The sequence below is a fragment of the Sulfitobacter sp. D7 genome (genome assembly GCF_003611275.1).
GTDB lineage: Bacteria > Pseudomonadota > Alphaproteobacteria > Rhodobacterales > Rhodobacteraceae > Sulfitobacter > Sulfitobacter profundi.
In genome coordinates this window covers 2651008-2707875 of record NZ_CP020694.1, presented here as the reverse complement: position 1 = coordinate 2707875, position 56868 = coordinate 2651008, and the positions used below count along the sequence as shown (strand labels likewise).

The 56868-nt window shown below is 61.8% G+C and carries 53 protein-coding genes (2 of these 53 cut by a window edge); 25 read left to right on the top strand and 28 right to left on the bottom strand.

The features are described 5' to 3' along the window. The 8 genes from B5M07_RS13085 to B5M07_RS13055 form a co-directional block, all read right to left on the bottom strand. Window positions 1–714 carry the 5' portion of a type II secretion system F family protein gene (locus tag B5M07_RS13085; protein ID WP_067621969.1) on the bottom strand. The gene continues 249 nt to the left of window position 1, outside the view, so only the first 714 of its 963 coding nucleotides appear in the window; the start codon lies at window positions 712–714; its stop codon lies off the left edge, out of view. A gap of 11 nt (window positions 715–725) precedes the next feature. Next, window positions 726–2195, bottom strand: coding sequence for a CpaF family protein (locus tag B5M07_RS13080; RefSeq protein WP_120351641.1), 1470 nt, complete (start codon window positions 2193–2195; stop codon window positions 726–728). 23 nt (window positions 2196–2218) lie between these two features. Beyond that, window positions 2219–3463 (bottom strand): AAA family ATPase, encoded by a 1245-nt coding sequence (locus B5M07_RS13075; RefSeq protein ID WP_120351640.1) that lies wholly within the window; start codon window positions 3461–3463, stop codon window positions 2219–2221. A gap of 289 nt (window positions 3464–3752) precedes the next feature. Further along, the gene (locus B5M07_RS13070) at window positions 3753–4427 is read right to left on the bottom strand and encodes an OmpA family protein (RefSeq protein ID WP_254693929.1); all 675 of its coding nucleotides are present in this window, start codon (window positions 4425–4427) and stop codon (window positions 3753–3755) included. Window positions 4428–4431: 4 nt separating this feature from the next. Continuing rightward, window positions 4432–5859: a type II and III secretion system protein family protein gene (locus B5M07_RS13065; RefSeq protein ID WP_120351638.1), complete on the bottom strand. Its 1428-nt coding sequence runs from the start codon at window positions 5857–5859 to the stop codon at window positions 4432–4434. Window positions 5860–6064: 205 nt separating this feature from the next. Then, window positions 6065–6925, bottom strand: coding sequence for a Flp pilus assembly protein CpaB (cpaB, locus tag B5M07_RS13060; RefSeq protein WP_067621983.1), 861 nt, complete (start codon window positions 6923–6925; stop codon window positions 6065–6067). A 142-nt stretch (window positions 6926–7067) separates the two neighbouring features. Further along, the gene (locus B5M07_RS19480; protein ID WP_162931870.1) at window positions 7068–7235 is read right to left on the bottom strand and encodes a hypothetical protein; all 168 of its coding nucleotides are present in this window, start codon (window positions 7233–7235) and stop codon (window positions 7068–7070) included. Window positions 7236–7334: 99 nt separating this feature from the next. Then, window positions 7335–7538, bottom strand: a complete 204-nt coding sequence (locus tag B5M07_RS13055) for a Flp family type IVb pilin (protein ID WP_120351637.1) — start codon at window positions 7536–7538, stop codon at window positions 7335–7337. A gap of 358 nt (window positions 7539–7896) precedes the next feature. Here B5M07_RS13055 and B5M07_RS13050 point away from each other — a divergent pair, with 358 nt between their 5' ends. Beyond that, complete coding sequence (locus B5M07_RS13050; protein ID WP_205570866.1) at window positions 7897–8712, top strand: lytic transglycosylase domain-containing protein; 816 nt, start codon at window positions 7897–7899, stop codon at window positions 8710–8712. A 55-nt stretch (window positions 8713–8767) separates the two neighbouring features. Here the strand turns inward: B5M07_RS13050 and B5M07_RS13045 are convergent, their stop codons facing one another. From B5M07_RS13045 to tldD, 6 genes are all read right to left on the bottom strand, one after another. Next, window positions 8768–9391, bottom strand: a complete 624-nt coding sequence (locus B5M07_RS13045) for a CoA transferase subunit B (protein ID WP_067621991.1) — start codon at window positions 9389–9391, stop codon at window positions 8768–8770. Beyond that, window positions 9391–10095: a CoA transferase subunit A gene (locus B5M07_RS13040; protein ID WP_067935997.1), complete on the bottom strand. Its 705-nt coding sequence runs from the start codon at window positions 10093–10095 to the stop codon at window positions 9391–9393. Before B5M07_RS13040 ends, B5M07_RS13045 begins: the two co-directional genes overlap by 1 nt. Before the next feature lie 95 nt (window positions 10096–10190). Then, window positions 10191–10778, bottom strand: a complete 588-nt coding sequence (locus B5M07_RS13035; protein WP_067935999.1) for a L,D-transpeptidase — start codon at window positions 10776–10778, stop codon at window positions 10191–10193. A 151-nt stretch (window positions 10779–10929) separates the two neighbouring features. Beyond that, window positions 10930–13602, bottom strand: coding sequence for a type I DNA topoisomerase (gene topA, locus B5M07_RS13030; RefSeq protein ID WP_120351636.1), 2673 nt, complete (start codon window positions 13600–13602; stop codon window positions 10930–10932). A gap of 242 nt (window positions 13603–13844) precedes the next feature. Continuing rightward, a complete protein-coding gene (gene dprA / locus B5M07_RS13025) occupies window positions 13845–15005 on the bottom strand; it encodes a DNA-processing protein DprA (RefSeq protein ID WP_120351635.1) in 1161 nt (386 codons plus the stop codon). Window positions 15006–15101: 96 nt separating this feature from the next. Further along, window positions 15102–16523, bottom strand: a complete 1422-nt coding sequence (tldD, locus tag B5M07_RS13020) for a metalloprotease TldD (RefSeq protein WP_120351634.1) — start codon at window positions 16521–16523, stop codon at window positions 15102–15104. Between the two features lie 180 nt (window positions 16524–16703). Between tldD and coxB the strand changes: the two genes are divergently transcribed. The 10 genes from coxB to B5M07_RS12970 all read left to right on the top strand — a co-directional run bounded on the left by coxB (window position 16704) and on the right by B5M07_RS12970 (window position 25779). Beyond that, window positions 16704–17621 carry a cytochrome c oxidase subunit II gene (gene coxB / locus B5M07_RS13015; RefSeq protein WP_120351633.1) on the top strand — a complete coding sequence of 306 codons (918 nt, stop codon included), beginning with the start codon at window positions 16704–16706 and terminating at the stop codon, window positions 17619–17621. Between the two features lie 60 nt (window positions 17622–17681). Next, complete coding sequence (cyoE, locus tag B5M07_RS13010; protein ID WP_120351632.1) at window positions 17682–18617, top strand: heme o synthase; 936 nt, start codon at window positions 17682–17684, stop codon at window positions 18615–18617. Further along, complete coding sequence (locus B5M07_RS13005; protein WP_120351631.1) at window positions 18617–18784, top strand: cytochrome C oxidase assembly protein; 168 nt, start codon at window positions 18617–18619, stop codon at window positions 18782–18784. Before cyoE ends, B5M07_RS13005 begins: the two co-directional genes overlap by 1 nt. Further along, window positions 18784–19359: a cytochrome c oxidase assembly protein gene (locus B5M07_RS13000; RefSeq protein WP_120351630.1), complete on the top strand. Its 576-nt coding sequence runs from the start codon at window positions 18784–18786 to the stop codon at window positions 19357–19359. Before B5M07_RS13005 ends, B5M07_RS13000 begins: the two co-directional genes overlap by 1 nt. Before the next feature lie 35 nt (window positions 19360–19394). Next, on the top strand, window positions 19395–20201 hold the full coding sequence (locus tag B5M07_RS12995; protein WP_120351629.1) for a cytochrome c oxidase subunit 3: 807 nt from the start codon (window positions 19395–19397) through the stop codon (window positions 20199–20201). A 95-nt stretch (window positions 20202–20296) separates the two neighbouring features. Beyond that, on the top strand, window positions 20297–20983 hold the full coding sequence (locus B5M07_RS12990) for an SURF1 family protein (protein ID WP_120351628.1): 687 nt from the start codon (window positions 20297–20299) through the stop codon (window positions 20981–20983). Window positions 20984–20987: 4 nt separating this feature from the next. After that, window positions 20988–22376, top strand: coding sequence for a threonine synthase (thrC, locus tag B5M07_RS12985; protein ID WP_120351627.1), 1389 nt, complete (start codon window positions 20988–20990; stop codon window positions 22374–22376). Then, window positions 22373–23635: a M16 family metallopeptidase gene (locus B5M07_RS12980; protein ID WP_120351626.1), complete on the top strand. Its 1263-nt coding sequence runs from the start codon at window positions 22373–22375 to the stop codon at window positions 23633–23635. The genes thrC and B5M07_RS12980 overlap by 4 nt, the downstream gene beginning before the upstream one ends. Beyond that, entirely contained in the window at window positions 23635–24219 is a 585-nt protein-coding gene (locus B5M07_RS12975; protein WP_067621886.1) for a GNAT family N-acetyltransferase, read from the top strand. Before B5M07_RS12980 ends, B5M07_RS12975 begins: the two co-directional genes overlap by 1 nt. Before the next feature lie 144 nt (window positions 24220–24363). Then, the gene (locus tag B5M07_RS12970) at window positions 24364–25779 is read left to right on the top strand and encodes an FAD-binding oxidoreductase (protein ID WP_120351625.1); all 1416 of its coding nucleotides are present in this window, start codon (window positions 24364–24366) and stop codon (window positions 25777–25779) included. On the opposite strand, the gene B5M07_RS12965 is transcribed toward B5M07_RS12970, so the two are convergent. Together B5M07_RS12965 and B5M07_RS12960 are read right to left on the bottom strand one after the other, a co-directional pair. Further along, window positions 25776–26306: an adenine phosphoribosyltransferase gene (locus tag B5M07_RS12965; RefSeq protein ID WP_067939895.1), complete on the bottom strand. Its 531-nt coding sequence runs from the start codon at window positions 26304–26306 to the stop codon at window positions 25776–25778. The two genes, B5M07_RS12970 and B5M07_RS12965, sit on opposite strands and share 4 nt — an antisense overlap. Before the next feature lie 168 nt (window positions 26307–26474). Beyond that, a complete protein-coding gene (locus B5M07_RS12960) occupies window positions 26475–27347 on the bottom strand; it encodes an S-methyl-5'-thioadenosine phosphorylase (protein WP_120351624.1) in 873 nt (290 codons plus the stop codon). Between the two features lie 288 nt (window positions 27348–27635). Here B5M07_RS12960 and B5M07_RS12955 point away from each other — a divergent pair, with 288 nt between their 5' ends. Then, entirely contained in the window at window positions 27636–29267 is a 1632-nt protein-coding gene (locus B5M07_RS12955; protein ID WP_120351623.1) for a SulP family inorganic anion transporter, read from the top strand. A 291-nt stretch (window positions 29268–29558) separates the two neighbouring features. Here the strand turns inward: B5M07_RS12955 and B5M07_RS12950 are convergent, their stop codons facing one another. After that, window positions 29559–30164 (bottom strand): flavin reductase family protein, encoded by a 606-nt coding sequence (locus B5M07_RS12950; RefSeq protein WP_120351622.1) that lies wholly within the window; start codon window positions 30162–30164, stop codon window positions 29559–29561. Between the two features lie 105 nt (window positions 30165–30269). Here B5M07_RS12950 and B5M07_RS12945 point away from each other — a divergent pair, with 105 nt between their 5' ends. Together B5M07_RS12945 and B5M07_RS12940 are read left to right on the top strand one after the other, a co-directional pair. Further along, on the top strand, window positions 30270–30749 hold the full coding sequence (locus tag B5M07_RS12945) for a GNAT family N-acetyltransferase (RefSeq protein WP_120352264.1): 480 nt from the start codon (window positions 30270–30272) through the stop codon (window positions 30747–30749). Window positions 30750–30800: 51 nt separating this feature from the next. Further along, window positions 30801–31568: an EcsC family protein gene (locus B5M07_RS12940; RefSeq protein ID WP_120351621.1), complete on the top strand. Its 768-nt coding sequence runs from the start codon at window positions 30801–30803 to the stop codon at window positions 31566–31568. Here the strand turns inward: B5M07_RS12940 and modC are convergent, their stop codons facing one another. The 3 genes from modC to modA are packed head-to-tail and all read right to left on the bottom strand — an operon-like array spanning window position 31569 to window position 34073. Then, window positions 31569–32654 (bottom strand): molybdenum ABC transporter ATP-binding protein, encoded by a 1086-nt coding sequence (gene modC / locus B5M07_RS12935; RefSeq protein ID WP_441351392.1) that lies wholly within the window; start codon window positions 32652–32654, stop codon window positions 31569–31571. It abuts the gene before it with no gap. Continuing rightward, entirely contained in the window at window positions 32654–33346 is a 693-nt protein-coding gene (gene modB, locus B5M07_RS12930; protein WP_120352263.1) for a molybdate ABC transporter permease subunit, read from the bottom strand. The genes modC and modB overlap by 1 nt, the downstream gene beginning before the upstream one ends. After that, the gene (gene modA, locus B5M07_RS12925) at window positions 33336–34073 is read right to left on the bottom strand and encodes a molybdate ABC transporter substrate-binding protein (RefSeq protein WP_120351619.1); all 738 of its coding nucleotides are present in this window, start codon (window positions 34071–34073) and stop codon (window positions 33336–33338) included. Before modA ends, modB begins: the two co-directional genes overlap by 11 nt. A gap of 111 nt (window positions 34074–34184) precedes the next feature. Between modA and B5M07_RS12920 the strand changes: the two genes are divergently transcribed. The 5 genes from B5M07_RS12920 to ptsP all read left to right on the top strand — a co-directional run bounded on the left by B5M07_RS12920 (window position 34185) and on the right by ptsP (window position 39639). After that, on the top strand, window positions 34185–34652 hold the full coding sequence (locus B5M07_RS12920) for an NUDIX hydrolase (protein WP_120351618.1): 468 nt from the start codon (window positions 34185–34187) through the stop codon (window positions 34650–34652). 94 nt (window positions 34653–34746) lie between these two features. Further along, window positions 34747–35205: a DUF1178 family protein gene (locus tag B5M07_RS12915; protein ID WP_120351617.1), complete on the top strand. Its 459-nt coding sequence runs from the start codon at window positions 34747–34749 to the stop codon at window positions 35203–35205. A gap of 58 nt (window positions 35206–35263) precedes the next feature. Beyond that, window positions 35264–35908, top strand: a complete 645-nt coding sequence (locus B5M07_RS12910) for an SDR family NAD(P)-dependent oxidoreductase (RefSeq protein ID WP_120351616.1) — start codon at window positions 35264–35266, stop codon at window positions 35906–35908. Between the two features lie 87 nt (window positions 35909–35995). Beyond that, window positions 35996–37234 (top strand): aspartate kinase, encoded by a 1239-nt coding sequence (locus B5M07_RS12905; RefSeq protein WP_120351615.1) that lies wholly within the window; start codon window positions 35996–35998, stop codon window positions 37232–37234. Window positions 37235–37395: 161 nt separating this feature from the next. Beyond that, window positions 37396–39639 (top strand): phosphoenolpyruvate--protein phosphotransferase, encoded by a 2244-nt coding sequence (gene ptsP / locus B5M07_RS12900; protein ID WP_120351614.1) that lies wholly within the window; start codon window positions 37396–37398, stop codon window positions 39637–39639. A 9-nt stretch (window positions 39640–39648) separates the two neighbouring features. Here the strand turns inward: ptsP and B5M07_RS12895 are convergent, their stop codons facing one another. From B5M07_RS12895 to B5M07_RS12870, 6 genes are all read right to left on the bottom strand, one after another. Further along, window positions 39649–40671: an NAD-dependent epimerase/dehydratase family protein gene (locus tag B5M07_RS12895; protein ID WP_120352262.1), complete on the bottom strand. Its 1023-nt coding sequence runs from the start codon at window positions 40669–40671 to the stop codon at window positions 39649–39651. A 224-nt stretch (window positions 40672–40895) separates the two neighbouring features. Then, window positions 40896–42578, bottom strand: a complete 1683-nt coding sequence (locus B5M07_RS12890; RefSeq protein ID WP_120351613.1) for an amidohydrolase — start codon at window positions 42576–42578, stop codon at window positions 40896–40898. Window positions 42579–42654: 76 nt separating this feature from the next. Further along, complete coding sequence (locus B5M07_RS12885) at window positions 42655–43674, bottom strand: ABC transporter substrate-binding protein (RefSeq protein WP_120351612.1); 1020 nt, start codon at window positions 43672–43674, stop codon at window positions 42655–42657. A gap of 20 nt (window positions 43675–43694) precedes the next feature. Then, window positions 43695–44498: an ABC transporter permease gene (locus B5M07_RS12880; protein WP_067626923.1), complete on the bottom strand. Its 804-nt coding sequence runs from the start codon at window positions 44496–44498 to the stop codon at window positions 43695–43697. After that, window positions 44491–45402, bottom strand: coding sequence for an ABC transporter permease (locus tag B5M07_RS12875; protein ID WP_120351611.1), 912 nt, complete (start codon window positions 45400–45402; stop codon window positions 44491–44493). The genes B5M07_RS12880 and B5M07_RS12875 overlap by 8 nt, the downstream gene beginning before the upstream one ends. A 3-nt stretch (window positions 45403–45405) precedes the next feature. Next, window positions 45406–46479 (bottom strand): ABC transporter ATP-binding protein, encoded by a 1074-nt coding sequence (locus B5M07_RS12870; RefSeq protein ID WP_120351610.1) that lies wholly within the window; start codon window positions 46477–46479, stop codon window positions 45406–45408. A 135-nt stretch (window positions 46480–46614) separates the two neighbouring features. Here B5M07_RS12870 and B5M07_RS12865 point away from each other — a divergent pair, with 135 nt between their 5' ends. Continuing rightward, window positions 46615–47412 carry a helix-turn-helix transcriptional regulator gene (locus B5M07_RS12865; protein WP_120351609.1) on the top strand — a complete coding sequence of 266 codons (798 nt, stop codon included), beginning with the start codon at window positions 46615–46617 and terminating at the stop codon, window positions 47410–47412. A 237-nt stretch (window positions 47413–47649) separates the two neighbouring features. Here B5M07_RS12865 and B5M07_RS12860 read toward each other — a convergent pair whose 3' ends face one another. Next, window positions 47650–48786: a YHYH protein gene (locus B5M07_RS12860; protein WP_162931869.1), complete on the bottom strand. Its 1137-nt coding sequence runs from the start codon at window positions 48784–48786 to the stop codon at window positions 47650–47652. Between the two features lie 19 nt (window positions 48787–48805). Further along, entirely contained in the window at window positions 48806–49264 is a 459-nt protein-coding gene (locus B5M07_RS12855) for a MarR family winged helix-turn-helix transcriptional regulator (RefSeq protein WP_162931868.1), read from the bottom strand. A gap of 353 nt (window positions 49265–49617) precedes the next feature. Between B5M07_RS12855 and B5M07_RS12850 the strand changes: the two genes are divergently transcribed. The 5 genes from B5M07_RS12850 to B5M07_RS12830 form a co-directional block, all read left to right on the top strand. After that, entirely contained in the window at window positions 49618–50745 is a 1128-nt protein-coding gene (locus B5M07_RS12850) for an efflux RND transporter periplasmic adaptor subunit (RefSeq protein ID WP_120351606.1), read from the top strand. Then, on the top strand, window positions 50742–53831 hold the full coding sequence (locus B5M07_RS12845; protein ID WP_120351605.1) for an efflux RND transporter permease subunit: 3090 nt from the start codon (window positions 50742–50744) through the stop codon (window positions 53829–53831). The genes B5M07_RS12850 and B5M07_RS12845 overlap by 4 nt, the downstream gene beginning before the upstream one ends. A 163-nt stretch (window positions 53832–53994) precedes the next feature. After that, complete coding sequence (locus tag B5M07_RS12840) at window positions 53995–54318, top strand: RcnB family protein (protein ID WP_120351604.1); 324 nt, start codon at window positions 53995–53997, stop codon at window positions 54316–54318. A 241-nt stretch (window positions 54319–54559) separates the two neighbouring features. Continuing rightward, the gene (locus tag B5M07_RS12835; protein WP_120351603.1) at window positions 54560–55504 is read left to right on the top strand and encodes a helix-turn-helix domain-containing protein; all 945 of its coding nucleotides are present in this window, start codon (window positions 54560–54562) and stop codon (window positions 55502–55504) included. A 100-nt stretch (window positions 55505–55604) separates the two neighbouring features. Then, on the top strand, window positions 55605–56868 hold the 5' portion of the coding sequence (locus B5M07_RS12830) for an aldehyde dehydrogenase family protein (protein WP_254693928.1). The gene runs 155 nt beyond the window's last position; the window shows 1264 of its 1419 coding nt (coding positions 1–1264); the start codon lies at window positions 55605–55607; its stop codon lies beyond the right edge, outside the window.

Sequence of the window (56868 nt, the reverse complement as noted above, 5' to 3'; positions counted from 1 at the left end):
CAGACCGGCGAGGATCTCGGCCAAGTTGCCGCCCGATTGCTGTTGAATGGTCACCGCCACGGCCAGAAAGCGCAAATCCTGCATGTCGAGCCGTTCGGCCATATCCTTGAGCGCCTCGCCCAGATCACGGCCATAGGCGGCTTCATCCGCGATCACCCCGAATTCGGAGGCGAGCGGGTCTTGGATTTCCTTCGACACGATCGAGATCGCGTTGGAGAACGGGTGGCCCACCCGCAGGCTGCGGACCATCAGCTCAACCGCATCGGGAAGCTGCTCTTCGATCATCGCCATGCGTTTGCCCGCTTTATGGGACACCCAAAAGAACACCGCGCCGACGCCCATGCCGACGGACATCATGGCCCGCACCGGCACCGATGTATCGGTGCCGATGGTCAGCCCCAGAAAGGCCAAGACGGCCAAACCGGCCATAATCATCAAAAGTTGCTGCGGCGTGAAGGCAATCGCGGCCTTCTGCGCACGTTCTGACAGCAGAGAATAGAGTGGGATCGACTTGGCGTTCATATGCTGCTGCATTTCCTTGCGCAGCTTGTCGAGCACCTCTTCGCGGCGGGCCCCTTTCTCGAGCATTTCCAACCGTCGGTTCACGCGGCTGTTAAGGCTGATGGATTTGCCGAATGCGACAAGGTACAGCCCTTCGACCAGCACCAAGACGCCAATAAAGATCAGACCATAGATGATTGGTTCGGCACTCATTGCATCAATCCTTACTGGGCCGCCACGGGTTCATAAATGGAGGCGGGCAGGTCATAGCCCCACATGCGGAACCGCTCGGAGAAGTGGCTGCGCACGCCGGTGGCGGTGAAATGGCCGATGATCTTGTTCTCGGGCGTCAGGCCCACGCGCTGGAACCGGAAAATCTCCTGCATCGAGATCACCTCGCCTTCCATGCCCGTGATCTCGGTGATCGAGGTCATCCGGCGCGAGCCGTCTTGCAAGCGGCTGGCCTGCACGATCAGGTTCACAGCCGAGGAAATCTGGCTGCGCATGGCTTTGAGCGGCATTTCGATCCCGGCCATGGCGATCATGTTTTCCAAACGGCTGACGCCATCGCGGGCCGAGTTGGCGTGGATCGTGGTCATGGAACCGTCGTGGCCGGTGTTCATCGCCTGTAGCATGTCGATCACCTCCTCGCCGCGCGTCTCGCCAACGATGATCCGGTCTGGACGCATCCGAAGGGCGTTTTTCAGACAGTCGCGGGGAGAGACTTCGCCCTTGCCTTCGACGTTGGGCGGGCGGCTTTCCATCCGGCCCACATGGGTCTGCTGGAGTTGGAGTTCGGCGGTGTCTTCGATGGTCAGGATGCGTTCGTCGTTGGCAATGAACGACGACAGCGCGTTGAGCGTGGTGGTTTTACCCGAACCCGTACCGCCCGAAACGATGATGTTCAGACGGGTCGCCACGGCGGCCTGCAAATAGGCGGCCATCTCTTCCGAGAAGGCCCCGAAATTCACCAGATCGTCGATGCCCAGCTTGTCTTTCTTGAACTTACGAATGGATACCAAGGAGCCGTCTACCGCGACGGGGGGCACCATGGCGTTGAAACGCGAGCCGTCTTTCAGACGCGCATCGACGTAGGGGTTGCTTTCATCCACGCGCCGACCCACTGCCGAGACGATCTTGTCGATGATCCGCAGCAGGTGCTTTTCATCCTTGAACGTCACGTCGGTCAACTGCAGCTTGCCGTCCCGCTCGACGAAAATCTGCTGCGGGCCGTTCACCAGAATATCGTTGACGCTGTCGTCTTTCAGCAGCGTCTCAAGGGGGCCAAGGCCGGTCACCTCGTCATAAAGCTCGGAGTTCAGCGTCATGCGGTCTTCGCGGTTGAGCACGATGCTCTTTTCCGAGAGAACCTCGACGGCGATATCGTTGATCTCCTGCCGCAAATCGGCCTCGGAGGCATGTTCCAGCGCGGCGAGGTTGAGGTTGTCCAACAGGGCGCGGTGCAGTTCGAGCTTGATCTCACTCATCCGCTGCTTGCGCTTGACCTCGCGATCCTCGGGCGAAGCGGCGGCGGGTTTGACGGCCCGGCGCATCGAAACCGGTCTAACCGCCTCGGCAGGGGCGGGGGTGGGGGCCGCAGGGGCGGGCTCGACCTTTTTGACAGGCTTGGCCTCTCGGACCGGAGCAGCGGCTTTCGGGGTCGCGGAGGCTGGTTTTTTGTATTTGGAGAACATCGGTACGCTCTTTCGCTAGGGGCTTAGGCCGCTTTGGCCTGCTCGCCCTTGAGATCGTGGATGGAGCTCGCCAGCTTGGCGATTTCGCGCCGCAGGGGGCTTTTCGGGGCAGAGTTGGCCAGCGGCAGCCCATGGTCATTGGCCTGCGTCACCGCTTTGCCGCCATCGGGCAGCTGTACGTCAATTGAGATGCTGAGCGATTCGGCCATCCGCTTGACCCGGCTCTTGGCGCTGAGATCGGTGAATTTGGGTGCGCGGTTCATTACGTAGCGCAGCTTTTCAAAGGGCAGTTCCTCGGATTGCAGCGCCCGTTTGAAACGCAGGGCGTTCTGGGCCGAGCGCATGTCGAGTTCCAGCATCGCAAAGTAGACATGCGCGCTGGTCAGCACGGTCTCGGACCACTGCACCAGCGTCGAAGGCATGTCGACGATGACATAGTCGAACTGGTTGCGGGCCATGTTGAGGATGCGATCAATGTCTTCGTTGGTGACGATATCGAGCGGCAGCATCTCAGCCGGGGCGGTCAGCACATGCAGCTTGTCCTCGAAGGTTTGCAACGCTTGGCCAAAGATTTCCTCGTCCATGGTTTCCGTGTCGGACATCATCTCATAGACGGCTTCGCGCCGTTGCAGATCAAGGAAGGTCGCGACAGAGCCGTATTGCAGGTCGAAATCCAGCAGGCAGACCGAGGGCGGATTTTTCTTGTCCGCATTGGCCAGCTCCCACGCAAGGTTCACGGCAAGGGTCGTGGCCCCGGTGCCACCAGCCAGCCCATGCACCACGATTAGGGCACCATCCTTTTGCGCGCCGGCCTTCAGTTGCGGGGCGCTGGCCTCGGCTGCGGGGGCAGGGGCCGCGTTCTCTCCGGCGCGGACGCGGGCGATGGCCTGGGCCAACTCGCCTTCGGGCAGCGGATAGGGAACGAATTCATCCGCACCCTGACGCAGCAGCGAATGCAGCGCGGCGGGAGTCATGTCTTCGGCGATCAGAATCACCCGGATGTCGCGGGCCTTGGCCTGCGTGATGATCTCAGTCATCAGAACAAGGTTGTCTTCGTCGGTCTCATCCATGGCGAGGGCGACAAATTCCATCGCCTCAGCCTCGGGCTGGCCAAAGAACGCCAGCGCTTCGGCGAATCCCAGATCGCCCCAGCTTTCGCCCAGAGTGGCCTCCATGTCTTCGATCAAGAGGTCGAAGTTCTGTACATCGCGGCTGATTGTGCAGGCAACGATCGGCGCTGCTTCGGGGTGGGGCATAGTGCTGCTCATGACCTTTTGTCCTTTACATCAACGGTTTGGCCGGAGGGCGGCGATATTCTGTCGCCGCGATCGCTCTGACCTCTGCCTCATGCGCGGCCCTTGAGCCGGGCACATTTATCCTTCTGTGTCGAATATCACCCCCAACTGGGGCGAGATTGGGGCCAAAAAGCCTCTATTGTTGGGTATCTTGAAACGATCTGCCCATTCACGCCCGATTGACCATGGACGGGCTGGGACGAAAAACCCCCGCGGCCCGAAGGTGCGGGGGGATATTCTTTTGTCGAAAGAAGGGCTTGCCCTACTCTCCGCCACCACCTGCGACGGTGGCACTGGCGCTCAGTTGCGAGGGGGGCACGGCGCTGGCCACATACTCGCGGTAGATGATCTGCGCATATTTTCCATCCAGCAGCATCGGGTGGCCGTGAACAAAGCCGCTGACCTCGGTCACGGTGCGGCGATTGCGGCGCTCACGGCCTTGGGTCACGATCAGGGGCTGCGTTTCGCCAAAGGAAACAACGGCTTCCAATCGGCTGGGGCTGATTCCCAAGGTCGAGAGATAGCGCACCACAGCCTGCGCGCGGCGCAGCCCGAGGGCGCGGTTATAGGTCTGCGAGCCGACCAGATCGGTGTGGCCGTAAACGCGGAAGCGAATCTCGGGGAACTGGCGAATCCATCCAGCCTGTTGGCGCAGGATCGCCTGCGCATTGGCGTCCAACCGGTCGGAGTTAAAGGCGAAAGTCACGGTAGAGCGGACCTCGCTGGCAAAGCGGTTCGCCAGATCAAAGGTTACACGCTTTTCGCCTGTCATGACCTGACGGTTGTGCAGCGTGGCATTGCCGAACTGACCGGTGTCCACGATCGACCCTGCCTCGCGGTAGAACTGCGTATAGACCGGATCATTGCTGGGGGAGCAGGCGGCGAGCCCGGCGAGGGCCGCGGTGCCAGCGATCAACGTGATATGTCTGCGTGTCATCGGATCAATCCAGTACATAACCGTAGGAGCCGCGGAAGTCCTGTTTGGCGACCTCGCCCGCAGCACCCCGGCTGGGGGTGCGGGTGCCGTCCGCCGTGCGCCCGTGCAAGAACAGGTCTTTCTCGGACGGTGGTTTGATGCGGTCCGTGGGCAGCACCAGCGCCTCGCCACGGGTTGGCGTGACCAAATGCGCAGTGACGATGATGACCAGTTCCGTCTGGCTGCGCTGATAATCCGCTGACCGGAACAGCGCGCCCAGCACCGGCACATCGCCGATCCACGGCAGTTGCCGCGTGCTGTCGGTGAAGTCGTCGGTCAGAAGGCCCGCGATGGCAAAGCTCTCACCGTCGCGCATCTCGACCGTGGTCGAGGTTTCGCGGCGGGTGAAGGCGGAAATCTCAATGCCGTTGCCCAATGAGATGCTGTTACTCGCGTCGATGGCCGAAACGGCGGCGTTCATTTCAAGGTTGATGATATCCTTGTCCACGACGCGCGGGATAAAGGCGAGCTCTACGCCGAAGGGTTTGAATTCCACCGAAACGGTATCACTGGTCTGGGCCACGGGGATGGGATATTCGCCCCCGGCGAGGAACTTGGCCTCTTGCCCCGAAAGCGCCACGAGGTTCGGCTCGGCCAGGAACCGCACGACGCCCTTTTCTTCCAGTGCTTCCAACAGGATGCCCACTTGGGTCGAGCCTGCGTTGAAGCCGAAAAGCACCGCGCCCGCGTTCTGGTTCGCCGATGGGATCGACCCGCCGAGCGAGGTCGCGACCCCGCCCGAAGTATTCGTGCCGCCTGTGCCCGCACTGAAGTTGGACCCGCCATTGATGGCCAGCGAAGAGCCGAGCGATTTCGACACGTTGCGCTGCATCTCTGCAAAGCGGACTTTCATCATGACCTGCTGAATGCCGCCGACGCTCATCAGATTGCTGACCCGCTCGGGTGCATAGCGTTCGGCCAGATCGAGCGCGCGTTGCAGCCGCTGCGTCGAAGAAACGATGCCCGAGAGCACGATGCCGTCATTGGCGGTGCGCACTTCGATCTTCTCACCCGGTAGGATTTGGCGCAGACGTTCTTTGAATTCAGACACATCCGCTGCGACGCGGACATCGACATTGGTAATCAACTGCCCCCCGGCGTCGAGCAGCGTCAGCGTGGTCAGACCCGGAGATTTGCCCAGCACATAGATCGTGCGGTCAGACAAAGATGAGATATCCGCGATGCCGGGGTTGGCAATGCTAAGCTCCGCGAAGGGGATGTCGCTTTCCACCACCACAGCGCGGTTCATCGGAACGTCGAGGCTGGAATTGGTGCCGCGTTTCACGACGCGCAGCGTGTCGGCGCCAGCTGAACTGGGCAGGGTCAATGCCATCGGCATCACGCCCAGTGTCAGCCCCAACAGGGCCGCTTTTAGAAATCTATCGATTTTCATGTGACCTGCCTTTTTGATCACGCCTCGGGATGGGTCTTTTCGCCCTCGTTTGGCAGCACTCTGCGGCAATTCAAATTTTATTGCAAGAATCAAGCTCTTCGCGGGCGCTGTGCATGTGGGCTATTCGCAACATAACAGAGAATGGAAAAGACGCCGCAGGGGGACTGCGGCGTCTTTTTTAGCTTAGCAAGAGGTTGTTATCGGATCAGTTTGTGCAGGGGATCGGCAGTTCGACCACTTCGGCCCCGCGGCGGGTGCGGATCGTGCAAACCTTTTCTTTGGCAACCTCTGCGATGGTTTCCTGCGCTTCGATGCCCAGAAGCGAGCGTTGGTCGACTTCGATAGCCTCGGCCACGGTGTCGTCATTCGTACCGACCAGAGCAAGGGACAGACGGCCGGTTGATTGCGCTTGGGCAAGGGCGGCGACCTGTTGGGGGTTCACGGCCACGGTCACGGTCTTGGCGATTGAGGCTTCGCCCATCACCAGCGCATCTGCGCTTTGGTCGATGGCGATCAGCTGCACGGCCGATTCGATCAGTTTGGTTACATCGCCGTTGCTGGATTGGTTGCCCACGTTCACGCGGCCTGTCCAATAGACATCCACCCGGTCGCCGGGACGCAGGAAACCCGACACGCCGCTGGAAACGTCGACTTTGAGGGCAAAGGCGCGCATGCCACGTGCCAGACGCGAGGTCAGACCGGAATCTTCGCCCGGCTCGGTCACCTTCACGGCCATGATCGCTTCATCTTTCTCAATGTTGCGCAGCACGATGCGTTGATCTTTGGTGTTTTCTGGAAACAGCACGGTTTCCTCAAAGAATGTGCCCTCGGGGATGGCATTCTCGGGCCATTTGACGGCGCGCACATCTTCGCGGGTGAGGGGCTGACCGTATTTCAGGGGCTTGTCGGCCACCCAAACGGTTTTGGTTGGCACCACTTGCGCCAGCGCAGCTTGGGCCTGCGCATTCGCGGTTTGATACTGTGAAATCCGGTCTTTCGCCAGATAAACGGCCCCGCCGGCAAGCGCTATGCCTACCAAAAGAACCAATCCGAATACGGCTCGCATGTCATCACCTCTTTGCTATGGAAGCGAGTCTCGGCCCGCTTTGATCACCTCGGCAGATTAGCCGCCGAATATGGCGAGATTTGGTCGCCACGGCGGCGATGCGATGAAGCTTGCCGTGGTGCGTTTTTGCGGCGCCGTTGTCTTAAGCGGTCAGCTGGACCCGGATGTATTCGACAAGCCCGTCAAGGCTGTCGGAGAATATGCCCAGCACCAAGATTGCTAGGCCCACCAGTCCGGCGGTCAGGACAACCCAATCAACGCTGACAGCGCCGTTTTGGTCACAGAAGAATTTCTTGAATTGGCTGCGCATGCGTATCTCCGCTTGCTGAGCGTTAGGTATGCAAAAGGACCGCCTCCCAGGTTGGGAGGCGGTCCCAATTGTTCGTAGAGCCGGCTAGCTCTGATCCGCTTAGTTGGCCGCTGGTGTGCGATCAGAGGTGGTTTCAAAGGCAGTGATATCTGCAGCGATATTGCCCGACATTGTCTCTACGTTGTCACCGATTGTGTTGAAGGCAACCACGGCCAGGCCAACGATCGCTGCGGTCAGAACGACCCAGTCAACTGTCACGGCACCGTCTTCGTCTTTGCGGAAGTTTTTGATAAAGTTCATCATGTCATGTCCCTCCAAGGATCACTGAGTAAAAGGTCTTAACCTCGCCGTCCGGTTTGCCTCGTTCTCTCATTGAGGCTGTCCGACTTGGTATGACCCTATATAGCCGTCTGATTGGGGCGCGAATTTGGCAGCAACTGCGCCTTTTTCAGACCGTTCGCTTTTTTCTTGCAAAAACTTCCTAACTCTCTGTTTAAATGGAGTTTAATTCTTCTACCTGACCTTCTTGCTCCGCTTTCCCGTCGCCTGAAAGGACAATTGCGGCGAAATCGCCATGATCCCCGCCTCAAACGCTGGTCCGATTCCACGATTCGTGAGATATTGCCGAACAAAGGCGCGTCAGACGCAAGGTAGAGCAGGCATGTATCGTATATTGGCATTCTCGCTGGTCACGGCCCTTATGGCCCCTGCCGTTGCGGCAGAGGGCCCGAAATCCTTTCCTGAGTTTTCCGCCAAACGGGTCGGCCCGCCCAAGACGGGGGCCAAACGCATCACCGTGCAAATTGACCCGGCCGCACGCGCAGCCGCTGCGGCAAAGGTCGACACAGGCCCCGCAGTGGCCGCCACGCCAAGCGGCGCGATTGCGCCTTTGAGTGCGGGGCAGTTTGATTGGTTCTGGGATAAGGTCTCTCCCGCGGCGGACCGCGGCGGGGCGGGGCGGTTGGCGCCTGCGATGGCGGCGCTTTCAACGGGCAAGGTGCCCGCGCCGCGCCTGCAGCACCTGCAAGATATCGCACGCAGCAATGGGGTGGACATCCTGCGCGCCACGGTCGGCACGAATGTCTCTCCGGCGCTGGTATTGGCGGTGATCAGCGTGGAATCGGCGGGACGTACCGATGCGGTAAGCCGGGCCGGGGCGGCTGGACTGATGCAATTGATGCCCGATACCGCTGCCCGCTTTGGCGTGGGCGACAGTATGGTCGCGGCCGAGAATATCTCAGGCGGGGTCAAATACCTTAATTGGCTGATGGGGGAGTTCGACCGCGATCCGATTCTCGTACTGGCGGGCTATAACGCGGGGGAGGGGTCGGTGCGCAAACATGCGGGCGTGCCGCCTTTTGCTGAGACGCGCGACTACGTGCCCAAGGTACTGGCCGCTTTTCAAGTCGCGCAGGGGCTTTGCCTGACACCGCCGGAACTGATCAGCGATGGCTGCGTCTTTGCCGCGATGAACTGATCGCGAAAGCCGTGCCCCCGGCGGATGCCGCCGAGGGGTGCCGCCGGGGTGGTTGTTAAACGATGGTCGCTTGGGTCGCGGCGCGCAGCTCGTCCTCGGTCACGCCATCGGCGCATTCGACGATCTTCAGACCGCCTTCGACCACGTCGAGCACGCCAAGGTTGGTGATGATCCGGTCGACCACGCCCTTGCCGGTCAGCGGCAGGGTGCATTCCTTTAGCACCTTTGACTCGCCCGCTTTGTTCTGGTGGTCCATCACCACGATGACCCGTTTGACGCCGGCGACAAGGTCCATCGCGCCGCCCATGCCTTTGACCAGTTTGCCGGGGATCATCCAGTTCGCCAGATCGCCGTTCTCGGCCACTTCCATGGCACCGAGGATCGCCGCCGCGATCTTGCCGCCGCGGATCATGCCAAAGGACATGGCGCTGTCGAAATAGGCGGTGCGGCTGAGCTCGGTGATGGTCTGTTTCCCAGCGTTGATAAGGTCGGGGTCTTCTTCGCCCTCAAAAGGGAAAGGGCCCATGCCCAGCATGCCATTTTCCGACTGCAGGGTGATGTCCTTGTCGCCAACGTAGTTCGCCACCAGCGTCGGAATCCCGATGCCGAGGTTCACATACATGCCGTCTTCGAGTTCCTCTGCGGCCCGCGCCGCCATCTGATCTCTATCCCAAGGCATTATGCTTCCTCCCGCTTGCGTGTCGTGACCTTTTCGATGCGCTTTTCGTGATCGCCTTGGATGATGCGATGCACGTAGATGCCCGGCAGGTGGATTTTATCGGGGTCGAGGCTGCCACGCGGGACGATCTCTTCGACCTCGACGATGCAGACCTTACCGCACATGGCGGCAGGCGGGTTAAAGTTGCGCGCGGTCTTGCGGAACATCAGGTTGCCAGTGTCGTCGGCTTTCCAAGCCTTCACGATCGACAGATCGGCAAAGATGCCCTCTTCGAGGATGTAATCCTCACCCCGGAATTGTTTGACCTCTTTGCCCTCGGCGATCTGGGTGCCGACACCGGTCTTGGTGTAAAAGCCCGGGATGCCCGCGCCACCGGCGCGCATGCGCTCGGCCAAGGTGCCTTGGGGGTTGAACTCCAACTCCAACTCACCGGAGAGGTACTGGCGCATGAACTCGGCGTTCTCGCCCACGTAGGAGGAGATCATCTTTTTCACCTGCCGCGATTGCAGCAAAATGCCGATGCCGAAATCATCGACGCCCGCGTTGTTCGACGCAAAGGTGAGGTCTTTGGCCCCGTTTTCCTTGATCGCCTGCAACAGCAATTCCGGAATGCCACAAAGGCCAAAGCCCCCCGCGGCGATCAGCATGCCGTCCGATAGAACGCCTTCCAGCGCTTCGGCGGCGGATCCATAGATTTTGTTCACGGGCGACCTCCCTCTGGTTTCGTTGCGCCATATGTGACCCTGCGTCGTCGCAGTGTCAATTACGTGGTGCTACGCAGCGAGGCCGCCCGGAAGGGTCAGATGATACGCACTTGCGTGCCGACGGGGCACATGCCGAAAAGCTCTTCGATCTTCTCGTTATAGAGACCAATACAACCGTCCGAGGACCGTCGCCCGATCTTGCGCGTGTCATGGGTGCCGTGGATGATATAGGCGGGCCAGCTGAGATACATCGCATGGGTGCCAAGCGGGTTATCGGGGCCGGGCGGCATGTATTTGTAGTGCGGGAAGCGTTCCATCATCGACGCGGTCGGGGTCCAATCCGGGCCCTCTTTCTTGCGCACGATTTCGGTGTAGCCGCGTTTGGTCAGCTCTTCGGTGGCGGGCACGGAGGTCGGGTAGACCTTGTAGGTCTGGCCGTCGGCGCTCCAATAATGCAGGGCGCGGCTGATGGTGTCGGCCACGATCGCGCCTTTGCCAAGACTGTCAAAGTGGTCCTGCCAACGCTGCGTGGCAAAGCTCGACGCATTGCGCGAAACAGGGGCTTCGTTGGAAAACTCGCGGGCCGCTTGGCCGAATTCCTGCGCGCGCAGGATCTGCGGGGTGAGCAACGCGGCACCGCTTGCGGCGATCACGCCACGTCGGCTGAATTTAATGCCTGACATCTATCTGCCTTTCATATTGGTCTTGCCGGCTCCCTGATCGGAAAATCGAAGGGAGATGGCAAATCACATATTCATGATGTTGGATGTAAACGCCGACCACAGGCGGAACCGCGCCGATCCCCGGCGCGGCCGCTGTGGTCTGGCGGCGTAATTACGCGCTGTCGGCCTTTTTCGCCGCCGGCTTCTTCGCGGCGGGTTTTTTGGCCGGAGCCTTTTTGGCGGGCGCTTTCTTGGCTGCCGCCTTCTTTGCCGCGGGTTTTTTGGCCGCGGCTTTCTTCGCCGGTGCCTTCTTGGTCGCCGCCTTGCGTTTGGCGGGGGACTTGGCGAGCTTCTCTTCGATCAACTCGACCGCGCGTTCCATGGTCAGGTCTGCCGGTTCGATCTCTTTCGGGATCGTCGCGTTGACCTTTTCCCACTTCACGTAAGGCCCGTATTTGCCTTCCATGACATTGACCGCGCCGCCCATATCCGGGTGATCGCCCATCTCGCGGATCGGTTTTGCGGCCTTGCCACGGCCACCACGGCTGGCAACCTTCTCGGCCAGAAGCTGCACCGCGCGGTTCATGCCCACGGTCCAAACCTCATCGATGCCCTCAAGGTTGGCATTGGTGCCGCCCCGGTCCGAGGTGCTTTCGGCGTGTTTGATGTAAGGCCCGTAGCGGCCGATATTGGCCCAGACCATCACGCCGTCCTCGGGGTGGGGGCCGATCTCCCGCGGGAGGGAGAGCAGCATCACGCCCTGTTCCAGCGTCAAATCCTCGGGCACCCAATCCTTGGGGATCGACTGGCGCGGCGGTTTTTTGTTTTCATCGGTCACCGGCCCGCGCTGGACGTAAGGCCCGAAACGGCCCTTGAAAACGCGGATTTCGTCGCCCTGATCCTCACCCAAAAGCTTGCCATCAGGCGGAATGGCCGAGGCTTCGGCCTCCGGATCGGGCGGGCCAAAGGGGCGTGTGTAACGGCATTCGGGGTAGTTCGAGCAGCCGATAAAGGCGCCGCCCGAACGGGCCGTGCGCATCGACAGGCGGCCAATTTCGCAATTGGGGCAAAGCCGGGGGTCGCCACCGTCTTCGGTCGGCGGGAAAAGATGGGGCTCGAGCACCTCATTGATCTTTTCCAAGACCTCGGTGATGCGCAACTCGGATGTTTCTGCAATCGCCGCCGAGAAATCACGCCAGAAGCGACGCAGCACTTCCTTATAGGCGGCATCGCCCGCGCTGACCTTATCAAGCTGGTCTTCGAGATCGGCGGTGAAATCATAGCCGATGTAGCGGCGGAAGTAGTTTTCGAGAAATGCGGTGACCAGCCGGCCCTTATCCTCGGGGATCAGACGGTTGCCGTCCTTGCGAACATATTCGCGGTCCTGAATCGTGGTGACGATGCTGGCATAGGTCGAGGGGCGGCCGATGCCGAGCTCTTCCATGCGTTTAACCAGCGTGGCTTCGGTATAGCGCGGCGGCGGCTGGGTGAAATGCTGCTCCGGGGTGACGGCGCGTTTGTCCATCGCGTCGCCTTGGCTGATCTGCGGCAGACGCTTGTCGTCCTCATCGACCACATCATCACGGCCTTCTTCATAGACCCGCAAGAACCCGTCGAACAGCACGACCTGACCATTGGCGCGCAGGCCAACCTGACCGTCATCGCTGCCGACCTCAACCGTGGTGCGCTCCAGCCGGGCGCTTTCCATCTGGCAGGCCAGCGTGCGTTTCCAAATCAGGTCATAAAGCTTCGCCTGATCGGCATCGAGCTTCAGTGTCTTCGCGTCTTTGGTCATATCCGTGGGGCGGATACATTCGTGCGCTTCCTGAGCGTTTTTCGCTTTGTTTTTATAGATGCGCGGCTCTTTCGGCACGTAATCCGCGCCGAAACGGTCAGCGATCGCATCACGCGCCATGCTCACCGCTTCGGGCGCCATGTCGATGCCGTCGGTCCGCATGTAGGTGATGTGCCCGGCCTCATAGAGGCGCTGCGCGGTCGACATGGTCTGGCGCGCGCCCATGGAGAATTTGCGGCTGGCTTCCTGCTGCAAGGTCGAGGTCATAAATGGTGCCGAGGGGTTGCGGCTGGCCGGTTTCGCCTCGACGTTCATCACTTTCAGCGCGCGGCTGGTGATCGCCTGCACGGCCATCTCGGCCTGCGTGGCATCGGCCAGATCGAAGCGATCCAGCTTTTTGCCCGCAAGAGAAACGAGGCGCGTTTCGAATTCTTGGCCGCGCGGCGTGGCGAGCAGGGCCTTCACCGACCAGTATTCACGGGCGCGGAAGGCTTCGATCTCCATCTCGCGCTCAACGATCAGGCGCAGGGTGACCGATTGCACACGTCCGGCGGACTTCGCACCGGGCAGTTTGCGCCAAAGCACGGGAGAGAGGTTGAACCCCACCAGATAGTCCAGCGCGCGGCGCGCGAGATAGGCCTCGACCAGCGGCATATCGACCTGACGCGGGTTCTGCATCGCCTCGGTCACGGCCTTTTTAGTGATCTGGTTAAAGACGACGCGGCTAACGGGCGTGTCTTTCTTGATCGACTTGCGCTTGGTCAGCGCCTCTTGCAGGTGCCAGCTGATCGCCTCGCCTTCGCGGTCGGGGTCAGTCGCGAGGATCAGTGCGTTGTCTTTGGCCAGCGCGTCGGCGATGGCTTTGACGTGTTTCTTGCTGTCAGAGGCGACTTCCCATTTCATGTCGAAATCGGCGTCGGTGTCGACCGATCCGTCCTTTGGCGGCAAGTCCCGGACGTGGCCGTAAGAGGCGAGAACGGTGTAATCGTCGCCCAGATATTTGTTGATCGTTTTGGCCTTGGCTGGGGATTCGACAACGACGACGGGCATAAATACAGGCACCTTAGATCAAAAATGAGGGCGGCTTTGCGCTGTCTCATGTGGGATGGCGGGGGTGTTTGTCAATGCGGCTGCTGCGGATGAGGGGTTTGGCGCGCAGCGGTTTGGCAGGGCAGATGGGCCGTATTGCCGCTATTAGCGGGCGGCTTTCGGCAGCGCCTTGGTCGGGGGCGTTGCTCGCGGAGGTGCCACGGCGCAACTCTGCTCAGGCCGGGACGAAATGTGCGACGCCGTCAGGCGGAACGGCTTAGCAACCCGCCCGGCTGACGCTGAATTTCCCCCTCCATCTCAAGATCAAGCAGGGCAGGGGCCACGTCACTGCTGGGCACTTGCAGATCGCGGATCAACTGATCCTCTGCGACCGGGGCGGGGCCGAGGCGGGCGAGGATTTGCGCATGGAGCTTTGCGACGGGGCCGCGGTTTGGCGGAGGCGTTTTTGCCCGAAGTGGGGGCGGCGCGGGCTTGCGTCGGGGCGTTTCGGGCCCCGGTGTGGCCAACTCCGGCAAAACCTCCAACACGTCAACGGCGGAGCGGACCAGCACTGCGCCATCGCGGATCAGCATGTTGCAGCCCGCCGCGCGCGCGTCCATCGGGTGGCCGGGCACCGCCAGCACGTCGCGCCCCTGATCCAATGCATCGCGTGCGGTGATCAAACTGCCCGAGCGGGCCGCCGCCTCAACCACCACGGTTGCCCGGCTCAGACCAGAGATGATGCGGTTGCGGCGTGGGAAATGCCGCGCCATCGGTTGCAGCCCCATGGGTTGCTCTGACAGGCGCAGCCCCTGCGCCGCGATCTGTTCCGCCAGTTCTGCATTCTCGCTTGGGTATATAATGTCGACCCCGCCCGCCTGCACGGCGATGGTGCCATGGGCCAGCGCGGCCGAATGGGCAGCGGCGTCGATGCCCCGCGCAAGGCCGGAGACGACGACAAATCCAGCCTCCCCAAGCTCTGCCGCGAGGGTGCGTGCCATGCGAAGCCCAAGCGAGGAGGCATTCCGCGCACCGACCAATGAAATCATAGGCCGGGTGAGGAGGGATGGGTCACCGATCACCCACAAAAAGGGCGGGGCATCGTCGAGATCATTCAATAGGTCGGGGTAGGGCGCCTGTCCATGAACCAGCAGCCGCGCCCCGGCGGTGCGGGCGGCATTGAGTTCGGCCTGAACAACCCCTTCGGGGCAAATGCGATAGTTCGAAATGCCTGCGGCCTGCGCCACTTCGGGCAAGGCGTTCAGCGCATTGATCGCAGAGCCATGTTCATCCAGCAGACGCCGGTAGGTGGAAATGCCCACCCTGCGTGAGCGCAACAGACGAAGCCGGGCAAACTGTTCATCTTCCTGGGTGGGTGGGAGTGGGGGGTGAGTGGAAGAAGGATGTAGGTCCTTGTCAGTCATCCCGAAGCTCCGTCCGTTGCAGAATCAGGTATAGGATTTAGTGCTTAACAACCTATGAATTTTCTCCAACCCATTCGATTCAACTCAGACGTGTCGTCAGGTCGCGGCCCCGCCCACGGTCAGCCCGCCGATCATCAGGGTCGGCTGGCCCACGCCAACCGGCACCCATTGGCCCTGCTTGCCGCAGTTGCCCATTCCGGGGTCCAGCGTCGGGTCATTGCCAATGGCGCGGATCTGCTGCAGCGCCGTGGCCCCGTCGCCGATCAGCGTGGCTCCTTTGACCGGCGCGCCGATCTTGCCGTTTTGCACGCGGTAGGCCTCGGTGCAGGAAAATACGAACTTGCCGTTGGTGATATCGACCTGACCGCCGCCAAATCCGATGGCATAAATCCCATCTTTGAGGTCGGCCACGATGTCCTCCGGTGCCGCATCGCCGCCTAGCATATAGGTGTTGGTCATGCGCGGCATCGGGATATGGGCATAGGATTGCCGCCGTCCGTTCCCGGTTGAGGCTCCGCCCATCAGCCGCCCGTTCTGACGGTCCTGCATATAGCCCACCAGCACGCCATCCTCGATCAACACATTGCGCACCGAGGGGGTGCCCTCGTCATCGACCGAGATCGAGCCGCGCCGGTCGGGGATCGTGCCATCGTCCAGCACGGTCACGCCCTTTGCCGCGATCTGTTGGCCCATCAGCCCGGCAAAGGCGCTGGAGCCCTTGCGGTTAAAATCGCCCTCAAGCCCGTGTCCGATGGCTTCGTGCAGCAGGATGCCGGGCCAGCCGGGGCCAAGCACCACGTCCATCACGCCCGCCGGAGCAGGGACGGCCTCTAGGTTCACGCAGGCGATGCGCAGGGCTTCGCGGACCTTGGCCTGCCAGTCGTCGGGCGCGAGCATGCCATCAAGCCCAATCCGCCCGCCGCCGCCGACACCGCCACTTTCGCGGCGACCGTCTTGCTCCACGATGACCGAGACATTGACCCGTGTCATCGGGCGCACGTCGCGCACTGAATGCCCCTCAGGGCGGAGGATCTCGACCTCCTGAATGCTGGCCGCGATTGTCGCACTCACCTGCACCACGCGGGAATCGAGGCTGCGGGCATAGGCGTCGATCTCGCGCAGGGTATCGACCTTGACCGGAAAGGCATGGCCCGCGATCGGGTCTTCGTCCGTATAAAACCGCTTGTTGCTGGCCTGCGGGGCATCGGCCCACGTGCCGCCGCCATCGCCCACCGCCAGCCGCGCCGTCTCCGCCGCGCGGCGCAGGGACGCCTCGCTGAGTTCGGTGGAATGGGCGTAGCCTGCAACCTCACCGCGCACGGCGCGCAGGCCAAAGCCCTCGGCGGCATCGTAGCTGGCGGTTTTGAGGCGTCCGTCGTCGAACACCAGCGCCTCTGAGCGGCGGCGTTCGAGGAACAATTCCCCGTCATCGGCACCGGCCACGGCCTCGCGCAGCACGCTCAGAGCGGTTTCTCGGTCCAGATCGGCCTCGAAGGGGGTGAAATGCGCGCGGCTCATTGGGGGTATCCTTGCTTGCTGTCACAAAACTGTCTCGCGCGGCTCTATGACGCAAGCATGTGACTTTATCTTGTAGGCAGAATATGATTGTAAGCATCCAGGATTACAACGGCACCGGGTCGCAGCAGCGGTTTGGGGTGCCTTATCGGCTTCTTAATGGTCACAAGATCAGGACGACATATGAAACATCTACTCCCCCTTTCCGGTCTTTTGACCAGCCTTGCCGCCCTGCCTGCATTGGCACAGGACAGCCTGCGCATTGACGGGCTTGATGTCATCGGCAGACCTGTTGACGGCGAGACAGGCTTTCAACCCGCTGTGACGCGGGTGGCGCAGGATATTCACGATCTGGATTACCTGATTCTCGTGATCATCACGCTGATCACCATTTTCGTGACCGGTCTGATCATCTGGGTCATGATCCGTTACAACAAGAAGCGGAACCCGAACCCCTCGTCCTTCACGCACCACACCCCGATTGAGATCGCTTGGACGATCCTGCCGATTCTGGTCCTTGTGCTGATCGGTGCCTATTCGCTGCCGATCCTGTTCCGCCAGCAGGAAATCCCCGAAGCCGACATCACCATCAAGGCCATCGGCAACCAGTGGTACTGGACCTATGAATATGTCGACGAAGAGATTGCCTTTGACAGCTACATGATCGGTGCTCCTGCCACGCTGGGTGACGGCGACGAAGATGTGACCCCCTTCGTGTTGAACGACGCGATGGTCGCCAAGCTCGAAGACGAAGGCTATGCCCGCGAAGACTTCCTGCTGGCCACCGACACATCGGTGGTGATCCCCGTGGGCAAGACCATCGTGGTGCAGGTTACGGCAAGCGACGTGATCCACTCTTGGACCATCCCCGCTTTCGGCGTGAAACAGGACGGCGTGCCGGGCCGTTTGGCGGAACTGTGGTTCACCGCCGAACAGGAAGGCGTCTACTTCGGTCAGTGTTCCGAGCTTTGCGGTCAGGCCCACGCCTATATGCCGATCACCGTCAAAGTCGTCTCGGAAGAGGCCTATGCGGAATGGCTCGGCAACGCCAAGGCGGAATATGCTGGCATCGAACAGCCGCTGACCGTCGCCTCTAAGTAAGCCAGTGCCACGGGGCAGGGCGCAGGCCCGTGCCCCGTGTTTACCCTTGGAAGGTTCGGGATGACTGACATCACCAATACGCCAACACGTGAATACGACGCGCAGCTGGGGGATTACTTCGCCCTGCTGAAACCCCGCGTCATGTCGCTTGTCGTCTTCACGGCCTTCGTGGGGCTGTTGGCCGCACCGGTCTCGGTCAATCCCGTCATCGGCTTTTGCGCGATCTTGTTCATTGCCATCGGCGGCGGCGCCTCGGGCGCGCTCAACATGTGGTGGGATGCCGATATCGACGCGGTGATGCGCCGCACGCGCGGGCGTCCGATCCCCTCGGGCCGGGTCCAACCCGGAGAGGCGCTGACCCTCGGTGTGGCGCTGTCGGGTCTGTCGGTGATGATGCTGGGTCTGGCGACCAACCTTCTGGCGGGGGGGATGCTGCTCTTTACCATCCTGTTCTACGCCGTGTTCTACACCATGTGGCTCAAGCGTTTGACGCCGCAGAACATTGTCATCGGCGGTGCCGCCGGGGCCTTCCCGCCGGTGATCGGCTGGGTCGCCGCCACGGGCAGCTTCTCGGTCGAGGCATGGTTGATGTTCGCACTGATCTTCATGTGGACCCCGCCGCATTTCTGGGCGCTGGCGCTCTTCATGCGCTCTGACTACGACGATGCCAAAGTGCCCATGCTGACCGTGACCCACGGCCGCCTGGCGACGCGACTGCATATCCTCGTCTACACGGTTCTGCTGGCCGCGTTGGCCATTGGCACAGCCTTCACCGCCATCGGTGGCATCTTCTACTTCGCCGTGGCGCTGATCTTGAACGCCGCCTTCCTGCTGGGCGCTTACCGCATCTGGAAGCGGGACGAGGTTATGGCTGAGGGGGACGATTATGCCGAAGAGCGCAAGTTCTTCCGCCTGTCGCTGGCCTATCTCTTTTTGCACTTCGGGGCGATTCTGGGCGAAGCGGCCCTGCGCACCTTTGGATTGGGGGGCTGGTAATGGGCATCCGACCAGAACACGAGCTTCACGAACGCCGCCGGGGCCGCAACATCGGCGTGGGCCTGATGCTGGGTGCCTTCGTGGTGCTGATCATGGCGCTGACCTACGTCAAGATCACGCAAACGGATTTTGAACTGCCGGCCAATCAGCGTGAGGTGACCCAGTAATGGCGCTTTCCGGTCCTCAGAAAACAGTGATGCAAACCGTGAGTGTCGTGGTGCTGATGGGCGGTTTGGCTTGGGCATCTGTCCCTTTCTACGATTGGTTCTGCCGCGTGACAGGCTTCGGCGGGACGCCGGGGCAGGTATCGGAAGGCAGCGCGGATGTGCTCGACCAGACCGTCAAGGTCCGCTTTGACGGCTCGCTCAACGATGGCATGCCGTGGGAGTTCAAACCCGTGGTGCGTGAAATGGAAGTGCGGATCGGCGAGACCGGACTGGCCTTCTACGAAGCCTATAACCCCACCGACCACGCCGTCGCGGGGCAGGCCAGCTACAACGTGACCCCCTATACCGCCGGGCCGTTTTTCGAAAAGATCGACTGCTTTTGCTTTACCGAACAGGTGCTGGCACCGGGCGAGCGCGTGCAGATGCCGGTAAGCTTCTTCGTCGATCCGGAAATGGTCGAAGACCGCGATGGGAAGTTTGTACATACCATCACTCTGTCCTATACATTCTACGAAATTGACCTGCCCGAGGGCTATGCCGCCCTCGATCAGGACAGCGCCACATCAACGAATTAACGACCTGATTAAACAAAGGTGAGGGACCCGCAACCATGGCCCATGCAAAAAACCACGACTACCATATTCTCCCCCCCTCGACCTGGCCGCTTTTGGGGTCGGTAGGCGGATTTGCCATGCTGGCGGGCGCCGTCCTGTGGATGCACGGAATGACGCCCTTCGTCTTCTTGGGCGGGCTGGTCGCCACACTTTACGTCATGTTCGCATGGTGGTCCGAAGTGGTCTCTGAAAGCGAAGTGGGCGATCACACCGGTGTGGTGCGGATCGGCCTGCGCTATGGCTTCATCCTGTTCATCATGTCCGAAGTCATGTTCTTCGTCGCGTGGTTCTGGTCCTTCTTCAAACAGGCCCTTTACCCGATGTATGAGTATGTCGGCTCAGAGTACGTCCAGCCCGAAATCCACGCGGTTGACGCCTTTCACCTGCCGCTGATCAACACGCTGGTGCTGCTGCTGTCGGGCTGTGCCGTGACATGGGCCCACCACGCGCTGGCGCATGAGAACAACCGCAAGGACCTGATCTCGGGCCTGACCATCGCCGTGATCCTCGGCGTGCTCTTCACCGCGTTGCAGGCTTACGAATACTACGAACTGCTGGTCCATGACGATTGGACCTTCGGCGGCGATATGTATTTCTCCAGCTTCTTCATGGCGACCGGCTTCCACGGCTTCCACGTTGTGATCGGCACGATCTTCCTCTTCGTCTGCCTGCTGCGCGCCATGCGCGGCCACTTCACCCCCGAACGCCACGTCGGCTTCGAGGCGGCGGCGTGGTACTGGCACTTCGTTGACGTGGTCTGGCTGTTCCTCTTCTTTGCCGTCTACATGTGGGGCCAGCCCTAAACATAAGGCGGGGTTGCATCCGCGCCCCACACCCGTAAAACCCAAACGCGCGAAGCCCTCTTCGCGCGTTTGTCGTTTCAGCCAGAGAGATTCGAATGCGGCGCAGCCTGTTCTTCATCATCGTCGGCCTTGGCGGGGCAGCCATCCTCGTCGCACTCGGGGCCTGGCAGGTGCAGCGGCTGGCATGGAAAGAGGCGATCATCGCCGATATCAACGCCCGGATCACCGCCGCTCCGGTGGCCTTGCCCCGCGATCCTGACCCACAAGCCGACGCCTATCTGCCCGTCACGGTCAGCGGAGAGATCGGGGCCGAGGCGCTGCATGTGCTGGTCAGCCAGAAGCAGAAAGGCGCAGGCTACCGTGTCATCGCGCCCATGACCTTGGAGGATAGCCGCCGCATCCTCGTCGACCTCGGCTTTACCGCCACAGCGAACAAAGACGCCATCGCCCCCGCGGGCAGCGCCACCCTGACCGGCAACTTGCAATGGCCCCAAGAGGTCGACAGTTTCACGCCCGAAGCCGACACCGAAAGCAACATCTGGTTCGCCCGGGATGTGGAGGTCATGGCTGACACGCTCAACACCGAGCCGCTCCTCGTCGTGGTCCGCGACGGCAGCGGGCCGGACCCCAAGATCACGCCGCTGCCCGTGGATACCGCCCGTATCCCCAACGATCACTTGCAATATGCGATCACCTGGTTTTCCCTCGCCGCCATCTGGCTGGCGATGACCGTTCTTTTCCTGCGCCGCCGCCGCGCCCCTGCAACGCCGAAAGTCGACTGACCCTATGCGCTATATCTCTACCCGTGGCACCGCCCCTGTCCTGTCCTTCGAAGAAGCGATGCTGACCGGCCTTGCCCGTGACGGCGGGCTCTATGTGCCCGAAACCATCCCGACGCTTACGCCTGAGCAAATCAACGCCATGCAGGGCCAAAGCTACGAAGAGGTCGCCTTTACGGTTATGCGCCCCTTCATCGGCGACACGTTTACCGACGACGAATTCCGCGCCATCATCGCCCGCGCCTACGAGGGTTTCGGCCACACCGCCCGCGCACCCCTGGTGCAACTGGCTCCGAACCACTTCCTGCTGGAACTCTTCCACGGCCCGACATTGGCGTTCAAAGACTTCGCCATGCAGTTGATCGGCCAGATGTTTCAGGCCGCTCTGGGTCGCAAGGGCGAGCGGGTGACCATCGTCGGCGCGACCTCGGGCGACACCGGCTCGGCCGCGATCGAAGCCTTCAAGGGGCTTGATAACGTCGATGTTTTCATCCTCTACCCGCATGGTCGGGTGTCTGACGTGCAGCGCCGCCAGATGACCACGCCAGCGGAGTCCAACGTCCACGCGCTGGCCATCGATGGCGATTTCGACGACTGCCAAGCGCGCCTGAAAGACATGTTCAACGATTTTGACTTCCGCGATTCCGTGCGGCTGGCAGGGGTGAACTCGATCAACTGGGGCAGGGTGCTGGCGCAGGTGGTTTACTACTTCACAGCCGCTACCAGCCTCGGCGCACCGGGCCGCGAAATCAGCTTCACCGTGCCCACCGGCAACTTCGGTGACATCTTTGCTGGCTACATCGCCAAACGCATGGGCCTGCCCATTGCCGATCTGGTCGTCGCCACCAACCAAAACGACATCCTGCACCGCTGTCTCTCAGGCCAAGGCTACCACAAAGGCGGCGTAACCCCGTCAATCAGCCCCTCGATGGACATCCAGGTCTCGTCCAATTTCGAACGCGCCCTTTTTGATGCATACGACCGCGACGCCGGTGCCGTGGCGCAACTGATGGACGAATTGGGGCAGGGCGGTTTCGATGTCTCCCAAGGCGCCATGCAGGCGCTGCAAGACACCTACCGCTCGGGCCGCGCCTCGGAAGAAGAAACCAGTGCCACCATCACCGACCGCCGCCGCACCACGGGCGAGCTGCTCTGCCCACATTCCGCCGTTGGCGTGAAAGTCGCAGATGAGCTGCGCGATCCGGCCACCCCGATGGTCACGCTGGCCACCGCGCATCCGGCCAAATTCCCCGACGCGGTGGAAGCCGCCACCGGCATTCGCCCGCCCCTGCCGCCGCGCATGGCGGACCTTTTCGACCGGGAAGAACGTTTCACCCGGCTGCCCAATGACCTCGACGCGCTGAAAGCGCATATCAAAGGAAACCTCCCCGCGTGAGCCTCCAACAGACCACATTGCCCAACGGCTTCCGGATCGTCACCGAACATATGGAGGGGCTCGCCTCCTCCGCCATCGGCGTCTGGGTGAACGCAGGCGCACGACACGAAACGCCTCAACAAAACGGCATCGCGCATTTCCTTGAACACATGGCCTTCAAGGGCACCGCCACCCGTTCGTCGCTGCAAATCGCCGAAGCGATCGAAGACGTGGGCGGCTATATCAACGCCTATACCTCGCGCGAAGTCACCGCCTATTACGCCCGAGTGCTGGAAAACGACGTGGCGCTCGGCCTCGACGTGATCGCCGATATCCTGCGCAACCCGGTGCTGGACCCTTCTGAGGTTGAAGTCGAACGCGGCGTGATCCTGCAAGAGATCGGCCAAGCCCTCGACACGCCCGACGATGTGATCTTCGACTGGCTCCAAGAGCAGGCCTATCCAGATCAACCCATCGGCCGCACCATCCTCGGCCCGTCCGAACGAGTCTCGGCCTTCTCGCGCGACGATCTGCAACGCTTCATCGCGGACCACTACGGCCCCGAGCAGATGATCCTCTCGGCTGCCGGTGCCGTGGACCACGACAAGATCGTAAAACTGGCCGAAAGCCTCTTTGGCGACATGCCCTCGAAAAAGCTCTACCAGATCGACAGCGCCCGTTTCGGCGGGGGCGAGTTCCGGCAGGTCAAGCAGCTTGAGCAGGCCCATTTCGCCCTCGGCTTTGAAAGCCCCGGCTACCGCTCGGATGACATCTACATCGCCCAAATCTACGCCTCTGCCTTGGGCGGCGGCATGTCTTCGCGCCTGTTTCAAGAGATCCGCGAAAACCGCGGCCTCTGCTACACGATCTTTGCCCAAGCAGGCGCCTATGCCGACACCGGGATGACCACGATTTACGCCGGCACCAGCGCCGAGCAATTGCCCGAACTGGCAAACATCACCATTGACGAGATGAAGCGCGCGGCCTCTGACATGTCCCCCGCCGAAGTCGCCCGCGCCCGCGCCCAGATGAAAGCCGGACTGCTCATGGGGCTGGAAAGCCCCTCGAACCGCGCCGAACGTCTGGCCCGCCTCATCCAAATCTGGGACCGCGTTCCGCCCCTCGAAGAGACCGTGGCCCAGATCGACGCCGTCACCACCGGCGATGTGCGCGATTTCGCCGAGCGCATGGCGACCCAAGCTCCGGCGGCGTTGGCCCTCTACGGCCCGGTCGACAGCGCACCAACGCTCGACGAGCTTCACAGCAGACGCGCCGCCTGATGCTGCTGGGGCGACGCAAACTGCGGATCGAAACGGAACGGCTGACCCTGCGTCCGCCGATCCATGCCGATTTCCGCGCCTGGTCCGCCCTGCGCCGCGCCAGCAACGACTACCTGCGCCCGTGGGAGCCGACATGGGCCGAGGATCACCTCACCCGCAAGGCTTTCACCAACCGCGTCTACTGGGCGCAGCGCTCGGTGTCTTCGGGCAACGCCATGCCACTCTTCCTGATCCGCCGCAGCGATCAAAACCTCGTCGGCGCCATCACGCTCGACAACATCCGCCGCGGCCCCGCGCAATCCGGCACGCTCGGCTATTGGACGGGCGAACCCTTCGCCCGCCAAGGCTACATGCGCGAGGCGATAGAGGCGACGGTGCATCAGGCCTTCACCCGGCTAGATCTGTCCCGCATCGAGGCCGCCTGCCTGCCGGAAAACCAAGCCTCCCGCGGCCTGCTCGAAAAGGCGGGCTTTAAATATGAGGGCGTCGCGCAAAGCTATTTGCAAATCGATGGCCGCTGGCGGACCCATGTGCTCTATGCCTCCCTCCGTAAAGATCGGCGCGGCCGCACGGATGTCGGCTAGGTCTCCGGGCGCTGTCCGAAACGTCCCCCGGGTCCCGCAGGGTTCACACAGGGGGAACACTCCCCCATCCCCATCAAGCATCCGCACCGACTGTTCATACGCTTTGCCCTTGCATCCTCCCGCCCTGCGCAGGATCAAAGGACCATGACACTGAACCCCGCCGACACAGCCTTCACCGATACCCTGCGCGCACAACTGCCCGACGACGTGCTGCGCAAGCCCGAACAGCGCTACCTCGAAGAACCCCGAGGCCGCTACGCCGGGCAGGGCGGTGTGCTGGCCCTGCCGCGCAGCACCGAAGAGGTCGCCACCCTGATCCGCGCCGCCCATGCCGCCCGCGTGCCGGTGGTGCCCTATGGTGGCGGTACCGGCCTTGTCGGCGGCCAGATCAGCGGCGATGGCCCAGCACCCCTGATCCTCTCCCTCGAACGCATGAACCGCATACGAGCCGTCCTGCCCGAAGAGAATGTGCTGGTCGCCGAAGCGGGCGTCATCCTCGCCGATGTCCAAACCGCCGCCGAAGAAGCAAACCGCCTCTACCCCTTGTCCCTCGCCGCCGAAGGGACGGCGCGCATCGGCGGCACACTCTCGACCAACGCAGGCGGCACCGGCGTGCTGCGCTACGGCAATGCCCGCGACCTTTGCCTCGGTCTCGAAGCCGTCCTGCCCGACGGCCAGATTTGGCACGGCCTCACGCGCCTACGCAAAAACAACACCGGCTACGACCTGCGCAACCTGCTGATCGGCGCCGAAGGCACGCTCGGCGTGATCACCGCCGCCGCCCTCAAACTCTACGCGCGCCCGGCCCGCAGTGGCACCGCGTTGATGGTCGTCGAAAGCCCAGCGGCGGCGCTGACGCTTCTCTCCCTCGCGCGGGACCACTTGGGCGAAATGATCAGCGCTTTCGAACTGATGCACCGCAGAAGTTTCGATTTCCTTAACGAAACCCTGCCCAACATCCGCCAACCCTTCGCCGAAACCCCGCAATGGAGCGTCTTGATCGACATCGGCACCCCCGGAGAGATCGATACCCACGCCGCGCTAGAGACACTCTTCGCCGCCGCCCTCGACGCAGGGCTCGTCTCGGACGGTGTCATCGCCCAAAACGCCCAGCAGGCCCAAGATTTCTGGACGATCCGCGAAACCATCCCAGAGGCCAACCGCCTGATCGGCTCGGTCTCCAGCCACGACATCTCGGTACCGCTCGGCGCAATCCCCGAATTCATCACCCGCGCCACCAAAGCGCTGAACGCCCTCGGCGATTTCCGCATCAACTGCTTCGGCCATGTCGGAGACGGCAACCTGCATTACAACGTCTTCCCCGCAAAGGGCAAAACCCGCGCCGATTACGAAGATCAACGCGATGATGTGAAAGGTCTGGTCCACGATCTCGTCCATGAACTCGGCGGGTCATTCAGCGCGGAACATGGCGTGGGCCGCGTCAAGGTCGATGACCTCGAACGCTACGGCGACCCCGCCAAGCTCGCCGCCATGCGGGCGATCAAAACGGCCCTCGACCCCAAGGGCATCATGAACCCCGGTGCCGTCCTACGCGGTTAAAGCCCGTCGAAAGCGCAAAGCGCATGGACCTCTTTGCCAAGCGCTTCCAAACGCTTGCGCCCGCCCAATTCGGGCAGATCAATGATAAAGGCGCAAGAGACGATCTCACCCCCCAAACGCTCAATCAGTTTGATCCCGGCCTCCGCCGTACCACCCGTGGCCAGCAGATCGTCCACAACCAAAACCTTCTCGCCCGGCTTGATCGCATCGTCATGCAGCTCAACAATGGCCTCGCCATATTCAAGCTTATATTCTTGACTGATCACCGTGCCGGGCAGCTTGCCCTTCTTGCGGATCGGCACAAAACCCACGCTCAATTGATGCGCAATCGCCCCGCCAAGGATGAAACCGCGCGCTTCCAACCCGACCACCTTGTCGATGTTGATCCCCGCATAGGGATGCAGCATCTGGTCGATCGCCATGCGAAACCCGCGCGGATCGGCAAAAAGCGTTGTCACGTCACGAAACATGATTCCCTCATGGGGGAAATCTACGATCGTGCGAATATAATCCTGAACCTGTTTCATGCCGCCCTTCCGCGTGTTTGACCGGACCCGTCTTAGCGCAACGCGCCGCCCGGGCGAACCCCCCATCTGCGCCCGCCGCACAACATCCAGAAAGGGGCGCCAACCCCCCTCCCTTCATCCTTTCTTAAATACCGTCCGCACTCAGCCAAGCAGGGCCTCCGCCCGCGGTCAAAGCATCCGCCCCGCCACCGCATCCAGCTTGGCCAGCAACTCAGGATCGCGCGCATCCGGCTGGGTCAGGATCGCAAACTCCAGCGCCCGGTCACAGCCATGCGGGCAGGGCGCGCGCTCGGCACCCAAAAGCGCGGGCAGGCGCGAGACCATGGCGCGGCCCTTGTCGGCATTGCCCATCAAGGTGGCGATGATCTGCGTTACATCCACCTCACCGTGATCCGGATGCCAGCTGTCATAGTCGGTGATCATTGCGACAGAGGCATAGCAAAGCTCTGCCTCGCGGGCCAATTTCGCCTCGGGCATATTGGTCATGCCGATCACATCCGCGCCCCAGCTTTCGCGGTACATTTTCGATTCCGCCAATGTCGAGAACTGCGGCCCCTCCATTGCCAGATAGGTGCCGCCACGGTGCACGTTAATGCCCGCGTCCCGCGCGGCGGTCTCGCAGGCGTCGCTTAACCGCGGGCAGGTGGGATGGGCGACAGAGACATGGGCCACGCAGCCGGGGCCGAAAAAGCTTTTCTCGCGGGCCATGGTGCGGTCGATGAACTGATCGACGACCACGAAATCCCCCGGTGCCATCTCCTCGCGGAACGACCCGCAGGCGGAAACGCTGATCACATCCGTACAGCCCAATCGCTTGAGCGCGTCGATATTCGCGCGGTAGGGGACAGAGGTCGGCGTATGCACATGCCCCCGGCCATGGCGCGGCAGAAAGACCATGGCGACCCCGTTCAGCGTTCCGGTCAGCACCTGATCCGACGGCGCGCCCCAAGGAGTCTCAACCGTGACCCAATCGGCATCCTGAAGCCCGTCGATGTCGTAAATGCCGGAGCCGCCGATCACGGCGATTTTCGTATCTGTCATGGAGGGAGCCTGTGCCTTGGATGGTTGCCGGTAAGGCCCAAAGAACCTCATAGAATGCCACGGGGATCAAGTGTTTTTGCCAAGAGACGCGACACGTCTGCGTCAGGAGGTACCGGTCCTGCGCCGCTTACTCGGTCCGCCAAAGTGTTTCTGCATTGCAGCAAACTCTGCCCGAGGGGAGGCAATACGCTTTTCTTTGCGGCGAAATTCCTCTAGATGCAGCCAAAAGCGCCCCGCATCCGCGGTCAGGGCGCTATATCCGTTTTCCGAAAGTCAAAGGACGCCCCCATGCGCGCCACGCTGCACAATTTTGCCAAGAACCTTGATGTGACCGATCTGCGTTGGATGCCGGATGACGGTTTCTCCATCGGGCGGCTGCGCATCGAATTGCTGTCGGGGCTGACCGTGGCGCTGGCCTTGGTGCCCGAAGCGGTGGCTTTTGCTTTTGTCGCCGGGGTACACCCTCTGGTCGGGCTTTATGCCGCCTTCCTCGTTGGTCTCATCACCGCGCTGATCGGTGGTCGGCCGGGTATGATCTCGGGCGCCACAGGCGCGCTGGCGGTGGTCATGGTGGCCTTGGTGGCGCAGCATGGGGTTGAATACCTCTTTGCCACCGTGGTGCTGATGGGGCTTTTGCAGATCTTCGCAGGGGTCATGCAGTGGGGCAAGTTCATCCGGCTGGTGCCGCATCCGGTGATGTTGGGCTTCGTCAACGGCCTTGCCATCGTGATTTTCCTTGCCCAGATGAGCCAGTTCAAAGTGCCCGGCACCATGGTCGATACCGGCCACGGCATGGGCGGTGGCGAATGGCTTTCGGGCCAGCCGCTCTACCTGATGCTGGCGCTGGTGGCGGCAACCATGGCGATCATCTGGATCACCCCGCGCATCACCAAACTGATCCCCGCGCCGCTTGCGGGCATCGGGGTGATTGCCGCTCTGGTGATCGGTTTCGGCCTCGACGTGCCGCGGGTGGGCGATCTGGCTTCGATCCAAGGCGGACTGCCGAGCCTGCATATCCCCATGGTGCCGCTCACTTGGGAAACCTTTGAGATCATCTTGCCCTATGCCGTGATCCTCGCCGCCATTGGCCTGATCGAAAGCTTGCTGACACTGAACCTTGTGGGTGATCTTACCGGCAAGCGCGGCGGCGCCAGCCAAGAGTGTATTGCCCAAGGTGTGGCCAACACGGTCACCGGTTTCTTCGGTGGCATGGGCGGCTGCGCGATGATCGGTCAGTCGATGATCAACGTGAAATCCGGTGGTCGCACCCGTGTTGCCGGGATCGCGGCGGCAGTGTTCTTGCTGCTTTTCATCCTCGTTGGTTCCTCGGTGATTGAACTTATCCCGCTTGCCGCCCTCGTTGGCGTGATGTTCATGGTGGTGATCGGCACCTTCGCTTGGAACTCGCTCACCATCCTGCGGAAAGTGCCGCTGATCGATGCCTTCGTCATCATTCTGGTGACGGTGGTGACCGTGATGGAAGACCTCGCCGTGGCGGTGGTCGTCGGTGTGATCGTCTCGGCGCTGGCCTATGCCTGGAACAACGCACGGCGCATCCATGCAAGCACCCGTCAGTCGGTGCGCGAGGAAGGGGCCAAGGTCTATGAGATCCACGGGCCACTGTTCTTCGGCTCCTCCGATGGTTTTGCCGAGCTTTTCGATGTGGAAAACGACCCCGAGGTCGTGATCGTCGATTTCGCCGACAGCCGGGTGGTGGATCAATCCGCGCTACAGGCGATTGAGGCGATGGCTGCGAAATACGAGGCGGCGGGCAAGCGTCTGCAGTTGCGTCACCTGAGCCGCGATTGTCACCGGTTGCTGACCAAGGCGGGGCATCTGATGGTCGATAGCGATGACGACCCTGATTATGAACTGGCGGTTGATTACGACGTGCGCACCGGGGTTCTGGGCGGGCACTGAATGGAAAACCCGGCGCCAAGAGGTGCCGGGTTTTGTTTTTTGTTCGAGGTTACCACCGGCCCGGAAACAAGCCGAAGGCGCCGGGCCATCGCCTGCCCGCCCGTCACGCCAAAGGCGTGCCGTATCATTCTGAGCGCACCTCCGGTGCGACCGGGTAGGCGATCCGGCGAGGCTAGGCGCGACATAGAGAACGCACATCACGACTGAACCATAAAGTGGCAGTTGGCCTTGTCTCATCGCCGACCCGCGGGCAGGCGATGACCCTTGCATCTCGACGGCAGCCCTCAGCCTTCAATCATCCGGCCGCTTCAACTCGAACACATCCCGCACCACCGTGTAATCGCGATAGCCCAGACGCGACAGCGGCTGGAACTGCGTCACGTCAAACCGTCCGTCCACCACACAATCATCGCGCATATGCACGCCCACGACCTCACCGAAAACCGCGAAGTTCGCCTCTCCCGGCAGTTGCACGATCTGCGTCAGCTTGCATTCGAGGCTGGCAGGCGCATTGGCCACCCGCGCGCAGGCGATCTGTTCGCATTCGGCTTTGTCGATCCCGGCGCGCGCGAATTCGTCTTCGCCATGGGGCAGGGTGGCCGAGGTCACGTTCATCACGTCGCGCGCCGCATATTCCACCACGTTTACGCAAAACACCCCGGTCTCGCGGATGTTGGCCACGGAATCCTTGGTGCCGTCCACGTCTTCCTTGGCGCTGGTCGAGGCGAACATCACCTGCGGCGGCACATAGGCCACAGCGTTAAAGAAAGAATAGGGCGCGAGGTTGTCGCGGCCCTGACCGTCACGGCTGGAGATCCAGCCGATGGGGCGGGGGCTGACGATGGCGTTGAACGGATTATGCGGCAGACCATGGCCGTCTTCGGGACGATAGAACATGAACACTCCTTGATGGTTTGCACCCATGGCTAGCCTCATGCTACGTCCAGCGCCACCCGCAATTGCTCCTGAAAGCCTCCGGCCTTGCATCAGACGCCCTACAAGATGACCCCGGAGGGGCCCGCCGACCATTGGGAGGTCGAAGCGCTTTACGACACCTGTTTCGCGCCGGGGCGCGAGGCGCTGTCGTCTTACCGGCTACGCGACGGCGTGCCGCCTGTGGCGGGGCTGAGCCATGTGGCGCGCGACAGTGCGGGCATTCTGGCGGGCGCGATCCGCTATTGGCCCGTGCGCATCGGCGCGGCGAACGCACTGTTGCTTGGCCCGGTGGCTGTGCACCCGACAAGGCAAGGCGAAGGGCTGGGCGCGGGGCTGATCGAAACCTCACTAGAGCAAGCGGCCCCGCTGGGGTGGGAACGTGTGATGCTGGTGGGCGACGCGCCTTATTACAACCGCTTCGGCTTTACCCTGCTGCAAGACGTAGAGATGCCCCCGCCCACGAACCCCGCGCGCATCTTGGGCCGCGCCTTGGCCGAGGGGGCTTGGGCCGGGGTCACCGGCAAGGTTCGCCGCTGGCACGATTGATTTTACCCCAGACCCGACCCACATTGAGCCTAAGCTCAAAGAGGGACGCCCATGCAGATCGAAAGCAACCTGCTCAGCACTATTGATGTCGACGCCCGGCTGGATGAAATCGCCCGCCGCTATAAACAGGCGGGCGGCGTGGGCATTCATGTGCTGAACCTCATCGGCGGCAGCGCGGATGGGTTGATCGACCGATTGCCGGGTGCAGTGCGCCGCAATCTCGAAGGGGCGACGATGAAGGCGCTCGGCCATGCCATGCAGGCCGCCCATTCCAGCCGCAGCTATGTGAAGGACCAGCAGGGCTGGCTGAACCAAGCGGTCTCAACCGCCATGGGGGCCGCTGGCGGGGCCGGGGGGCTGCCCACTGCATTGGCCGAACTGCCCGTGACCACAACGCTGCTTTTGCGTGTCATCCAAGGCGTGGCGGCAGAACATGGGTTTGATCCGGCGGCTGAGAATGTGCAGTTCGACTGCGTCCATGTCTTCACCGCTGCAGGGCCGTTGGCCGATGACGATAGTGCCGATCTGGGGTTTCTGACGGTCCGCATGGCGCTGACGGGCCGCGCGATGAACGCGGTGATCGCCCGCGTGGCCCCACGGCTGGCATTGGTGATGGGGCAAAAGCTAGCCGCGCAGGCGGTGCCGGTGCTGGGCGCTGTGGCCGGGGCGGCGACAAACTATGCCTATACCAGCTATTACCAAGACATGGCCCATGTGCATTTCGGCCTGCGCAGACTGGCGATAGAGGCGGATATCCCGCAAGAGGATCTGGTTGCCCGACTGCGACAGAAAATGGGTCGGATGCCGCCCAAGATCTGATCAGCGCCCGATACTGCCCGGCGCTACGGTGGTGGCCTTGATGATGGCGTAGCACCCCATCCCCTCGCGCAGATCAAGATCGCGCACTGCCCGCGCCGTGACGCGGGCAAGCAGGCGGTCACCGCCCGCGTCCAGCGCAATGGCAGCGCCCGGCCCGTCACCGGGGTGCACGGCATCCACCCGCACGGGCAGAATGTTAACCGAAGACAGCCCCTCGGGCCGCTGGCGCGACAAGATCACATCCTGCGCCAAGACCCGCAGCCGCACCCGCGTGCCTATCGGCGCTTGCACCCCCGGCAATTCCAGCTGCCCCGCTCGCACGGCGAGGGTCGAAAGCCCGTCTTCTGCATGGGCGATGACGTCAGCCTCCAGCACCGCACCCGCTTCGCGCACGCCCAGCAGGGGCACGGCGGCGGGGTCGGCCATGACATCAAACAGCGCGCCCTGCGCCTTTAGCCGCCCGTTTTGCAACAAGACCAGCCGATCGGCGAGCCGGGCAATCTCATCCACCGCGTGGCTGACGTAGAGGATCGGCAGGCCCAATCCCCCGTCGCGCAGGCGTTCGAGATAGGGCAAAATCTCTTGCTTGCGCGGGCCATCGAGGCTCGCCAATGGTTCGTCCATCAGCAGCAGGCGCGGATGGCAAAGCAGGGCGCGACCAAGGGCAACACGCTGTTTTTCTCCGCCCGACAGGGTCGCCGGGGCACGGACGAGCAAGGGTTCAAGCCCCAGAAGCGCCACGACATCCTCAAAGTCCGCACCTTGGCTGCCGCGCGGGGCATAGCGCGCGCCGAAGGTCAGGTTCTTGCGCACATCAAGATGCGGAAAAAGCCGCGCATCCTGAAAGACATAGCCCAGCCTGCGGCGATGTGGCGGCACCCAGATGCCGCGCTGCGTATCCAAGAGCACCTCACCCTCCAACACCACGCGGCCGACATCAGGGCGCAGCAATCCGGCAAGCGCGTTGATCACGGTCGTCTTGCCCGCACCAGAGCGGCCAAAAAGCGCGGTGATGCCCCCTTCGGTGGTGAATGACAGGTCCAGATCGAAGCCGTCGAACCGATGCCGCAGCGTGACCTCCAGCATCAGCGCGCCCCCGCGATGCGTCTGGCGACCCGCCGGGCCAAAGCTTCGGAAAGCAGCACGGCGGCCAGCGCCACCAGCCCGGCCAGCGCCGCCATGGTCAGCGCGCGGCTCTCACCGCCCGGCACCTGCAATGCCGTCCAAATCGCGCTCGGCAGGGTTTGGGTCTGGCCGGGGATATTGGCAACGAAGGTGATCGTGGCACCGAATTCGCCCATCGCCTTGGCAAAGCCCATCACCGCCCCGGCAAGGATGCCGGGAAAGATCAGTGGAAGGGTGACGCGGCAGAACACGCTGATGCGCGGCGCGCCAAGCGTGGCGGCGGCGGCCTCGATCCGTGGGTCAACGGCTTCGATCGCCAGCCGCATGGCGCGGACCATCAGCGGAAAGCTCATGATCAGAGCAGCCAGCACTGCGCCGGTCCAATGGAAGGCAAGGCCGATGCTGAAACTCTCTAACAGACGACCCATGGGGGCGTTGCGGCCAAAGCTCAACAGCAGCAGATAGCCCGTCACCACTGGCGGCAGAACCAGTGGCAGATGGACCAACGCGCTCAACACGCCCTTGCCGCGAAACTCCTTCCGGGCGAGGATCCACGCAACCCAAAGCGCCAGCGGCAGAGAGCAGAGCATCGCCACAGTCGCCACCCGCAGCGACAACAAGAGCGCGGCCCAAGCGGCAGCGTCAAGATCCATGATCGGCCCGAAGGAAACCATGATCCTCAAGGATCGTCTGCGCCTTTTGCGTGATCAGGAAATCGACCAGCGCGGTGCCTTCCGGCGTCAGGGCAGCGGCGGGATAGGTGATGGGGGCATGGGTATCGGCAGGCACCTCATAGACGATCTGCACGTCCTCCTCGGCATGGGCGTCACTGGCATAGACCACGCCAAAAGGCGTATCACCGCGCGCGACCAAAGCCAGTGCGGCGCGGACATTGTCGGTCTCGGCCAATTGGCTTTGCAGGCTCTCCCATAGACCCTCATGGGTCAGCCATTCGCGGGCATAGCTGCCTGCGGGCACCGCATCGCGTTGGCCCATGGCGAGCCGCCCCATGCGGCCCAGCCGGGCGGGCAGGTCGGCAGGCTGGGACAGCGCGGCGGTGCCACGGGGGGCGATCAGCACCAAGTGGTTGCGGGCGACGATCTGGGCCTGCTCGGCGGTGCTAACCCCTTGATCTGACAGCCAATCCATCCAATCTGTGTTCGCCAGAAGGACGACATCCGCAGGTGCTCCGGCAGCGACCTGACGCGCCATCGTGCCCGAACCGCCGTAGGCCACGACCAATGGCGCGGGGAACGCTTCTGCGATCTCCTCCAGCGCGCCGCGTAGGCTGGCGGCGGCAAAGACGGTCAGCGGAGCCTCGGCCCGAAGGGGGAGGGCAAGGCCGCAGAGCAGGGTCAGAAGGGCGCAAAATCTTATCATTTTGGTAGTATCTTTGATGCATTGAAGGGGGGCAAGTGCATATGGCCAGACAAGGATTGCCGCGCTAGGGTGAAGGCGAAAACAACCAGCCAGAGGGCGCGGCTGCGACGGATGACGACACAGGCACCGATATCGCTGAACGGCGGACAAAAGGACGATCTGCGCATTCAATTTTCAGCACTTTGCTGGCGTCGTAAACGTGGCAAGTTGCAGATCTTGCTGATTACCTCGCGCGGCAGCAAGCGTTGGATCATTCCCAAGGGCTGGCCGATGGACGGTAAAACCCCCGCCGCTTCGGCTCTGGTCGAGGCATGGGAGGAAGGCGGCGTCGTGGGGCAGGTGCGCGGGCAATGTCTGGGCGTTTATAGCTATGCCAAAACCGGGGAGGATGGGGCAGTGCCCTGTTTGGCAATGCTTTACCCGGTGAAGGTCAAGACATTGGCGAAACAGTTCCCCGAGAAGGGACAGCGCAAGCGGCTGTGGTGCTCGCGCCGGAAAGCTGCGCGGCTGGTGGATGCGCCCGATCTGGCGCGGTTGATCCGCGATTTCGATCCGCGCAGCGGCGGTCTGGCGGGCTGATTGCGCGACAATGGCACGTGCGGGCCGATCCCGCCTGTCTTGACCTCGTTCCTGCGGCAGCCCATTTAGAGCAGAGAGTTCAAGGACCGGGTGAATGATCCGTTATGCGTTGAAATGCGAGGCCGGACATGGCTTCGACAGTTGGTTCCAATCGGCGGCAGCCTTTGACAGCCTCGCCCGCGGCGGCCATCTGAGCTGTGCCGTCTGTGGGTCGGCCGAGGTGCGTAAATCGCTGATGGCCCCGCGGGTCACCTCGGGCGAGTGCGCCCCCGAAGCGGTCGAGAAACCGCAGCCCGCCGAGAAACCCGCGCCGGTCCTGTCCAATCCGGCGAGCGATGTGGAAAAAGCGCTGACCGCGCTGCGCAACAAGGTCGAGGCGACCTCGGACTATGTCGGCAAGAATTTCGTTCGGGAAGCGCGCGACATGCACGCGGGGCGCACGCCCGAACGCGCGATCTATGGCGAAGCGCGGCTGGATCAGGCCCGCGCCTTGATCGAAGAAGGCGTCCCGCTGATGCCCCTGCCGTTCAAACCCAAACGCCAACTTTCCTGAAGGCGCATTCTCGCAAAGGCGCATTCTGGTAAAGGCCGATTCTGATAAAGGACCCTCCATGACCATTGTGATCACAGGCGCGAGCCGCGGCATCGGCGCGACGCTGGCCGCACAGTATAAAGATGCAGGCGAAGAGGTGATCGGCACCGCCCGCGGCGCGGGGGCGGAGGCCGTGTTGGATGTGACCGACCCGACAAGCCACGCCGCTTTTGCCGCAAGCCTCGCGGACCGTCCGCTGGACTTGCTGATCTGCAATGCAGGCGTCTATCTGGATAAGGGCGATGATCTGGATGCGGGCTTTGGGCCCGACCTCTGGGCGCAGAGTTTCGCGACCAATGTGACCGGGGTTTTTCTGACGGTGCAATCGCTCCTGCCGAACCTGCGTGCGGCAAAGAGCGCGAAAATTGCGATTATCGCCTCGCAGATGGGGTCGCAGACGCGGGCACCGGGGGGCAGCTATATCTACCGCGCCTCCAAGGCGGCGGCGATCAATCTGGGGCGCAATTTGGCGGTGGACCTGAAGCCAGAGGGCATCGCGGTGGGGATTTACCACCCCGGCTGGGTGCGCACTGATATGGGTGGTGATCAGGGCGAAATCAGCGTGGCGGAGTCTGCCCAAGGTCTTGCCCAGCGGATCGCTGCGCTTGATCTGGCGCGGACGGGCGCGTTTGAGACATGGGATGGCCGGGCGCATCCGTTCTAGGGCACTCGACATAACGTCATGTTAAATAGGCTTGCCCTTGCCGTGCCGTGGGCTTAGACCGCGCTGGACTGTTGCGCGGGGGACAATATGCCTGTTCTGGTTATGAAATTCGGTGGGACTTCGGTCGCCACTTTGGACCGTATCCGCCGCGCGGCAAAGCGCGTCGGCGTTGAGGTGGCCAAAGGCTATGACGTGATCGTCATCGTTTCGGCCATGTCGGGCGAGACGAACAAGCTGGTGGGCTTTGTCAACGAGACTTCGCCGCTTTATGACGCGCGCGAATATGATGCGATCGTGTCGAGTGGCGAGAATGTCACCGCCGGGCTGATGGCGCTGACCTTGCAGGAAATGGACGTGCCCGCGCGGTCTTGGCAGGGTTGGCAGGTGCCGGTGCGTACCACCGATGCCCATTCCGCCGCGCGGATTGAGGAAATTCCAACAGACAACATCACCGCCAAATTCGGCGAAGGCATGAAGGTTGCCGTGGTCGCAGGCTTTCAGGGCATCAGCCCGCAGGGCCGGATCACCACGCTGGGCCGGGGTGGGTCGGACACGACCGCCGTGGCCTTTGCCGCGGCCTTCGGTGCGGAGCGCTGCGATATCTATACCGACGTGGACGGCGTTTACACGACCGACCCGCGGGTCGAATCCAAAGCACGCAAACTTGACAAGATTTCCTTTGAAGAGATGCTGGAACTGGCCTCTCTCGGGGCGAAGGTTTTGCAAACCCGGTCGGTCGAGCTGGCGATGCGCTACAAGGTTAAACTGCGCGTGCTGAGCAGTTTCGAAGAACAATCTGACGATGCCGGGACGCTCGTCTGCGATGAGGAGGAAATCATGGAAAGCAATGTGGTGGCCGGGGTCGCGTTTTCCCGTGATGAGGCAAAGATGACCTTGGTGTCCGTGGCGGACCGCCCCGGCATCGCGGCGACGATCTTTACCGCGCTCAGCGAAGGTGGCGTGAACGTCGACATGATCGTCCAAAACATCGCCGAAGAAGGCCGCACCGATATGACGTGGTCTTGCCCCGTCGATCAGGTGATCCGCGCCGAAAAGGCCATGGAGAAAGCCCATGAAGAGGGCATCATCAACTATCAAGAGTTGATCGCCGACAAGGGTGTGGCCAAGGTTTCCGTGGTGGGCATCGGCATGCGCAGCCACACCGGCGTGGCCGCTAAGATGTTCAAAGTCCTCTCGGATGAGGGGATCAACATCAAGGTTATCACCACCTCTGAGATCAAGATCAGCGTGTTGATTGACCGCAAGTATATGGAGCTGGCCGTGCAGGCGCTTCATGATGCTTTCGAGCTTGATAAAGCCGCTTAAGCATCTGCGATCAAATGGGTTTTACGCGAGGTCGCGCCTCGCGTAAAACTGCAGCATCCCGCCGATATGCTGGCAGAGGATGCAGGGTATGTCGCGAATAGCATTTCTATCCTTGCGCGAGTGCGCTAAACCCTGCTCCAGAGGGACAGGGACCAGATCATATGGCCGAACGGGTTGAAACAGAAAGCCGCAAGCTGCTGGGGCGGCTGCGTGATGCGATGGCCAGTGATGTGGCGGGGCAAGCGCGGCTCGATAAGATCACCCAGTTGATCGCCAACTCCATGGGCTGCGAAGTCTGCTCGATCTATCTGTTTCGCGACGAAGACACGCTTGAGCTTTGTGCCACCGAAGGTCTGAACGAGGCGGCGGTGCATGAAACCCGTATGAAACTGGGTGAAGGTCTGGTGGGGCGCGTGGCTAAACGCCGCACGGTGATCAATACGCCCGATGCGCCGCAGGCTGCCGGTTTCCGTTTCATGCCAGAGACGGGGGAGGAGATTTATTCTTCGTTCCTTGGCGTGCCGATTCAACGCCTGGGCGAGACGCTGGGCGTCTTGGTGGTGCAGTCGAAACAGGCACGCGAATTCTCGGCAGATGAGGTCTACGCGCTTGAGGTCGTGGCCATGGTGCTGGCCGAAATGGCCGAGCTTGGTGCCTTTGTCGGCGAGGGCGCGGCGATGTCGGCGCGCCACAGCCAGCCGGTTCTGCTGCGCGGCACCGTAGGGCAAGAGGGCGTGGCCGAGGGCCATGTCTGGCTGCATGAGCCGCGGGTGGTGGTATCCAACCCCATCGCCGATGACCCGGAGCGCGAGACGGAGCGTTTGACCGAAGCGGTCGAGCAATTGCGCGTCAGCGTTGACCAATTGTTAAGCCTTACCGCCGACAAAGAGCAGCAACAGGTGCTCGAAGCCTACCGCATGTTCGCCAATTCCAAAGGCTGGATGCGGCGCATGGTGGAGGATATTCAAAGCGGGCTGAGCGCCGAGGCTGCGGTCGAGAAAGAACAATCCATGGCCCGCGCCCGTCTGGGGCAGGTCAACGACCTTTATCTGCGGGAACGTCTGTCGGATTTGGATGATCTGTCGAACCGTCTGCTGCGCAATCTGACGGGGCAGGGCAGTGATACCGGGGCGGAGATGCCGGTCGATCCGATCCTTGTGGCGCGCAACATCGGCCCGGCAGAATTGCTGGACTATGGCCGGACGCTGCGCGGCATCGTGTTGGAGGGCGGCTCTGTCGGGTCGCACGCGGCTATTGTGGCGCGGGCACTGGCGATTCCACTGATCGTCCACGCGAGCCGCATCACCAATGATGCGCTGAATGGCGATCACATCATGGTGGATGGGGAACAAGGTGTGGTGCATCTGCGGCCCGATGATACCGTGGCCACGGCCTTTCGTGACAAGATCGCGATGCAAGCGGCGGCGCAGGAGCGCTATGCCTCGATCCGCGATAAACCGGCTGAGACGAAATGCGGGCGGATCATCAGTCTGCAGATGAACGCGGGGTTGATGGCCGATCTGCCCTCGCTCGAAGGGTCGGGGGCCGAGGGCGTGGGGCTGTTCCGCACCGAATTGCAGTTTCTGGTGCGCAACCAGATGCCCCGCCGGACCGAGCTTGCGGCGCTTTACGCGCGCGTGCTTGATGCCGCGCATGGCCGCCGGGTGGTGTTTCGCACGCTCGACATCGGCTCGGACAAGGTACTGCCCTATATGAAGCCTCATGATGAGCCGAACCCGGCTTTGGGCTGGCGCGCGATCCGGGTGGGCCTGGACAAACCCGGTGTCATGCGCATGCAGTTGCAAGCCTTGATCCGCGCCGCTGCGGGCCGCCCGCTGGCGGTGATGTTTCCCTTTATCGCCCAGTTCGAGGAATTCCGCGCCGCCCGCGCCGAGGTCGACAAGGCAATGGAGCGCGAGCGTATCTTGGGCCATGTGTTGCCCGAAAAGCTGGAAGTCGGCGCCATGCTTGAGACGCCCAGCCTCGCCTTTGCGCCAAAGAAGTTCTTTGAAGAGGTTGAGTTCCTGTCGATCGGGGGCAACGATCTGAAACAGTTCTTTTTCGCCGCTGACCGTGAGAACGAGCGGGTGCGGCGGCGGTATGACACGCTGAACGTCTCTTTCCTGACCTTCCTTGAGGGCATTGTGGAGCGCTGTGCGCAAACCGATACGGCACTGTCTTTCTGCGGTGAGGATGCGGGCCGCCCGGTCGAGGCGCTGTGTTTCGCGGCTATCGGGCTCAAGACCCTGTCGATGCGCCCGGCCTCAATCGGGCCGGTCAAGAGCCTGCTGCGGCGCTGCAACCTTGATGACGTGCGCGAGGTTATCCACGCGGCGCGCGAGCGGGGTGAGATGTCGGTAAGAGGCGCGGTGATGGACTACGTGCGTCAGCAGCACCAGCATTGAGGCCCGCAGCTATTTGCCGTGATAGTCGCGAAACCAGGCGACGAAACGCGCGATGCCTTCGTGAATGTTGGTTTGCGGGCGATAGCCGGTAAGCCGGTGTAGCAGCGTTGCATCGGCCCATGTGGCGGGGGCGTCGCCCATCTGCATGCCCATATAGTTGCGCACCGCCCGCTTGCCGAGCGCGGCTTCGATCGCTTCGACGAAATCAAGCAAGCGGACCTTTTCTGAATTGCCGATATTCACCACCCGGTAGGGCGCTGCAGGAGAGAGCGAATCCCATTCCGGCGGCGGCGCTGCGCTGCCCGGTTGGGGCGGAACGCAGTCCATCAGCAGACGGATGCCGCGCACCAGATCATCGACACAGGTGAAATCGCGGTACATCTCGCCGTGATTGTAGATATCGATCGGACGCCCATCGAGGATCGCATCGACGAATTTGCTCAAGGCTAGGTCGGGGCGCCCCCAAGGCCCGTAAACGGTGAAAAAGCGAAACATCGTCGTCGGCAGGTTCCACAGATGGGCATAGGCATGGGCCATCCCCTCATTCGCCTTTTTCGTGGCGGCGTAGATCGACAGGGGCCGGTCGGTGGCCCCGGTTTCGCCAAAGGGCATATCGGTATTGGCCCCGTAGATCGAAGAGGATGAGGCCATGAGCAGATGTTTGACCTCCAGCCGTCGCGCGGCTTCCATTACGTTAAAAGTGCCGGTGATATTGGCTTCGAGAAAGGCGCGGGGGTGGTCGATGCTGTGGCGCACGCCCGCTTGCGCCGCGAGGTGGACGATCATGTCTGGCTGAAAGTCATCGGCCAGCGCATCGAAGGTCTCGCGGTCTTCCAGCAGCGCCTCTTTGGTCGTGAAATGCTCATGCTGAAGCAGCATCGCGTGGCGGCGTTGTTTCAAGGTGACGTCGTAGTAGTCGGTCATCCCGTCATAGCCCTGCACCCGCGCGCCCTCGGCCAGCAGCAGGCGGGCAAGGTGAAAGCCGATGAAACCGCCCGTGCCGGTGACCAGTATCCTCTGCGTGCTGTCCATTCTGGCATCCTCGCGCATGCGGCATGCCGCGCCCATTGAGCCTGCGGCTTGAGTTGCCTTTTCCATGTCCTGATCAAGGTTGGGATGTGAATGCTGAAAATTTGGTTAAATTTGGCATAGAAACGGCAAAGCACTTGCTGGCGGGGCGTAAATCAAGCCCCGGCAAGGCAAAACGGTTCGCGGGCTGCGCGATCAGAGGGCGAAGGGATGCGCGAAGATTTACATCAATGCCCGCGCTGAAACGTGATCTGACCGTCCATAATGGCGGTGATCGCATCTACGTCGGTAATCGTCTCGGCGGGCCATCGGGTCAGATCATGGCTCAGAACGGCAATGTCGGCGTCCATGCCTTCTTTCAGCCGTCCGCGTGTATCTTCGGCAAACTCCGCCCAAGCGTTGTCGAGGGTATAGCTTGCGAGGGTATCTTGGAGGGTCTGGGTCTGATCCGGCCAATCGCCGCCGAGGTCCAGCGGCGCGATGGCCGCCTTGAGCGTGGACATCACATCCACCGGGATGACCGGCCAATCGGTTGAGAAGATCACCCGGGCCCCGGTGTCACGAATGGTTTGCCACGCATAGGCCCCTTCGATCTGCTCGGGGCGGATATAGTCCCCGACGCCAGTGGGCGGAAAGACATGGCCCCGGGGCGCGTGGCCGGGCTGGAGGGAGGCGACGATGCCCAGATCGGCGAGCCGGGGAATGTCATCCGGGTGGATCACTTCGATATGTTCGATCCGGTGGCGGCTGTCGCGTTTTCCATTCGCCTTTTGGGCGGCCTCATAGGCGTCGATCGTTCGGCGCACGGCGGCGTCTCCGATGGCATGAACGGCGATCTGAAACCCCAGACGATCCGCTTCGACACAGGCGGCGACGAAATGCTCTTGGGTGAAAACCTCATCGCCGCAATTGCCATCTTTGCCCATCTCCCCCGGATAGGGCTGCAGCATCAGTGCGGTCCCGCTTTCGATCACCCCGTCGATGAACATTTTGACGTGACTACAGCGGACCTTATCCCCTTCAAAGTCATCGCGCAGGGCAGGGGCTTCGCGGGTCAGACGCGCGACAGTGTCCGTGCCTTTGAGGTGAAAGGGCACATGGCAGCGGCAGAGCAGGCGGCCCTCGGCCTCCAACTCAGACAGAAGCTCAAGCTGATAGCGGTTGCCATCCATCAGATGCAGACCGGTGATGCCCTGCGCGGCGCAATGGGCCAGCCCGCGTGCGATAACGTCCTTGTCCATCGCGCGCTGCGCAGGTGTGGCGGGCGGCTCGGGGTCGCGACCGGCGGTAAGGCCCAACATATCGCGGCCGCCATAGCGGGTGAGCGATAGGATCGGGCTATAGGCGCCGGGCTCAAGCAACTCCCCATTGGCGAGCCCATCTTCCCCCATCACGATTTCAGAGCCTGCGTCGACCTTGCCGCCTTGCAAGAGCCCTGCCGCCTTCAGCGCGGCGGTGTTGGCCCAGACCGTGTGATGGTCGGGGGCGAACATGGCGAGCGGGCGGTCGGGCAGGATGGCATCAAGGTCATGCCGGGTGAGGGTCTTGCCGGTGCCCAAAATGCCGTAGTCTGCCATGACGCAGAACAGCATTTTATCGTCTGGGTTTGCCTCGGCATAGGGCAGGATCGCGCGGCGCATCTCCTCCAGCCCGGTGAGGCCATAGAGGTTGAGATAATCCAGTTCGACGGACCCGCCAAAGAGATGCACGTGGCTGTCGATAAAGCCCGGCAGCACCGTGCCGCCCTGCGCATCGATCACCTTGGTGTCTGGGCCGATCAGCACCGTGATCTGAGCATCCGATCCGACCGCCGAGATCTTATTACCGGTGATGGCCAAAGCGCTGGCTTGGGGCTGATCCGGGTCAAAGGTGATCAGCGCGCCGTTGTGAATGACAATATCTGCCGGCATGGTCTTCGGGTCCTTATTGCGATGCGCGCCCCGACCGATGGCCGGGGCGCAATGTGTTTATCGAACAAAGCGCGCGTTATTTCTGAAGGTCGGTCCAGATCGCGGTGTAGAGCTTTTGCGCCTCGGGCGGGCAGACCTTGGCGACATAGGCGGCGCCCTTCAGGTCTTCGGGCACGACCACTTCGGGCGCGGACTTCATGTCTTCTGGCATGAACGCCTCTGAGCCCTTGATGCCGTTGGCATAGCGGGCGAACTCAGACAGCATCGCAGCATTTTCCGGGTCCATGATGAAGTTGAGGAAGGTCTTGGCTTCTTCGACGTTCTGCGCGTCCGCCAAAATCGCGGCATTGTCCATCCAGACTGGATAGCCCTCTTGCGGGTAGCCGAAGGCGATGTCGGGGTTTTGGTTGCGCGCTCGGAAGGATGCGCCGTTCCAGTTCACCCCGGCGGCGAGGTCACCCTTGGCGTATTTCTCGATATTGCCGTAGTCCATCGACAACCAATTGGGCTTGGCCTCGCGCAGGATGTCGCGGACTTTTTTCAGCATTTCCTTGTCGGCTGTGCATTGCTCACCGCCCGCAAAGTGGATCGCCATGCCCATCACGTCATTCATCTCGGGCACCACATTGATCTTGCCCTTCAGCTCTTCTGGCGGGTCAAAGATCACGGCGGCGGTATTGATGTCGCCATCATAGACCGCGGTGTTCACCGTCACCCCGACGGTCCCCCACTGCCATGGCACGGTGTAATTGCGGCCCGGATCGAATTCCACATCGACCCACTGCGGGTCCATGTTCTTGAAGTTCTCCATCTCGTTGGGCTTGCTTTCCATCAGCAGCCCTTCGCCCACGAAAATCGGGACATAGGTGCCCGAGGGCACGACGATGTCAAAGCCGTGACCGCCCGCTTTGATCTTGGCCAGTGCCGTATCGTTGCTGTCATAGTCCGTGATGGTGACCTTGATGCCGGTCTCTTTCTCGAACTTTTCGATCATGTCGGGGCTGGTGTAGTTGCCCCAGTTGTAGATGTTCAACTCGCCTTCGGCCATGGCAGGCCCCGCGAGGATGAGCGTGAGTGCCGTCAGTGTCTTTTTCATGTCTAGCTCCCGTTGGTTAATTATTTTTTGACTTTGCTGAGCAGGGTATAGGCGATCACCATCGTCACCGAGATCATCAACAGAACAGTTGAAATCGCATTGATCTCAGGTGTCACCACCCGCCGTAGTTGGCCCAGCATATAGGTCGGCAGGGTGTCCTGCCCGGCGGATTTCACAAATTCGGTAATGACCACGTCATCAAGGCTAATGACAAAGGCCAGCATCGCCCCGGCGAGGATGCCCGGCCAAAGCTGGGGCAGGGTCACATGGCGGAAAACCTGAAACGGCGTGCCATAGAGATCCGCCCCCGCCTGTTCGAGGGTCAGGTCCATGCCCTGCAGCCGCGCTCTGATCGGCAGATAGGCGAAAGGGATGCAGAATGCGGAATGCGCGATGATCAGATACATCAGCCCAGTATAGCCCGTCACGACCTTGATCGAGGCAAAGAAGATCAGCAGCGCCACTGCCGTGACAATCTCGGGCACCATGAGCGGCTGGTGGATCAGCGCAAAGACCGTGGTCTGCCCCCGAAACTTGCCTGTGCGGGTGGTGCCGAGGGCTGCAAGCACAGCGACACTGGTTGAGATGGCCGCGGCAGAGACCGCGATGATAAGGCTGCGCACCGTGGCCTCTTGGACCATTTCGTTGTCCCAAGCCGAGGCGTACCAGCGCCACGAAAACCCCTCCCAGATCGCGATGGAGGTGCCCGCGTTGAAGGAATAGACCACCAGCAGGATGATCGGCATGTAGAGCATGAAAAAACACGCCATCGCGATGCTGGAAAAGCCCGTAAGCTTGCGAATGTCGAACCCGCGATTAGCCATGCTGCACCTCCTCATTTCCGGCGGCGCGGACATAGGCCAGCAGCGCCACCATCACGATAGCCAGCAGGGTGATCGACAGCGCCGCGCCCAAGGGCCAGTTGCGCCCCTGTCCGAATTGCAATTCGATCAGATTGCCGATCATTAATTGATTGCCACCGCCCATGACGCGCGGCGTGACATAAGCCCCAAGCGAGGGCACCAGCACAAGGATCGACCCCGCGATCACCCCCGGTTTCACCAGCGGCAAGATCACCCGGCGCAGCACGTGAAAGCGGGTGGCGTAAAGATCATAGCCTGCTTCGACGAGCCGGAAATCCAACCGCTCAAGCGAGGCATAGATCGGCAGAACCATCAGCGGCAGATAGACATAGACCATGCCCAAAATGATCGAAAACTCGGTGAAAAGCATCTGGATCGGCTCATCAATGATACCAAGCGCGATGAGGATTGAGTTCACGGTGCCCTCGTTGCGGATCAATTCCAGAATGGCGAAGGTGCGGATCAGCAGGTTCGTCCAAAAGGGGATGATGATCAGCAACATCCAGAATTCGCGCTGCTTTTTCGGCCGTGTGGCGATGAAGTAAGCTGTGGGGAAACCAAAGAACAAACAGGCGAGCGTTGTCAGGATCGACAATTTGAGCGACCGCCAGAAGATGCTGAGATGGGCATCCGACCAGCCCAATGTGTCGTCGAAGATATCGCGCTGCATCAGCACGCCAAACCACGCATCGGTCGAGAAATTCCAGACTACCCCGCCATAGTCGCCGGGGGTGAGGAAGGAATAGAACAACGTGATCAGCAGCGGCCCGCTGGCGGCAAAGATCAGGATGATCAGCGCGGGCGTCAGCAGCAGCCAGCGGTTTCGGGCGGCGCGTTTTGCAACGGTGTTTGAAAGCTCTGCCATGGGTCAGTCCCTCAGAACCTGAGCGGCACCGGCGGGGAAGGACACCCCAACCCGATCGCCCGTCACATAGGAATGCGTGACCGTGGGGCCATTTTGCTGGCGCAGTACAAATTCGCTGCCATCGTCGAGGCCGACGTGAAAATGCGTATCGGTCCCGAAATAGACCACCTCGCGCAGGCTCCCGGCCAAGAGGCCATCGGCTTCGGAGGTCAATTCCGCATGTTCCGGTCGCAGGGCCAGCGTGACCCGGCCCGTGGCGGCTTCATTCGCATGGGCCTGCACAAGCTTGCCTGAAGGCAGACGCAACTGAGCGCTCTCCCCCTCGCGGCCAATGATTTCAGCCGGTAAGAAGTTGGTATCGCCAATGAAATCCGCCACGAACCGGTCTGCAGGACGGTCGTAAATCTCGCGTGGGCGTCCGACCTGACGCACCGCGCCGTTGGACATGACCGCGATGCGATCCGACATGGTCAGCGCCTCTTCCTGGTCGTGGGTCACGAAGATAAAGGTGATGCCGGTTTCGGTCTGAAGCCGTTTTAGCTCCAGTTGCATTTTCTTGCGCAGTTTGAAGTCCAAGGCGCTCAGCGGTTCGTCCAGCAGCAGGATCTTGGGCCGTGGCGCCAGAGCGCGGGCGAGGGCGACGCGCTGCTGTTGCCCGCCGGAGATCTGGCTGGTCTGTCGATCCGCCATCTGGGTCATCTGCACAAGTTCCATCATCTCTTCGACGGTCGAGTTGATCGCGGATTTGGGCGTGCCGAGCATTTGCAAGCCAAAGCCGATGTTTTCGGCCACGGTCATATGAGGAAACAGGGCGTAGTTTTGAAAGACGGTATTGATGGGGCGTTTGTAGGGGGGCAACGCGAGCAGGCTTTCGCCGAACATGTCCAGCCTGCCGGATGTGGGATGCTCAAACCCCGCGATCAGTCGCAGCAAGGTCGTCTTGCCACAGCCCGAAGGGCCCAGCAGCGTGAAGAATTCGTTGTCCTGAATTTCGAGGTCGATACTCGCGAGCGCTTCGACCGGCGGGTTGCCGGGATACACTTTGCGCAGTGCCTGTGCGGTGATTGCCTTGGTCATCTTTCCCCCTGATCGCCCAATTCGGTTCTTGGTTTTGAGCAAAGCTTGCCCTGCATGATTGCGCCAATAGTAATTGGTGAATATACCCCTTGTGGGGTAGTGTTCTTGAGATTTTGATCAGATTTTGGAGTATCTTTGGGCGATAGGCTGACAAATTTGGCGATTGAGCAATTGCGCGATGCGCTTCGGGCCGTCGGCAGCCCATCTTTTTTCGAGGCCTATAAGACCTTTTTCAGCACCCGCATCGCCTTCGGCACCTTCTTGATGTTGCGCTTTGATGCGGACCAACCGCCCTTACTGCTGGATCACTGGATCGAGCCGGGCAAATTGATCGGGCGGCCTCTCGAAGACTATATGGAGAGCAGCTATGCCTTTGACCCCTTCTATCTGTATCGCAGCCTGCCGAAGGAGGGCGGGCTGTTTCGTTTGGCCGACATCGCGCCGGACCGTTTCTTTTCCAGCGAATATTATCTGCAATATTACCGGGGCACCGGGCTTTGTGACGAGGTTGGTCTGCTCATCCCACTACAGGATGGCGGCGTTGCGCATCTGTCGCTGAGCAGGCGGGATGGGCAGGGGCCTTTTCGGCGCAGTGAGCTTCGCAGCGTGGAAAGCTATGCGCCCTTGTTGCTGGAGCTTCTGGCGCAGCATTGCATTGCCGTGGCCCCGGCCCCCGTCGACCAGCCCGGAACGGCCCGCCCCCCGCTGTCCGATGCCATCAGAAGCCATGCTGCGGATCGCCTGAGCATCGGTCTAACCCTGCGGGAGGCGCAGATCGCGGGGTTGGTGCTGCAGGGCCATTCGAATGCCTCCGCTGCGAAACTGCTCGATATCGCGACGGAAACCTGCAAGGTCCATCGTCGGAACCTTTACCGCAAGCTCGTCATCTCAACACAGCGCGAACTCTTCGGCGTGTTCAAGCATCTGTTGTAGTTGGTTTTTGACGCGATGGCTCTGGGCGGGGCATTCGAAATGCGTGGGTTGAGCGGCGATGGTGGTACTTTGACATATCAGAATTCAAAGCGCGGATGCGCAACCAGTGACCCCGGAGGGCGGGCGTTCCACATCTGCTAAGCCGACTGACCAGCCCTCACCTGTCCGCCACCGCCCCGAGCGGGGGCAGGGCGAGACACGCGAGGGCTGGGTTGATAGCTCAGACCCTGCCTTCCATCACTGTTGCGGAGGCGCGGGCATGGCTGCACGCAGGGCGTCTTCATCGACCCCCAAAGCCTCTGCGACCTTGGCCAGATCGGCGCCACGCCCGCCTGCGTCTTCCATGGCCTGTCGCAGGGTTTCGGCATCCACGTTGAGGGTCTCGGCAACCGCGTCAAAGTCTGGGCCTCCGCCCGGCCCGCCGGGACCACCGCCAGCATTCGCAGACCCGATGCCGTTTGCCGCATTGGTCGCGAAGTTGTCCTGCGCGACCACGCCTGCCAGACAGGCAGGCAGGTTCGGAAAGGTGTTGCCCGCGTGATAGTGATACTCGGCCTCTCCGTCCGTTTCGGTCAGGCCGACATGGCCGCCGCAGTCATCCAGATCATCGGGAAGGGAACCGTCGTGGTTCAGCGGGCCAAACATCGCGAACCCGTCAAAGGCATAGCCAAACTGTGCCGTCTGATCCTGAGCGACGTTCACACATTCCGCATCGACGCCTTCGGAGTCATAGATCGCGTTCACATCCGTAGCGGTCGCATGCCAGTGGTACCAGCCGCCCGGGTCGACATGGCCGCCGCAGGTATCGAGCGCGGGCATATGCCCGGTTTCCAGCACCGAAGGGGCGTCGGCGAAGATCGGGACGCCGTCCAACCCGATGCCGACCTTTGCAACAGTGCCAAGGCTGGTCGGCTCATCCGCCATCACCGGGTTCGTCGGAATGAGGACCGTCATTTCGACATCGGGATCGACCGAACCTTGGATGCACTCATGCGCCTCGGTCGGCCCTTCGATGCGAATGTCGAAAGAATAGACCTCTCCGTCTGCGTTGAAGAAGGTGTAGCCCTGCGCGTCCAGCATCCGCAGGAAATCGCCGTCAATCCGGTAGAGCCCCGCCTCATCGCCGTCCCAGTGCCAAATGCCGCCCTTGTCCTCCAAGGTCGCCGGACAGAACGGACCGATCTCAAGGTCGTCGGGCAGATATTTCACCACATAGCGCGCGCATTGTGCAGTCTCTCCGGTCTCGAGCGTGCAATCCACGATCTCGGCGGGGCTGACCAGCGCGGCATCCGCCACCGAATGCGCGTCGGGGTGCGCAAACGCGGCTGCCGGTGTGAAAACTGCGCAGATTGCGCAGGAACGTAGAAATCTCATCGCAGGGTCTCCTGTCTCGTTACTTGTGAGTGTTGTCGGACGCCAAGCCGGGCACCTTGCCGCCAAGGCGGTCTCGGAGGCGGCGATTGAGCGTGGCGTGCGCGGCGGCATCCTCCGCGCCCAGTGTCTCAGCGATCAGCGTGTCGATATCGCGCCAAGCGGCATGGATATCTGCCAGCAACGCGCGCCCGCGCGGTGTCAGTTCCACGATATTGCTGCGCACTTCGGTCGGATCGACTTTGCGGGTGATGATGTCTGCCGCGATCAGCCGCGCGGTCATGGTGCTCATGCTGGCGGGTGTAATGGCGAACTCGCGGGCGAGGGTGATTTGCGAAACGGCGCCCATTCGGGCAAGTGCGTCGATCACGCGGGCCTGACGGGGCGATATGCCGATTTCGGAAAGTCGGTGGCGCAGCTTTTCCTCCACCAGAGTGGCTGCATGGAGCAGATAATGTAATTTTACTGTGTCGAACCGCATGCTAACAGTTAGTAGGCTAATTAACTGCGAAAGGCAAGATCGGGCATGGCCGAGCCGAAGAAAGGAGCAGTTGACGTGAACGCCGCGCATGGGGAGTTTGGCCCACGGGTCGAGGGGAACCGACATTTTTCATCGGAACGGCAATATTTTTGCGACGGAATATTCTTCGTCCGCCGTTTGAGAAGAAGCACATGTATCGCAGGGACCTTTCCAACACCCAATTTCGCACCGCTCGCCACTGTTTAAATCGCTCAGCCACGCCTTCGTTCGAGGCCGGGTTGTTCTGACATGGGGGGCGGTTTGGCAAGGCCATGAAACTTTCCCCCACAGCGCCTTTCAGGAGCCTGAAGACTTTGAAAAGATTAATCTACGCCGTCGTCTCCATCGTCATCATTGCAGGCGCATATGGCATCGCATTCGGCGTGCCCGATGAGGTTGCGCAGCTTTGGGGCGGCAGTGTCACCCAGACGGATGATGCGCCTCAGAACGCGCGGCCCGGGCGGCGCGGCGGGCAAGGACGGGCGACAACCGTTGTGCTGACGCCGCTGGAGGCGCGCGCATATACGCTCGTCCTGCGCACGGTGGGCAGCGCGGTGTCCCTTCGCCAGACGGAAGTGACCGCAACCGATGCGGGCGAGGTGGTCGAAACCGCGCTTGCCGCCAATACGATGGTGGAAAAGGGCGATGTCTTGCTGAAACTGGACGACCGCACCGAACGGCTGGCGCTAGAAATCGCCGAGGCCAACCGCGATCAGGCGCAGGACACCGTTACCCGCTATGAGGGGCTGCGCAGCAACGGCAGTTCCGTGGTCACCGACGTAAGCCTTTCCGAAGCGCGGGTCGCCTTGCGCTTGGCCGAAGCCAATGTGGGGCTGGCCCAAGTGGCGTTGGATGACCGCACGATCAAAGCGCCGATCTCTGGCCGTTTGGGGCTGAGCGATATTAGTCTGGGCGATCGCTTGTCGAGCGGGGAGGCCATCGTGACCATCGACGACACCACCCGCCTGCTTGCCACATTCGAAGTGCCAGAACGCTCCATCGGTCTTTTGGCCGAGGGCAAACCGGTTCTCGTCTCCACGCCCACCTATGCGGGGCGCATTTTCGAGGGGACGATCACCGCCTTTGACAGCCGTCTCGACAGCGTGACCCGCAGTGCGACGGTAGAGGCCGAGATCGAGAACCCCGAGGGGCTGCTGCTTGCCGGTATGACCTTTGCCATCCGCATGACCGAAGAGACCGACCCGCTGCCCGTTGTGCCTGCAACCGCCATCACATGGGATCGAAGCGGCGCGGGCATCTGGGTCGCCGATGAGGGCAGCACCGCCCGTGTCCCTGTCACCATCCGCTACCGCGAGGGTGATCAGGTCTGGGTCGAAACCGAAGCCCCCTTGGGCGCGCAGATCGTGGCCGAGGGCGCGGCGAAGCTGCGTGAAGGCGCGCAGGTTAGCGCCGCTGGCGCGCGCGGGGGGCCAGACGCATGAGTTTCGAGAAAAAAGCGCACAAGGCCGGTTTCGCGGATGTTTTCGTGGCGCGTCCCATCTTCGGGATCGTGCTGAACCTGCTGATCATCATCGCCGGGCTGGCGGCCTATACCAGTGTCGACATCCGCGAGATGCCAGATGTGGACCAGCCCGTGCTTTCTGTCAGAACCGACTACGAAGGTGCGGTGCCAAGCACGGTAGACACCGAAGTGACACAAGTCCTCGAAGACGCGCTCAGCGCGCTTGATGGCATGTCCTATATCGAATCCACGTCGAGCATGGGGTCGAGCCGGATCACCATTGACCTGTCGGATGGCACCGACGTCAACGTTGCTGCCAATGAGGCGCGCGAGATCGTATCGGGCGCCTTGCGGTCCTTGCCCGACGATATCGAAGACCCCAGCGTCAGCAAAAGCGACAGCAATGCGGATGCGATCATTCGCCTTGCGCTGCTTGGCGATGCCAGCCTCGACACGCTGACCCAACTGGCGGAAGGGGCTGTCTATGAACGGCTTTCCCTGATCGATGGCATTGCCGAGGTGACCCTGCGCGGTGACCGTGCCAATGAGTTCCGCGTGGCGGTGAGCATGCCGTCTTTGCTGAGCCGGGGGTTGACCATCTTTGATGTCTCCACAGCACTCGCGCAGCTGCGCGACGACACCGCACTGGGCTCGCTTTCCAGCGAAACGCAGACCCTCTCGCTCAGGGTGGGCAGCAAGGATGTCACCGTCGAGACCATCAACCAATTGCCGATCAATGACACGACCCAGGTCGCGGATATCGCCTTTGTGCAACTGGCGCCCGAAGACGCCAACGTCTATACCCGCGTGAATGGTGAGACAGCCATCGGTCTGGATATCACCCGGCAATCGGTTGGCAACACGCTGGAAATCTCGCGCGATGTGGGCACCGCAGTCGAGGAATTGCAGGCGCAACTTCCCGAAGGCGTGCAACTGTTGGTCACCTCGAACGACGGTATCTTCATCGAAGGGTCGATCAACGAGGTCGTCAAATCCATCCTCATGGCGACCGGCATCGTGGTGGTCGTGATCTTTCTGTTCCTGCGCTCCCCACGGGCCACGCTGATCCCCGCGGTTACGATCCCCGTGGCTTTGATCGGGACGCTTGCCGCGATCTGGCTTACGGGGTTTTCGGTCAACACGATCAGCCTTCTGGCGCTGGTATTGGCGACGGGGATGGTTGTCGATGATGCCATCGTCGTGGTCGAGAATATCGTGCGCAAGCGCAAGTCCGGCATGGGAGCTTTTGCCGCCGCGGCCTCGGGCACGAACGAGGTATTCTTCGCCGTGATCTCCACCACCGCCACGCTTGCCGCCGTTTTCATTCCGATTTCCTTCCTGCCGGGGCAGGCGGGGGGCGTCTTTTCTGAATTCGGCTTCGTGCTGGCCTTTGCCGTTACCCTGTCGTCGATCACGGCGCTCACCCTTGCGCCCGTCCTGTCGGCTCTCTTGGACCCGGGCAAAACCTTGGGCGACGCAGAAGCCGCCACGCCGGGCGCATTGGCGCGCGGCTTTGACCGGGTGATGGATTTCGCCATCCGCACGCCGCTGCTGGTTCTGTCGATCGCCATAGGCTTTGCCATGATCGCCGTGGGGGCCGCGATGACATTGCCTTCCACCGTCACGCCAGAGGAAGACCGAGGCTTCTTTCTCGTACAGGCACGCGGTGCATCGGACACGACGATCGATTACCTCGATACGCAGATCTCGATGGTCGAAGACATCCTCGCCCCGTATCGAGAGAGCGGGCAGATCGAGACCGTGCAAAGCATTATTGGCGTCGGCGGCGGCACCAGTGCGTTCATCGTCGTCCGCCTGCCGGATTGGGCCGAGCGTGACTTTGCCCAGCAGGAGTTGATCGCGCAGATCAGTGGCCAGTTGTCTGCGGTCCCCGGCGTGCAGGTGAGCGCACGGTCGACCAACAGCCTTAACATTCGTGGCGCGGGTGGCGGGCTGAGTTTCGCGGTGACCGGCACCAATCTGGCTGAAATGACCGAAGCCGCAGACAGGCTCACGGCGGCGATGGCCCAGGATGCGACTTTTCTGAACCCGCAACTGTCCAACAACAGCGTGACCGCGCAATTGGAAGTCACGGTAGACGACAGCGCCGCTGGCGATATGGGGCTCAACAGTTCCGATGTCTCCTCCCTCGTGCGCGCCATGGTTCAGGGCGATGTGGCAGTCAGCGTCTTTTCGGATGATGTCGAAGTGGATGTGAACGTCGTCCCCGGTGGCCCGCCGATTGACGATCCGTCTGACATCGCCTCCATGTCCATCCGCCTCGACAGTGGCGCCTATGTACCGCTGTCCGCGGTTGCCTCGCTCGAGACGGTGGTAAGCGACGCGCAGATCGAGCGTTTGGGCGGAGCGCTGTCCGTCGCAATGCAGGCGAACCTTGGCGAAGGTGTCGATCTGTCCACCGCGATGGACCGGGTGCTGACACTTTCCGAAGAGGTTTTGCCCGATGGGATGGGCATCACCTTCACCGGAGAGGCCGCGACGCTCGACGGCTCCCAAAGCGGTATCTACATGGTTTTCGGCGTCGCGCTGATCGTGGTGCTTCTGGTGCTGGCCGCCCAGTTCGAGAGCTTTGCCAGTGCGGTGGTGATCATGATGACAGTGCCCTTCGGGATGGCTGCCGCATTGCTGGCGATATCGATGACGGGCGGATCGCTGAACTACTACAGCCAGATCGGCCTTGTGATGCTGATCGGGGTCATGGCCAAGAACGGTATTCTGATCGTCGAATTTGCCAATCAGCTGCGCGAAGCAGGCGAAGACATCGACAGCGCCATCCGAAGCGCGCTGCGCCTGCGCATCCGGCCCGTGATGATGACGATGGTGTCGACTGTTTTCGGGGGCCTGCCGCTGATCGTGACCTCTGGCGCGGGCGCGGAGGCCCGGATCGCCGTGGGCTGGGTGATCGTCGGCGGTTTGGGCTTTGCCACCGTGTTCACCTTGTTTCTCACGCCGATTTTCTACCGCTGGATCACGGTCTGGGGCGCAACCCCCGGAGGGTCTGCGCATAGATTGAAAGCCGAGGTGGAGGCGACCGCAAGCGTGTAGCGCGACGGCCTTTGCGTATCGGATGCTTTCCCCTGCGCAAATGCTGGGAGCGGCTACAAGGTCCACGGCTCTTGCATAGCTGACGGCGAAAAACTGCCCCGCGCCAGCGACGGGAATCTCTCTGGCAGACGTTAAATATGCGTAAGCAAAGAGGAGAGACCCAATGCAAAACCGGGTGAAAAAATGCGCGACTGTCGTGCTATTGGCAGCCACCACAGTGGCCTTCGTGCCGATGACGGCAATGGCCGACAGAGCGGAGTTTCAACACAGCCGAGTTGATCGCGGCGCCAAGGTGAAGGTGGTGAAACAGCAGCGCCATCGGCATGCGGTTGGCCAGCGTCTCCGCAAGCAGGATGTCGTCGTCGTCAAGAACTGGCGCGCCCGCGGCCTTTCGCGCCCGGGCCGGAATGAAGTCTATGTCGTCGATGGCAATGATATTTACCTTGCGGCCGCAGCGACGTTGTTGGTCAAGGCCCTCGTAAACTGAGATGCGCCCTCCGGGCAGGGGTTGATCCGCGATTGAGGGCCGGTGTTAGGCTGGAACGCGGGTCAAACCTTTCCCGGCGCGGCGGCCTGCAAGAACCGCCGGAAGGATGGCACCAGAACGGTTGCTCAGGTCCCGCCCACCGTCGACGGACCTGAGCTTTGCCGCGCTTGATGCATGCAAACGGATGGGTTAGCGTTTTTCGAGAGGCACCAACACGCCGGTTTCTAGGGGGCATGGGATCGTGAAAGCACTGAGCCGAATCTCGACAAGGTCCACGCCCATCGAAGTGCTACGCGACGATATTCTGCAAATCTGCGGTGCGTTCGAGGTGGAACCCGCGCGCCGCGATGGGCCATCTCATGGTCGGGCGCGCAAGCGGGGGATGGGCGGCTTTGAGGCCGCACTGGTCTCGCTCGACGCTCAGGAAGCAGCCCGGACACAGACCTGCATTCGGCGCGATCCGGGCGAATATTTCTTTATGCTGGTACAGGATGTCGGCGAATGCGTGGTGCATCAAAGCGGCGCATCCACCCTCTTGCGGCCCGGTGACATGTTCATCGTCGACGCGACGCGCCCATCGAAATTTGTTTATGACGGGCAGTTGGCGCATCAAATTTCAGTGCATCTTCCGCGGGATGAGATGATCGGCAGGTTCGGCGCTATCTGTGATGGCGGTGTGGCGATTGACCGCAATGATCCGCTGTGGCTGGCGCTGCGGGCAGTGCTCTACAAGATGTTGCACTGCCCGCCCGAGGCAGGGTTACAGTTAAGCGAGGCGTTCTATGGGCTGATGGGGGCCTATTTCCACGAGCGGCGCAGCCAGACCTTGGATGCACGCGGGCAGGTCATGGAGCGCGCTCTGCAACTCATGACCCGCCACTACCGCGACCCTCAGTTCGGGCCGAGCGCTTTGGCGCTGCATTTGGGCGTATCGCTGCGCAGCCTGCAACGCTATTTCGAACCCTTGGGCGAAACGCCGGGTCAACGTCTGCTGCACCTGCGTTTGACCCAAGCGCACGCCGAACTCTCTCGCCGCGGGGGCAAAGAGGTCTCTGTCACCGACTGCGCCTATGGCTGCGGCTTTAACGATCTGTCGCATTTCTACCGTGCGTTCCGGCAGCGTTACGGCATGACCCCCGGTGCCGTTGTCGCAGAAGTCCGCAACGGTGGCGCGATCGTCCAATAGCGCTGTCGCGTTATCCCAAGATGCCCATCCGATCCGCGCCTAACCTCTTACCCGAGGAGGCGTTTCGGCACGGTGCCGGAACGGGATGACGGAGGACATCATGAAAGACACCATCGATAGCATCGGCCTGATCGCGGGCGGTACGCGGGTTGAAACGGGCGCGCGTTTCCCCGTGGCCAATCCCGGCACGGGCGGCCAAGCAGGCACGGCGCCGGATGCCGGTCAGGCAGAATTAGACCGGGCGGTTGCTGCGGCGAAGGCGGCATTCCCAAGCTGGTCCGCTACCTCTGACGAAGAGCGCGCCGCCGCCTGCAATGCCGTGGCTGACACGCTCGAGGCGCATGCTGAGGAATTGGCGCAGTTGATTACTGCAGAACAGGGCAAACCCTTGGGTGGCATCGGTTCGCAATGGGAGTTGGGCGGCGCGGTCGCTTGGGCGCGCTATACCGCGAGCCTGTCGCTGCCGATGGAAGTGCTGCAAGACACACCCGAAGGCCGGGTCGAGATGTACCGCAAGCCGCTGGGCGTGGTGGGGTCGATCACCCCTTGGAACTTCCCCGTGCTGATCGCGGTCTGGCACATTTTGCCCGCGCTGCGCAGTGGCAATACGGTGGTCAGCAAACCGTCCCCGATGACACCGCTCGCGTCACTGCGCATGATTGAGTTGATGAACGAAATACTGCCAGCAGGCGTGGTTAATTCAGTGAGCGCCGCCGATGGTGCATTTAACATGGGCGCGGCCATGTCCGCGCATGAGGATATCGCCAAGATCGTCTTCACCGGCTCCTGCGGGACGGGCCAGAAGGTCATGCAATCCAGCGCCGAGACGATGAAGCGTCTGACCCTTGAGATGGGCGGCAATGACGCGGGCATCGTCCTGCCCGATGCCGATCCACAGGCGATTGCCGAAGGGCTGTTCTGGGGGGCGTTCATCAACAACGGTCAGACCTGCGCCGCGATGAAGCGGCTTTATGTCCACGACGATATCCACGATGCGGTCTGCGACGCGCTGGTCGCCTATGCACGCAACATCAAAGTGGGCGAAGGCACGCAGGAGGACAGCGTTCTTGGCCCCGTACAGAACCGGATGCAATTCGACAAACTCTCGCGTTTGGTGGCGCAGGCCAAAGAGCGCGGGCAGGTGCTGCTTGGCGGAGAGCCGGGCGAGGGGCTGTTCTACCCACCGACGATCATCGCCGGGATGCGCGCCGACGATCCGCTGGTCTACGAAGAGCAATTCGGCCCCGCGCTGCCGATCATTCGCTATAGTGATCTGGACGATGCGCTGGCGCAGGCCAATGCGCTGGACGTGGGCCTTGGTGGGTCTGTCTGGTCGTCAGACAAGGCGGCGGCCAAGGAGGTGG

What these genes read in the sequence shown, in the direction of transcription:
- B5M07_RS13080 (WP_120351641.1), bottom strand. Translation starts at nt 2,195, where the DNA reads ATGTTCTCCAAATACAAAAAACCAGCCTCCGCGACCCCGAAAGCCGCT.
- B5M07_RS13075 (WP_120351640.1), bottom strand. Translation starts at nt 3,463, where the DNA reads ATGAGCAGCACTATGCCCCACCCCGAAGCAGCGCCGATCGTTGCCTGC.
- B5M07_RS13070 (WP_254693929.1), bottom strand. Translation starts at nt 4,427, where the DNA reads ATGACACGCAGACATATCACGTTGATCGCTGGCACCGCGGCCCTCGCC.
- B5M07_RS13065 (WP_120351638.1), bottom strand. Translation starts at nt 5,859, where the DNA reads ATGAAAATCGATAGATTTCTAAAAGCGGCCCTGTTGGGGCTGACACTG.
- cpaB (WP_067621983.1), bottom strand. Translation starts at nt 6,925, where the DNA reads ATGCGAGCCGTATTCGGATTGGTTCTTTTGGTAGGCATAGCGCTTGCC.
- B5M07_RS19480 (WP_162931870.1), bottom strand. Translation starts at nt 7,235, where the DNA reads ATGCGCAGCCAATTCAAGAAATTCTTCTGTGACCAAAACGGCGCTGTC.
- B5M07_RS13055 (WP_120351637.1), bottom strand. Translation starts at nt 7,538, where the DNA reads ATGATGAACTTTATCAAAAACTTCCGCAAAGACGAAGACGGTGCCGTG.
- B5M07_RS13050 (WP_205570866.1), top strand. Translation starts at nt 7,897, where the DNA reads ATGTATCGTATATTGGCATTCTCGCTGGTCACGGCCCTTATGGCCCCT.
- B5M07_RS13045 (WP_067621991.1), bottom strand. Translation starts at nt 9,391, where the DNA reads ATGCCTTGGGATAGAGATCAGATGGCGGCGCGGGCCGCAGAGGAACTC.
- B5M07_RS13035 (WP_067935999.1), bottom strand. Translation starts at nt 10,778, where the DNA reads ATGTCAGGCATTAAATTCAGCCGACGTGGCGTGATCGCCGCAAGCGGT.
- topA (WP_120351636.1), bottom strand. Translation starts at nt 13,602, where the DNA reads ATGCCCGTCGTCGTTGTCGAATCCCCAGCCAAGGCCAAAACGATCAAC.
- dprA (WP_120351635.1), bottom strand. Translation starts at nt 15,005, where the DNA reads ATGACTGACAAGGACCTACATCCTTCTTCCACTCACCCCCCACTCCCA.
- tldD (WP_120351634.1), bottom strand. Translation starts at nt 16,523, where the DNA reads ATGAGCCGCGCGCATTTCACCCCCTTCGAGGCCGATCTGGACCGAGAA.
- coxB (WP_120351633.1), top strand. Translation starts at nt 16,704, where the DNA reads ATGAAACATCTACTCCCCCTTTCCGGTCTTTTGACCAGCCTTGCCGCC.
- cyoE (WP_120351632.1), top strand. Translation starts at nt 17,682, where the DNA reads ATGACTGACATCACCAATACGCCAACACGTGAATACGACGCGCAGCTG.
- B5M07_RS13005 (WP_120351631.1), top strand. Translation starts at nt 18,617, where the DNA reads ATGGGCATCCGACCAGAACACGAGCTTCACGAACGCCGCCGGGGCCGC.
- B5M07_RS13000 (WP_120351630.1), top strand. Translation starts at nt 18,784, where the DNA reads ATGGCGCTTTCCGGTCCTCAGAAAACAGTGATGCAAACCGTGAGTGTC.
- B5M07_RS12995 (WP_120351629.1), top strand. Translation starts at nt 19,395, where the DNA reads ATGGCCCATGCAAAAAACCACGACTACCATATTCTCCCCCCCTCGACC.
- B5M07_RS12990 (WP_120351628.1), top strand. Translation starts at nt 20,297, where the DNA reads ATGCGGCGCAGCCTGTTCTTCATCATCGTCGGCCTTGGCGGGGCAGCC.
- thrC (WP_120351627.1), top strand. Translation starts at nt 20,988, where the DNA reads ATGCGCTATATCTCTACCCGTGGCACCGCCCCTGTCCTGTCCTTCGAA.
- B5M07_RS12975 (WP_067621886.1), top strand. Translation starts at nt 23,635, where the DNA reads ATGCTGCTGGGGCGACGCAAACTGCGGATCGAAACGGAACGGCTGACC.
- B5M07_RS12970 (WP_120351625.1), top strand. Translation starts at nt 24,364, where the DNA reads ATGACACTGAACCCCGCCGACACAGCCTTCACCGATACCCTGCGCGCA.
- B5M07_RS12965 (WP_067939895.1), bottom strand. Translation starts at nt 26,306, where the DNA reads ATGAAACAGGTTCAGGATTATATTCGCACGATCGTAGATTTCCCCCAT.
- B5M07_RS12960 (WP_120351624.1), bottom strand. Translation starts at nt 27,347, where the DNA reads ATGACAGATACGAAAATCGCCGTGATCGGCGGCTCCGGCATTTACGAC.
- B5M07_RS12955 (WP_120351623.1), top strand. Translation starts at nt 27,636, where the DNA reads ATGCGCGCCACGCTGCACAATTTTGCCAAGAACCTTGATGTGACCGAT.
- B5M07_RS12950 (WP_120351622.1), bottom strand. Translation starts at nt 30,164, where the DNA reads ATGTTCTATCGTCCCGAAGACGGCCATGGTCTGCCGCATAATCCGTTC.
- B5M07_RS12945 (WP_120352264.1), top strand. Translation starts at nt 30,270, where the DNA reads ATGACCCCGGAGGGGCCCGCCGACCATTGGGAGGTCGAAGCGCTTTAC.
- B5M07_RS12940 (WP_120351621.1), top strand. Translation starts at nt 30,801, where the DNA reads ATGCAGATCGAAAGCAACCTGCTCAGCACTATTGATGTCGACGCCCGG.
- modC (WP_441351392.1), bottom strand. Translation starts at nt 32,654, where the DNA reads ATGCTGGAGGTCACGCTGCGGCATCGGTTCGACGGCTTCGATCTGGAC.
- modB (WP_120352263.1), bottom strand. Translation starts at nt 33,346, where the DNA reads ATGGATCTTGACGCTGCCGCTTGGGCCGCGCTCTTGTTGTCGCTGCGG.
- modA (WP_120351619.1), bottom strand. Translation starts at nt 34,073, where the DNA reads ATGATAAGATTTTGCGCCCTTCTGACCCTGCTCTGCGGCCTTGCCCTC.
- B5M07_RS12920 (WP_120351618.1), top strand. Translation starts at nt 34,185, where the DNA reads ATGACGACACAGGCACCGATATCGCTGAACGGCGGACAAAAGGACGAT.
- B5M07_RS12915 (WP_120351617.1), top strand. Translation starts at nt 34,747, where the DNA reads ATGATCCGTTATGCGTTGAAATGCGAGGCCGGACATGGCTTCGACAGT.
- B5M07_RS12910 (WP_120351616.1), top strand. Translation starts at nt 35,264, where the DNA reads ATGACCATTGTGATCACAGGCGCGAGCCGCGGCATCGGCGCGACGCTG.
- B5M07_RS12905 (WP_120351615.1), top strand. Translation starts at nt 35,996, where the DNA reads ATGCCTGTTCTGGTTATGAAATTCGGTGGGACTTCGGTCGCCACTTTG.
- ptsP (WP_120351614.1), top strand. Translation starts at nt 37,396, where the DNA reads ATGGCCGAACGGGTTGAAACAGAAAGCCGCAAGCTGCTGGGGCGGCTG.
- B5M07_RS12895 (WP_120352262.1), bottom strand. Translation starts at nt 40,671, where the DNA reads ATGGACAGCACGCAGAGGATACTGGTCACCGGCACGGGCGGTTTCATC.
- B5M07_RS12890 (WP_120351613.1), bottom strand. Translation starts at nt 42,578, where the DNA reads ATGCCGGCAGATATTGTCATTCACAACGGCGCGCTGATCACCTTTGAC.
- B5M07_RS12885 (WP_120351612.1), bottom strand. Translation starts at nt 43,674, where the DNA reads ATGAAAAAGACACTGACGGCACTCACGCTCATCCTCGCGGGGCCTGCC.
- B5M07_RS12880 (WP_067626923.1), bottom strand. Translation starts at nt 44,498, where the DNA reads ATGGCTAATCGCGGGTTCGACATTCGCAAGCTTACGGGCTTTTCCAGC.
- B5M07_RS12875 (WP_120351611.1), bottom strand. Translation starts at nt 45,402, where the DNA reads ATGGCAGAGCTTTCAAACACCGTTGCAAAACGCGCCGCCCGAAACCGC.
- B5M07_RS12870 (WP_120351610.1), bottom strand. Translation starts at nt 46,479, where the DNA reads ATGACCAAGGCAATCACCGCACAGGCACTGCGCAAAGTGTATCCCGGC.
- B5M07_RS12860 (WP_162931869.1), bottom strand. Translation starts at nt 48,786, where the DNA reads ATGAGATTTCTACGTTCCTGCGCAATCTGCGCAGTTTTCACACCGGCA.
- B5M07_RS12855 (WP_162931868.1), bottom strand. Translation starts at nt 49,264, where the DNA reads ATGCGGTTCGACACAGTAAAATTACATTATCTGCTCCATGCAGCCACT.
- B5M07_RS12845 (WP_120351605.1), top strand. Translation starts at nt 50,742, where the DNA reads ATGAGTTTCGAGAAAAAAGCGCACAAGGCCGGTTTCGCGGATGTTTTC.
- B5M07_RS12840 (WP_120351604.1), top strand. Translation starts at nt 53,995, where the DNA reads ATGCAAAACCGGGTGAAAAAATGCGCGACTGTCGTGCTATTGGCAGCC.